Origin of the sequence: Microbacterium paludicola (genome assembly GCF_015235415.1) — a bacterium.
GTDB classification, from domain to species: domain Bacteria; phylum Actinomycetota; class Actinomycetes; order Actinomycetales; family Microbacteriaceae; genus Microbacterium; species Microbacterium paludicola.
Window position 1 is genome coordinate 1 of the sequence record NZ_JADGLL010000022.1, and the last position, 48,377, is coordinate 48,377.

A 48,377-nucleotide genomic window follows, 5' to 3' on the forward strand; every position below is an offset into this window, starting at 1 on the left:
GTTCGTGGTGGGCGTGGCGTCGGTTTCGACTCGCTTCGCTCGCTCAACCCGTTTCGACTCCGCTTCGCTCCGCTCAACGACCGGGGTGGGGGCCGCTTCGCTCCGCTCAACGACCGGGAGTGACTGCGCTTCGATCGGCGCATTGTCGCTGGTTGAGCGACCGAGCGCAGCGAGGGAGTCGAAACCGCCCGGACGACCCTCCGCCCCGACCGCCACCCTTCGGGTCGCCAGGGCGAGGGTCTCCGGCTCGTGGGTCGCCAGCACCACCGTCGCGCGGGAGGCGCGGGCCCGGACCGCGGCGCGGACGCGCTCGGCGGAGGCGGCGTCGAGATGTGCGGTCGGCTCGTCCAGCACCAGCAGCGTCCCGCCGAGGTCGACCCGCGCGAGCGCCCGTGCCACGGCCAGGCGCCGCAGCTCTCCGGGGCTCAGCTCGGCGATGCGGGAATCGGCGACGTGCGCGAGGCCCAGCTCGGCAAGCGCGGTGACCGGATCCGGCGCGCCGAACAGCGCGAGCTCCTCGCGAGGGGTGTCCGTGAACCCGCGCGGTGCCTGCGGGGCGTACGCGACGCGATCCGGGTCCGTCCCCTCGATGGATCCGGACACCTCCGCATCGGCCGGGAGGGTGCCGGCGAGCGCGGCGAGCAGCGTCGACTTGCCCGCGCCGCTGGGGCCCGTGATCGCGGTCATCCCCTCGAGACGCGCGTCGACGCCGACGAGCGTCGGGGTCTCGCGATCGGCGTACCGGACCGTGAGGCCACGCACCGAGACAAGGAGATCTCCGCGAGACGAGGAGGATTCGGCGGCATTCCTCCTCGCCTCGGGCACTTCTCCGCGTCCCAGGATCGCCCGCAGGCGCTCGAGCGCCGAGAGGCCGTTCTGCGACGAGTGGAACGCGGTGCCCACATCGCGCAGCACCGCGTAGCACTCGGGCGCGAGGATGAGCACGAGCAGCGCCGCCTCCAGGCCGACCGTGCCGTGCATCAGGCGCAGGCCCAGGACGACCGCGACGAGCGCGACCGAGATCGTCGCGATCAGCTCGAGCGCGAGCGCGGAGAGGAACGCCCAGCGCAGCGTCTCCTGCGTGCGGGTGCGGTAGCCGTGCTGGATGTCGTCGAGCGCGCGGGACTGCTCGGCCACACGGCCGAGGCCCACGAGCACGGGAAGGCCGCGCGCGAGCTCGGTGAGGTGGTCGGCGAGCCGGGCAAGCGCCCGGAGGGCCTCGTCGGTGCGGGCCTGCGTGTGTCGCCCGATCAGCACCATGAAGAAGGGGATGAGGGGAACGGTCACCACGATGATCGCGGCGCTCAGCCAGTCGGCGCCGAGGATGCGCAGGCCAACGATCGCCGGCACGACCACTGCCGCGATCATGGCGGGAAGGCTGCGCACGTAGTAGTCGTCGAGGTCCTCGAGCCCGTCCGTGGCGAGCACCGCGATCCCGCCCTCGCGCTCGCCGGGGTCGCCGTCGGCGATCCTGCGCCACAGGTCGCGGCGCAGCGTGCGCTTGACGGCGATCGCGACCCGATGCGCGACGACGTCCGTCGCCCATCCCGATCCGGCTCGCAGCAGCGCCCCGGTCGCGCCGAGCAGCAGGATGCCGCCCGCGTCGACCTCGCCCCGCTGCAGCCCCGCGATGCCGGCGGCGACGGCGCCCGCGACGAGGACGAGACCCAGGGCGCGCAGGGCCGCGAGCAGCCCGAGGCCCAGCACCGCGACCGGCCGCACCGGGCCGAGCTCGGGCCGCCGGGCGGGCGGCTTCGGGCGCGCGGCCTCGATCTCCCAGGGGTCGTTGGACACCGCGTCGGACACCGTGTCGGACACCGAGGCCGCGGGGCCTGCCTGCGGGATCACTTGGCGCGCAGGATCGCGGGAACGAAGCTGTGCGCCTCGGGGATCGCGCCGGGGCCGACGCGCTTGCGGAACACCCAGTACGACCACGCCTGATAGGCGATGACGATCGGCAGGCCGATCGCCGCGACGACCGTCATCACTCCCAGCGTGTAGGGGCTGTTGGAGGCGTTCGCGACCGTGAGGCCGTGGGCCGGGTCGAGCGTGGAGGGAAGCACGTACGGGAACATCCCGGCGAAGATCGATCCCGCGCCGAACACCATAAACGCGGCGTATCCCGTGAACGCGAAGCCCTCGCGCCGGGCGCGGGCGTTCCACCAGCCGAACGCCGCGGCCGCGACGGCGAGCACGACCAAGGCCCACGACAGGATGTTCCCGCCGTGCTGGAACTGCACCCACAACGCCCACACCGCGGCGGGCAGAAGCCCGAGCGGACCCCACGTCGCCGCGAAGTCGCCGGCGCGCTCCCGCACCGGGCCGTCGCTCTTGAGCGCGAGGAAGGTCGCGCCGTGGGTGAGCGCGAACCCGACGAGCGCGAGCCCGCCGATCACCGCGGGGAGCGTCAGCCAGACGAACGGATGCCCGACGCGGTCGCCGTGCTCGTCGAGCGGCAGGCCCGTCGACGTGATCGCGAGCGCGGCACCGATGCAGAACGCGACGACCGCGGATCCGATGCCGAGCGCCCAGGTCCAGAACCGCGCCCAGCGCGGGTCGGCCACCTTGCCGCGGTACTCGATGCTGACGGCGCGCAGGATGAGCCCGAGCAGCGTGATCGTGAGCGGCACGTAGAGCGCGGAGAACAGCGACGCGTACCACATGGGGAACGCCGCGAACATGGCGGCGCCGGCCGTGATGAGCCACACCTCGTTGCCGTCCCACACCGGGCCGATCGTGTTCAGCATGACCCGGCGGTCCTTGTCGTCCTTCGCGCGGAAGATCATGTGCATCCCGACGCCCAGGTCGAAGCCCTCGAGCACGAGGAAGCCGACCCAGAGCAGGCCGATCGCGATGAACCAGACGATTGCCAGAGGTTCCATTTCCGACTCTCCTTCGCGATCAGTAGGCGAACGACAGGACGTCGTTCTTCTTGTCGCCATCGGAAGCCGGAGGCTGCCGATCATCAGACCTGTCGTCGTCCGGATGCTCATCCGGTCCGCGGTCGGTCCGCTCGATCCCGTGCTCCATGTCGGGCATCGCCCCGGCGACGCCGCCGCGCGTGTACTTGACCATCAGGCCGATCAGCACGACGAGCAGGATGCCGTACACCGCGGTCAGCGAGATCACCGAGAAGAGCAGCTCGCCCACGGTGGTGCCCGGCGAGACCGCCGCGGCGGTGAACATGAACACCGCGTCGCCGGTCCCCCAGTAGTCGGGGTTCGGGGCGACGACGAACGGCTGCCGGCCGAGCTCGGTGAAGATCCAGCCGGCGATGTTCGCGGCGAACGGGGCGAGGATGCCCAGCAGCGCGAGCCGCATGATCCACTTCGAGGCGGGGACCGTGCCCTTGCGGGTCAGCCAGAGCGCCACCACCGCCGCGCCGGCCGGGATCGCGCCCAGCCCGATCATCAGCCGGAAGCCCCAGTACGTCACCCACATCAGCGGCACGTACTCGATGTCGCGGCCGGCCTGGTCGCCGAGCCGCGGGTCGTCGGGAAGCTGAGCGCCGAAGTTCTCGACGTACTGCGGCTCGAGGTCCTGGATGCCGGGCATCTCGGCCCCGAAGTCTCCCTTGGCGAGCCAGCCCAGCACGCCGGGCACCTCGATCAGGGTCTGCACGTCTGCGCAGTCGACGGCTCCCGGGTCGCCGATCGAGAGAACGGAGAAGGATGAGCCGGTGTGGCACGCCGCCTCCGCGGCCGCCATCTTCATCGGCTGCTGCTCGTACATGAGCTTGCCCTGGATGTCGCCCGTGATGGCGACCGCCCCGAAGCCGACGATCGCGACGAGCGCGCCGATCCGGAGCGAGCGCAGCCACACGCCATGGTCCTTCTCGTCGCGCCCGGCGATGTCCGGATGCGATCCGACGACGACGCGGCCATCCTTGCCCACCGTGTCGATGCCGTCGTGGCGACGGCGCCACAGGTGGTACCAGGCGATGCCGAGCAGGAACATCCCGCCGACCATCAGCGCCCCGGCGATCACGTGGGCGAACGCGGCGATCGCGGTGTTGTTGCCGAGCACCGCCCAGATGTCGGTCATGACGGGGCGGCCGTCGGCGTCGAGCTCGACGCCGACCGGATGCTGCATCCACGAGTTCGCGACGATGATGAAGTACGCCGAGAACCAGGATCCGGTGACGGCGAGCCAGAGCGCCGCGAGGTGCACGCCCTTGCGCAGGCGCCCCCAGCCGAAGATCCAGACGCCGAGGAAGGTCGACTCGGCGAAGAACGCGAGCAGGCCCTCCATGGCGAGCGGGGCGCCGAACACGTCGCCGACGAAGCGCGAGTACTCGCTCCAGGCCATCCCGAACTGGAACTCCTGCACGAGGCCGGTGGCCACGCCGAGGATGAAGTTGATCAGGTACAGCTTTCCCCAGAACTTGGTCATCCGGAGCCAGCGCTCGTCGCCCGTGCGCACCCAGGCCGTCTGCATGAGCGCGACCCCGACGCCGAGGCCGAGGGTGAGGGGAACCAAGAGGAAGTGATAGACGGTGGTGATGCCGAACTGCCAGCGGGCGATGTCGAGCGGATCCACGGGGGCCTTCCTGTCACGAGGACCTCGGCTGAATGGGGGGAGAGCAGTGAGGTCCCGGCCTGTTGCCGAAGCTACTCCGGCGAAGCGATTCTACAAACCGTAGAAGTAGTTCTACAGGTGGTCGAATCAGTTCGTCTCGATGTCGAACTAGTTCTACGCCGCAGCGAAGTCGCGTACCCTGGGAGAGGACTCGAACGGCGGGTGGAGGTGCGGATGAGCAGTCTGGGTGAACTCGAGCGCTCCGTCATGGACGTCCTCTGGGACAGCGACGAGGCCGCGCTCACCGCGTACGACGTGCAGGAGCACCTCGAGCGCGAGCAGGGCCGGCAGCTGGCGGCGACCACGCTGCTGACCGTGCTGTCGCGCCTCGAGAAGAAGGGCTTCGTCGCCTCCGACCGCTCGGCCCGCCCGCACCGCTACCGCGCCACCGCCAGTCGCGTCGACCACGTGGCCGAGCTGATGCACGAGGTGCTCGGCGACGCCGGCGACCGCAGCGCTGTGCTCGCGCGCTTCGTCGGCGGGGTCACGCCCGAGGACGCCGACGTGCTGCGGCGCCTCCTCGCCGGCGCAGCCTGATGGCATGACGGCAGGTCTCGGGCGCCGGCCCCTCGTCGGCGGAGACGTCGTGCCGGCGGCCTTCGAGATCGACGCCGTGCTGCTGATCGCGCTGCTCGCAGCGACGATCGCCGTCCTGCTCGCCTGGCCCGTCCCGATCCTGCTCTCGCGCGCCGCGTGGCCCGCCCGGGCGCCGGGCTGGGCGCTGCTGCTGTGGCAGGTGATCGCCCTCGCCGGTGGCCTGTCGATGATCGGCGCGCTGCTGTTCCTCGGCGGGGCGCTGCTGCCCTGGGACTGGGCCGCGTACATCCTGCCCGCCGCGCTCGCCGCGTACCTGCTCGTGCACCTCGTGATCACCGTCGTGCAGTTCGAGCGCCAGCGCCGTCGCCACCTCGCGCTGCTGAACATGCTGTCGGCGCCGCATCCCACGCAGGCGCGCACGCGCGTGCTGGATGACGCGGCCCCCGTCGCGTACTGCCTTCCGCGCGGGATCGGATCCGTCACCGTGCTCTCGCAGGGGCTGCTCGACGGGCTGGATCAGGACGAGCTCGCCGCCGTCATCGCCCACGAGCGGGCGCACGTCGAACAGCGTCACGAGGTGCTGCTCGTCGCGTTCAAGGCGTGGCGCGACGCGCTGCCCTGGTTCCCGATCGCCGCCCGCGCCGAGAGCGAGGTCGCCGCGCTCGTGGAGATGCGCGCCGACGACAGCGCGCGCCGCTCGCTGCGCTGGACGGGAGTGGATCCGGATGCGGTGCTCGCGCGCGCCATCCTGCGGGTGGCGGGGCCCACCGGGCCCGCGGAGCACGCCTCGTCCCGCCGAGATCGCCACCGCGACCGGTTCCTGCGCCTCGGAAGGCGCGCGGGCTGAGCCGGTGAGGCCGGGCGCCATGCGCGCGACCTGCGGATAGGGTGGCGTGACGATGGGGATCTCGCGACGCACCTTCTTCGTCGGCGCCGGCGCCGGTGCCGTCGCCGTCCTGCTCGCATCCTGCACGGGCGAGACGCCCGCGCCGCCGCCCTCGTCCGCGCCCCCGACGACCGCGCCGACGCCCACGGGCTCCGCCATCCCGACGGCCGCACCGCTTGTGCCGGCGGCGTTCGCGCGCAGCGCGTGGGCGGCCGACCCGTACGCGCGCGGAGCGGCGAGCTTCACGCCGCACGGCGCGAGCACCGACGATCGCGCGACGCTCGCCGAGCCCGTGGCCGACCGCGTGTTCTTCGCCGGTGAGGCGACCTGGCACCAGCCCGGCACGCTGTCGGCGGCCCTGCGCTCGGGCGAGCGCGTGGCCGACGACGTGCGGGCGGCCGCCTCGGAGGGCGAGCGCATCGCCGTGGTCGGGGCGGGCCTCGCGGGCGCGGTCGCCGCGCGCCGTCTTGTGCAGTCCGGGTTCGAGGTGAGCGTGATCGAGGCGCGCGACCGGGTGGGCGGCCGGCTCCACGCGCTCGCCGACGACTCCTGGCCCGTGCCCCCGCAGCTCGGCGGATGGCTGCTCACCGACGAGGACGGCGAGCTCGCGTCGAGGCTCGCGGCGCTCGAGATCGAGACCGAGCCCCTCGAGGGGGAGGCGGCGATGTCGGGCGACGGAGAGGTGGACGCGCCGCCGGCGGGTCCTGTCGAGGCCGCGATCGCGTGGGCGCAGCCGCGGGCCGCCGATCCCGCGCTCGCGGAGGCGCTCGTCGAGTCGGGGGCGGATCCCGAGGCGCCGCCCACCGCCGCCTTCCTGGCGCTGCTCGCCGCGACCACCGGAGCCGATGCGGCTGACCTCTCGAGTTGGTTCCCGCCCGAGCTTCCCGCCCGGGAGCCGACCGCGATCACGTCCGACGCCGCGGCCCTGATCGAGTCGCTCGTCCAGGACATCCAGGTCGCGCGCTCGACCACGGTCGTGGGCGTCGTCTACGACGACTCGGGTGTGAGCCTGCGGCTCGGCACGGGCGAGGCCATCTCCGTCGACCGGGTCGTGCTGACCGTGCCGCTCGGCGTGCTGCAGGACGAGGGGATCGAGTTCGAGCCGCCGCTGCCGTTCTCGCACCGCGGGGCGATCGCGGCGCTCGGCATGGGCGACATCGAGACCATCTGGCTGCGGTTCGACGAGGACTTCTGGCAGACCGACGCCGCGCTCTGGCACGTCGTCGACGGCGACGCCGCCATCCGCACCTGGATCAATCTGAAGCCCGCGACCGGCGAGAACATCCTCGTCGGCCGGATCGGCGGGGCCGCGGCACGCGAGTTCGCCGAGCTGTCCGACGAGGATGCGGTGGCGCGGGCGGTCGCGTCACTCGAGCTGTTCCGCCCCCCGGCCTGATCCTGCCGCGGCCCGTCGCCTTCGCCGCGCATGGTGGCGCCGGCTGAGCAGCACGAGCGTCACCGAGACGATCGCGAAGACGCCGAGGGCGGCCCCGCTCGTGAGCAGGAACTCGGGAGGCCCGCTCACCTGGCGCAGATCGAGGAAGTAGTACGGGTACCAGCCGATCACCGAGCCGCGCCACATCGTCACCGCGCCCCAGAGCACCGGGTACGTCAGCACGATCGGCACCACCCGCCACGGCGCGGGCCGCCTTCCCGCGGCGAAGGCCCAGTCGACGAGGGCCAGCGCCGGCACCCAGAAGTGAAGCAGCTGGTCCGACCAGGGCACGTCGATCCGGATGGCGCGTTCGCCCGCCTGCCAGACGAGGAATCCGAACACGATCCCCGCCGTGGTCGTCCAGCTGAGCGCGATCGTGCGGGCCATCGTCAGCCACGGCGGATCCGTCATCCGGTGCAGCGCGTCGACGCCCGAGATGATCCAGACGCACGCGAACAGGATGTTCGACTCCATCGTCAGGTAGGCGAGGAAGTTCGCTCCCGCGATCGTGTTGGAGCTCAGCCCCCAGAACAGCCGGTGCACGAGCGCGACCACGCAGATCGCCGCGATGGTCAGGCGGATCCAGCCGGTGACGGCCGGATGCCACCAGCTGAGTGCGGCCAGGTGCTGCCACCTGCGGGTCGGGCGGGCTATCACCGTCGGGGCGCTCTCCGATCCGGCGCTCGGGTGCGCGCCATTCGTCGAGTCTATGAGCCGCGTCGCGGCGGCCTCACGGGCACTGGCTCGCGGTGGCCGCCGGTGCGGTCAGGCGTGGTCGACGAAGTCGTATTCCTGGAACCGCGCCACCTCGGTCGTCCACCGCTGCTCGACGAACCCGACGTGCGCGGGGTGGGCGTTGTAGGCGTCATAGGCGGCCTGGTCGGCGAACCGCATGCTGAACTGCCAGCGCAGGTCGCTCTTCGGGCTGACCTGCTCGCGCACCGTGAAGTCCTCCACGCCGGGGATCCCGGTCAGGATGCGCCGCCCGTCCTCCAGGAAGCGCGCCTCCTCGGGGGAGCCGGTGGCGTGGGCGAGCGTGAAGACGACGGTGTGCAGGATGGCCATGCCCGCAGCGTAGGGCCTCAGATCCGGCGCCAGTCGTCGCTCTCCAGCGCCGCGCCCGCCATCGGTCCCATCTGCAGCATGCCGCCGTCGACCGGCCAGGATGCGCCGGTGACGTAGGACGAGGCCGGCGAGGCGAGGAACGCGATCACGGCGGCGATCTCCTCGGGCACGCCGGGGCGGCCGAGCGGGATGCCGGGGCGATGCGTCTGCGCGGCCTGCGCCGGGTCGATGTCGGTCATCGGCGTGGCGACGAGCCCCGGTGCGACGGCGTTGACGGTGATCCCGTGCTCGGCGAGCTCGATCGCCATGGTCTTGAGCAGGCCGCCGAGGCCGTGCTTGGCGGCGTCGTAGGCCGAGGACCCCATCAGCGGCTGGTGCTCGTGCACGCTCGTGACGCCGATGATCCGTCCGCCGCGGCCCCTCGAGACCATCAGCCGCGCGGCGCGCTGCATGACGACGAACGCCCCTTCGAGGTCGGTGGTCACGACGCGGCGCCATCCCTCGAGATCCACGTCGAGGAACGGCACGCTGTCGCCGGTGCCGGCGTTGTTGACGAAGACGTCGACGCCGCCGAGCTCCTCGGCCAGCCGGTCGATCACGTCGCCGCAGCCGGGGACGTCCATCAGGTCGAGCTGCGCCACGACGGCCTTGCGTCCCTCGGCCTCGACGAGGCGGGCGGTCTCGCGGGCGCCCTCCTCGTCGGAGTGCCACGTGACGCCGACGTCGAGGCCGGCGCGGGCGAGGGCCACGGCCGTCGCCCGGCCGATGCCCGAGTCGGATGCGGTCACGATCGCCGTGGCCGGCTGGAAGGTCAGGGGTTCGGTGGTCGGCTCGTTGGTCACTTCGGCTCACTCCGTTCGCTCGATGCATCGCGTGTCCCTGCATTCCATCCGGACCCGGTGTCATCCGGAACCGCCTTGACAATGTGCGACGCGACCCGCCCTGGCGCCGTCCCGACCTCGCGGGTTACGCTGTGTGCGTCACGCGCACGAATGTTCGCAGAGCGGACAGCGCGAAGCCAGCGAGGAGGCCGGATGATCGACAAGACCGTCGCGAGCGTCGAGGACGCCGTCGCGGGGATCGAGGACGGCTCGACGATCATGATCGGCGGGTTCGGACGGGCCGGGCAGCCCGTCGAGCTGATCGACGCGCTCATCGCGCACGGCGCATCCGACCTCACGATCGTGAACAACAACGCGGGCAACGGCGACACGGGCCTCGCGGCGCTGCTCGCGGCGAAGCGCGTGCGCAGGATCATCTGCTCGTTCCCGCGGCAGAGCGACTCGTGGGTGTTCGACGGCCTGTACCGCGCGGGCGAGATCGAGCTCGAGCTCGTACCGCAGGGCAACCTGGCCGAGCGGATCCGCGCGGCGGGGGCAGGCATCGGCGCGTTCTTCTCGCCCACAGGCGTGGGCACGCAGCTCGCCGAGGGCAAGGAGGAGCGCGAGATCGACGGCCGCCGCTACGTGCTCGAGTATCCGATCCGCGCCGACTACGCGCTGATCAGCGCCCTCAAGGGCGACCGCTGGGGAAACCTCGTCTACCGCGAGACCGCGCGCAACTTCGGTCCGATCATGGCGACTGCGGCGGCCACCACGATCGTGCAGGTCGATGAGATGGTCGAACTCGGCGCGCTCGACCCCGAGGCCGTCATCACGCCCGGGATCTTCGTCGACCGCGTCGTCGCGGTCGGGCAGCGCCGCTGGCTGCGCGACGGCGCCTTCGTCGGCGGCGTCGACATCGAGGGTCGCCCGCTCGAGACGGCGGCAGCCAACCCGGAGGGGGAGGACCTGTGACCACCCGCATCAGCCGCGACGACCTCGCGGCGCGCATCGCCGCCGACATCCCCGAGGGGTCGTACGTGAACCTCGGCATCGGCGCCCCGACCCTTGTCGCGAACTTCCTTCCCGCCGACCAGGAGATCATCCTGCACACCGAGAACGGCCTGCTCGGGATGGGACAGGCTCCGGAGCCCGACCGCATCGATCCGGATCTCATCAACGCCGGCAAGCAGCCCGTCACCGCACAGCCGGGAGCGGCGTACTTCCACCACGCCGACTCGTTCGCGATGATGCGCGGCGGTCACCTCGACGTGTGTGTGCTCGGCGCGTTCCAGGTGTCGCAGGGCGGCGACCTGGCGAACTGGTCGACGGGCGCGCCCGGGGCGATCCCGGCCGTCGGCGGGGCGATGGACCTCGCCATCGGCGCGAAGCAGGTGTTCGTCATGACCGACCTGCTCACGAAGCAGGGCGAGTCGAAGCTCGTTGCCGAGTGCACGTATCCGCTCACGGGAGTCGGATGCGTGACGCGCGTCTACACGGATCACGCCGTCTTCGACGTGACCGAGAGCGGCTTCCGCGTGCGCGAGCTGTTCGGCGACAACACCCTCGAGGGGCTCGAGGAGCTCACCGGCCTGACGTTGGAGGACCGACCATGACAAGCACGTTCATCTACGACGCGGTCCGCACCCCGTTCGGCAAGGCCGCCGGCGCGCTGTCGGGCGTGCGGCCCGACGACCTCGCCGCCACGGTGATGCGCGCCGCGGTCGAGCGCACCGGGCTCGACCCTGCGCTCATCGAGGACGTGATCTTCGGCGACGCCAACCAGGCGGGCGAGGACAACCGCAACGTCGCGCGTTTCGGCGCGCTGCTCGCCGGGTTCCCGGTCACGGTTCCCGGCGTGACCGTCAACCGGCTCTGCGGATCGTCCGTCGAGGCGGTCATCCAGGGATCCCGCGCGATCGAGGCGGGCGATCACCGGATCATCCTGACCGGCGGGGTCGAGTCGATGAGCCGCGCGCCGTACGTGGTCGAGAAGGCGGCGAAGCCCTTCTCGGCGGTCGGCAACCAGACGATGTGGAACACGGCGATCGGCTGGCGGATGACCAACCGCGCGCTGCCGACGGAGTGGACGATCTCCAACGGCGAGAGCGCCGAGAAGCTCGCGGCGATCTACGACATCTCGCGGGAAGACCAGGATGCGTTCGCCGTGCGCAGCCACGAGCTCGCCGCCCGGGCGTGGGCCGAGGGAATGTACAACGCCGAGATCGTGCAGGTCGAGGGCGCCGAGTTGGCGCGCGACGAGGGGATCCGCGACGGCTCGACCGTCGAGAAGCTGGCGGGCCTGAGGGCGCTGTTCGCGAAGGACGGCACGGTGACGGCCGGCAACTCGTCGTCCATCAACGACGGGGCGTCGGCGGTGCTGCTCGGTGCGGAGGGCGCGATCGACGTCGAGCCGCTCGCGCGCATCGCGGGTCGCGGCGTGCACGGGAACGAGCCGGATGTGTTCGGCGTCGCGCCCGTCGAGGCCGCGAACAAGGCCCTCGCCCGAGCGGGGAAGACGTGGGCGGATGTCGACGTCGTGGAGCTCAACGAGGCGTTCGCGTCGCAGAGCCTCGCGTGCATCCGGCAGTGGGACATCGACCCCGAGAAGGTGAACATCCACGGCGGCGCGATCGCCATCGGACACCCGCTCGGCGCATCCGGCGGCCGCATCATCGGCCACGCCGCCCACGAGCTCAAGCGCCGCGGCGGCGGCGTCGCGGTCGCCACCCTCTGCATCGGGGTCGGCCAGGGCCTCGCCGTGGTGCTGGAGCGATGAGGATGCTCCACCCCCTCCGTTCGTTGAGCGAGGAGCGCCGGCGACGAGTCGAAACGCCGCACGGATGAGCGACGTCGACCCCCGCGGGCCCGACTCCCGCGAGTACGTGCAGTCCTTCGCGCGCGGGCTGACGGTCATCCGGGCGTTCGACGCGGATCATCCGCGCCTGACGCTCAGCGAGGTCGCCGCCCGCGCCGAGGTCACCCGCGCCGCGGCCCGGCGTTTCCTGATCACGCTCGAGCACCTCGGGTACGTGCGCAGCGGCCGGCGCCGTTTCGAGCTGACCCCGCGCGTGCTCGAGCTCGGCTTCAGCTACCTCTCCGCACTGTCTCTACCCGAGGTGGTGCAGCCGCACCTCGAGCGGCTTTCCCGCGAGGTGGGGGAGAGCGTGTCGGCCGCGGTGCTCGACGGCGACGACATCGTCTACGTCGCGCGCGTGCCCGTGCGCAGGATCCTCAGCGTCGGGATCCAGATCGGCACCCGGTTCCCCGCGCGCGACACGAGCATGGGCCGCGTGCTGCTCGCCGCCCTCGCCGAACGCCCCGCCGACCCGGAGTTCGCCGCCGAGCTCGATCAGATCGCCGACCAGGGCTGGGCGATCGTCGAGGCGGGGCTCGAGCCGGGGCTGCGCTCGGTCGCGGCCCCGGTGCACGGCCGCGACGGCCGCGTCGTCGCCGCCGTGAACATCCCGACGTCAGCGAGCCTCGTGCCGCTCGAACGGCTGCGCGCCGAGCACCTTCCCGCGCTGCTGCGCACCACGGCCGCGATCGACGCCGAGCTGCGCCACCTCTGAGGGCTGCGCGGTCAGCCGCGGCGGACGGTGAACTCGCCGCCGTCCGGATCCGTCAGCCAGACGGCGCCATCCCGCCGGCCGAGGAACCGCGCGCCGAAGTCGATCAGGCGTTCGACCGCCGCGTCGGCGTCGGAGGCGACCAGGTCGAAGCGCTGGCGGGTGCCGCCGACGTCGGGCGGCGCGTCCTCGCCGTCCCACGCGATCTTGGTGCCGCCGTGGGGCGACTGGATGGCGAGCTGCTCGCCCTCGTCCCACACCACCGCCCAGCCGAGGGCGTCGCGCCAGAAGGTCGCGCCGGCGCGCGTGCCCTCGCACGTGACCTCGCCGAGAGGCCCGCAGCCGTCGAGGTAGGCGTTGCCGGGTTCGATGAGGCAGAAGTCGTAGCCGGCGGCGTCCGACATGTAGACGATGTGCCCAGGCGGCGGTGGCTTCGTCCCGCGCCTGCGGCCGCCAAGGCGCAGCGCCCTCTCCAGCGTGTGCCGCTGGTCGTCGACGGTCGCGATCGTCACGTGCAGGTGGAGGCGGTCGGGGGCGGCGTCGGGCGTCATCAGCTGGACGAAGCGGATCCCGACCTGCGTCTCGTCACCTGGAACGAGCATCCCGTCCGGCTCCTCCAGAGCCTCCCGGCCGAGCAGGCCGGCCCAGAACGCGCCGGCAGTGCGGGGGTCCTCGGCCTCGAAGGCCACCGCCTCGAGCCGCAGGCTCACGCGCGGCCCCGGGGCGTCACGCGGGGTCCTCCAGGCGGAAGCCCACCTTCAGGGTCACCTGGAAGTGCAGCACTCCCGTGCTGTCGGCGTGGCCGCGCGTGGACACCACCTCGAACCACTCGATGTTGCGGACGGTCGCAGCCGCGCGCTCGAGGGCGCTGCGGATCGCCGCGTCCGTTCCCTCCGGCGATGAGCCGACGATCTCGCTGACGCTGTAGGTGTGAGACATCCTCGTCCTCCGTCCCGCCCGCCGGGCGGCGGACCTCCGTCCCGACAGTCTGCTCCGCCGCGTCGCCGAGCGGAACCGCAGGACGCGGATCAGGCGCGATCGGGGATCGACGCGTGTTCGATGTGCGGGTGCCGCGGGATGAGCAGCGAGAGCACGCACGCGCCGACCGCGGCCGCGGCGCCGAGCCAGAAGCAGACCACGAACGCGTCGCGGCTCGGCACGGCGACGCCGCCGACGTTCACGGTGAGCGCCGCGAGGACCGCGGCCATCACCGCCGAGGCGACCGAGGTGCCGAGCGAGCGAAACAGCGCGTTGATGCCGTTGGAGGCGCCGGTCTCGTGCGACGGCACGGCGCGCATGATGAGCATCGGCATCGCCGCGAAGCTGAAGCCGACACCCACGCCGATCAGGATGTTCGCGACGAGCAGGTGCCAGACCTCGCTCGACCACAGCAGCAGGAACAGGTAGGAGACCCCCACCGCGCCCGTGCCGAACGCGAGCATGAACCGCGCGCCGAGGGTGCGCTCGAGCCAGCCCGACAGCGGCGAGATCACGAGCATCACGAGGCCGGACGGCATCACGATCAGCGCCGATACGAACATCGTCTGCCCGAGCCCCGCGCCCGACTCGACCGGCAGCTCGAGCATCTGCGGCAGCGTCACGTTGGTGCCGAACAGCGAGAAGCCCATGCCGATCGCGGCGAGGTTCGTGAAGAGCACGGTCGGCCGCGCGGCGACGCGCAGGTCGAGAAGCGGATCGGCGGAGCGCAGCTGGTACCAGCCCCACAGGAGCAGGATCAGGATCCCGCCGATCCCGGATCCGAGTGTTGCCGGCGACAGCCATCCCCAGTCGGCGCCGCGGGAGATCGCGAGCAGCACGCCGACGAGTCCCGCCGCGAGCCCGGCGGCGCCGACGAAGTCGAACCTGCCGGGGGTGCGCAGCGTGCTCGGCGGCACGAACAGCGCCACCAGCACGAGCGCCACGACGCCGAGGGCGGCAGCCAGCCAGAACAGCAGGTGCCAGTTCAGGTGCTCGACGATCAGGGCGCTCACCGGCAGGCCGACCGCGCCGCCGACGCCCATGGTGGCGCTCATCAGGGCGACCGCGGTGCCGAGGCGGGCGGGCGGCAGCACGTCGCGCATGATCGCGATGCCCAGCGGGATGACGCCCGTCGTGGCGCCCTGCAGCGCGCGCCCGATGACGACACCGCCGATCCCACCCGCGAGGGCGGCGACGAGCGAACCGGCGATCAGGAGGCCGATCAGCACCAGCACGATCCGGCGCTTGCCGTACATGTCGCCGAGCCGGCCGGAGATCGGCGTCGCGCAGGCAGCGACGAGCAGGGTGATGGTCACAACCCAGGCGGTGTCGTCGCGGTCGGCGTTCAGCAGGTGCGGAAGCTCGGCCTGGATCGGCACGACGAGCGTGAACATATACGCCGAGCAGAGACCGGTGAACGCCAGCACGCCGACCGTCAGCCACTTCGGGGTGGAGGTCGTCAGCGCGCGTCTGTCATCTCGTCCACCCATCTCGCCAGGCTATCGGCGGTCAGAGGGGCAGGGCTCGGCCGGGCGGGACCGGGGGTGGGCCTTCCGCGATCCCGGGGCCGTCGTCGGACGTCCTCCGCTCGCCCGCGCGTGCGACCGCCTGCGAAAAGCACGAGACTGATCCCATGCGAACCATCCGCGACCTCGACACGGTAGAGCTCATCATCCAGGCGCAGGACCTGTTCGACTCGCTGCGTCGGTCCGAGCGCACGATCGACGCGGGGACGCTCCGCGCCCTGCAGCAGTCGGGCAACTACGTGGTCGGGCTGTTCGACGGCGACGGCGACGAGCAGCACATGGTCGGCGCGTCGATCGCCTTCTTCGGCGCTCCCGGCCGGCGCACGATGCACTCGCACATCACCGCCCTGCTGCCCGAGTACCGCGGCCGCGGCTGGGGCCGCGAGCTCAAGGAGCACCAGCGCCAGTGGGCGTTCTCGCGCGAGGTCGGCAACATCACCTGGACGTTCGACCCGCTCGTCGCCCGCAACGCGCACTTCTTCCTCACCGTTCTCGGCGCGCGGGTGACCGGCTACGCCGTCAACCAGTACGGGATCTTCGGCGGCGGCGACGCGGGCGATGAGAGCGACCGCCTCGACGTGGAGTGGGCCCTCGCGGACATCGCCAAGCCTCCCGCGGAGGAGGACGTCGTCGCCACGGTCGAGATCCCGGGCGACGTCGAGACGATGCGTGTGGATGACCCGGCCGCCGCGCATGAATGGCGCACGGCCCTGCGCGGCCAGATGGAGGAGCAGTTCGGCCGCGGGCTGAAGATCGCGGGCTTCGACAGCGCGCGCGGATACTTGTTCGTGCGCGCCTGATGCTCGGGCCCGACTGGATCCCGCACCGTCGCGGCATCGATCGCGAGCTGATCGGCTGGATCCGCCCCGAAGGCGACGAGTGGTCGCGGTCTCGCTGTTCGGCGCCGACGTGAGCGGTCCGCTCGACTGGGTCGAGGCGGAGGACGCGCTCGAGGCGATCGGCCTCGCCTGGCTCGCCGAGCCGTGGATGCTCGAGCGGGACGGCGCGGATGCCATCCGGGTCCGGATCGTGGACGTCTCGCCGGCGACGCTCGACGGGCCGGGACGGGTCGTCGTGAAGACCGAGGACTGGGGTGCGATCGACGTGCCGTACGAGACGCACGAGCTGCCCTGGCCCCCGGCGCGGCTGCGCCCGCTGCGGCCCGGGGAGGGCGCGTCACCCTGGGGATGAGCGCCGCCGTTGACGCGCCGGGCACGACGTGGCTCGATAGTCGCATGCGGGATCGGCGACGGCGCGGAGGGCGTGCTGCCCTGGTGCTTCTCGGGGTGCTCGCGCTCGCCGGATGCGCCCCGGCACTGCCGTCGCTGTCACCGTCCGCCGCGGGTGGTTCGCCGGGCCCCACGGGACTGCCCGAGTCGCAGGCGCCCGACGGCGTCGTCCCCGGCCGGCTCCCCCCGCCGCTCGTCATCGCCCACGAGGTGCCGTATCCCTCGGGCACGCTGTTCGATCCGGTCCGGGATGACGCGGTGACGTACCTGACGCGGTCGCCCATCCTGGCCCAGAGCCTCGCCCCGTTCTCGTGTGAGCTCTCGACGATCTCGCCGCGGGATCAGGCTCAGGTGCGCGTCCTGGGGGTGGAGGCGGTCGCCTGCCTCGACAGGGCCTACCGGCCGCTCGTCGAGGCGGCGGGATTCGAGTTCACCTCCCCGGTGCTCGAGTTCTCGGAGATCTCCTGCGGCGAGAACAGCTCGACGGGCGAGTACTGCGTCGACACGGCGGCGATCTTCCTCGATGCGCAGCACGTGCTCGGGCAGTACGGCGACACGCGCCTCGGGCCGCTGTGGGTCGTCGCCCACGAGTACGCGCATCACCTGCAAGGGCTCGCTGGCCTGTGGGACGCGCGACTCGCCACTCTCGCCGCCGGCGTCGACGACCTCGAGGCGAACCGCCGCTTCGAGCTGCAGGCGACGTGCCTCGGGGCGCAGGCCCTCGCCGCGTGGGATCAGGCGGGCTGGAGCGGACGGGACGCCGAGGAGTTCGTCCGGCAGTTCGGCCCGACCGACACCGACACCCACGGAACGGGCGAGTCGAACCTGTCGTGGATCGCCACCGGCTTGTCCAGCGGCGAGCTGATCGCCTGCGACACCTGGTCGGCCCGCCCGGCCGACGTCGACTGACTACGCCAGGGCGTCGAGCAGGGGCCGCGGATCCGGCGCGTCGAACGTGCCGTGGAACGCGACCGCGTCGGCACCGGCGGCAGCGAGCTCCTCCGCGCGCGCCCGGAGCACGCCGCGCAGGTCGGGCTGGGCGGGATCGACCTCGGCATACGTGATCACGCGGGGGAGACCGTCGCGGCCGGATGCGGCGCGCCCCTCCTCGACGATCGCGCGTGCGGAGCGGAGCGCCTCGGCGTCGGTGTCCCCCACGAGCAGCACGCCGTCGGCGAGCTCGCCCGCGAGGCGCAGGGTCTTCTCCCGGGTGGCGCCGAGCACCAGCTCGGGCGGCGCCTGCGGGGCCCAGTCGAGCGCGACGCCGTCGAGCTTCACGTAGCGGCCATCGGCATCCACCTTCTCGCCGTCGAGCAGCGCCCGCACCGCCGTTGTGTACTCGCGCAGCAGCGTGAGCGGCGACTCGGCGCGCGCACCCACCTGCCCCATCCAGTCGAGCACGCCGTGCCCGAGCCCAGCGATCACGCGCCCGGGTGCGAGGCGCTCGAGCGTCGCGAGCTCCATCGCCGCGAGCGCCGGATTGCGCAGCGGCACCGGCAGCAGCCCGATGCCGACCTTCACGCGCTCGCTCCACGCGAGGGCCGCCGCCGCGGTGGCGATGCCGCCCTCCGAGAAGCAGTCCTCCCAGAGCCACAGCTCAGCGACGTCGGTCGCGTCGACCGCTTCGACGATCTCGCGCAGCGCCTCCGGCGGCGACTGCGGACGGAAGATGACACCGAGGGTGGGGAGGCTCATGCCGTCATCCTGACAGCGGGGACGGACATCCGACAGGCAACGACGCTCGCGAGGGCGCCGGGCCGCGGGATCCCAGGGCCGGCGGCGGGCACGCGCGGGGCACGAACTAGGATTGGGGTATCCGCGCGCCTCTCGGTGCGCCACCTCCCGATCCTTCCCGACCATTGGAGCCACCGTGGCCGAGCCCTCCCGCCTCGACAAGGTCATCAGCCTCGCCCGCCACCGCGGGTTCGTCTTCCAGGCGGGAGAGATCTACGGCGGATCGCGGTCGGCGTGGGACTACGGCCCCCTCGGCACCGAGCTGAAGGAGAACATCCGCCGCCAGTGGTGGCAGACGTTCGTGCGCGGCCGCGGCGACATGGTCGGCCTCGACTCGTCGATCATCCTGCCCTCGAAGGTGTGGGAGGCGTCGGGCCACGTCGCCACGTTCACCGACCCGCTCGTCGAGTGCCTGCAGTGCCACAAGCGTCACCGCGAGGATCACCTCATCGAGGCGTTCGCGGAGAAGAAGGGCCGCCAGCCCGAGAACGGCATGGCCGACATCGCCTGCCCCGACTGCGGCACGCGCGGTCAGTGGACCGAGCCGAAGTCGTTCTCGGGTCTCGTGAAGACCTACCTCGGCGTCGTCGACGACGAGTCGGGCCTCTACTACCTGCGCCCGGAGACGGCCCAGGGCATCTTCGTGAACTTCGCGAACGTGCTCACCGCGTCGCGCAAGAAGCCGCCGTTCGGCGTGGGCCAGGTCGGCAAGGCGTTCCGCAACGAGATCACCCCCGGCAACTTCATCTTCCGCACGCGCGAGTTCGAGCAGATGGAGATCGAGTTCTTCGTGCCGCCGGCGGATGCCGCCGAGTGGTTCGATCACTGGGTCGACGCGTGCTGGAACTGGTTCCTCGACCTGGGCATCGACCCGTCGCACATGCGCAAGCTCGACATCCCGGATGGCGAGCGCGCCCACTACTCCGACCGCACGATCGACGTCGAGTACGACTTCGGCTTCCCCGGCAAGGGCTGGGGCGAGCTGATGGGCATCGCGAACCGCACCGACTTCGACCTGACGAACCACATCAAGGCCTCGGGCAGCAAGCTCGAGTACTTCGACCAGGCCTCGGGCGAGAAGTACGTGCCGTACGTGATCGAGCCGTCGTTCGGCCTCACCCGCTCGATGATGGCGTTCCTGATCGACGCGTACACCGAGGAGGAGGTGCCGAACGCGAAGGGCGGCACCGACACCCGCACGGTGCTGAAGCTCGACCCGCGCCTCGCGCCGGTGAAGGTGGCCGTGCTGCCGCTGTCTCGCAACGAGCGCCTCTCGCCGCTTGCGCGCGAGGTAGCCGACGACCTGCGCGGCACGTGGAACGTCGACTTCGACGACGCCGGCGCGATCGGACGTCGCTACCGCCGCCAGGACGAGATCGGCACGCCGCTGTGTGTGACGATCGACTTCGACTCGCTCGATGACCGCGCCGTGACGGTGCGCGACCGCGACACCATGGGCCAGGAGCGCGTGCCGCTCGAGAACCTGCGCGCCTACCTCGGCGAGCGCCTGCGCGGGGCCTGACCCCAGCCGCGGGCGACGGCGGATCAGCCGGTGACGGTGATCCGCACGCCCTCGGCCCCGCCCCCTCGGTGCGGGCGAGGCAGCGCGTGAGGATGGCGCGCAGCACGTCCAGATCGACCGCGTCGAGCTTCTTGAGGTAGAGACAGCCGCGTCCCGTGGTGTGCGGGCCGAGGCGCGCGAGCTCGTCCGGGTAGGCGCCCGTGTCGTCGAGGTAGATCGTCGTGGCGGTCTTGCGCGGGGAGAACGCGAGCACGGGCATGTCGCCCTCGGTGCCGGTCGGGTAGACGTAGTGGCACGCGCCGAAGCCGATGATCGTCCCCCACAGCACGGGATCGCGGCCGCTGACCTCGCGCATCAGCTCGATCAGCTCCTGCGCGTCCGTGCGCCGGCGCTCGGGCGTCACGCCGAGCAGGAAGGCGCCGAGGTCACCGCCCGTCGGCTGCATCTCAAGCCTTCGCGGCGGCCTTCGCCGCCCGCTTGTACTCGCGCACCTTCGCGAGGGTCTCGGGGCTGGTGATGTCGGCGACGGAGCGGAACGAACCCTCCTCGCCGTAGGGTGCGGCGGCCTCGCGCCATCCTGCCCCGGCGAAGCCGTACTGCTTGCCGAGCAGCGCGAGGAAGATCCGGGCCTTCTGGTCACCGAAGCCGGGAAGGGCCTTCAGGCGCTTCAGCACCTCCTTGCCGTCCGGATCGCCGGTGCCGTTCGAAGGACGTGTCCAGATCGCGGCGGCGTCGCCGCCCCACTCGTCGACGATCGTCTGGCAGAGCGTCCGCACCCGGTCCGCCATCGATCCGGGGAACCGGTGCACGGCCGGGGTCTGCCGGAACACCTCGATGAACGCCTCCGGGTCGTAGGCCGCGATCTCGCGCGAGTCGACGGATCCGATCCGCTGCCGGATCTTCTCGGGACCCATGAACGCCGTCTCCATCGCGATCTGCTGATCAAGCAGCATCCCGATGAGCAGAGCGAGCGGGTTGTCTGTCAGCAGCGCGTCGGCGTCGGCGTCGCCGGTGATCGTGAGGGCCATGGGTCCATTGTCCGTCGGATCTCCGCCGGTCGACATCACACGCCGATCCGCGAGCGCGCACGGGGACGGTGAGAGTGCATCCGTGCGGATGTGTCCTCGCGCGATGGATGGGCTCCCGGCGTGGGCGCGTGTCGTCGGGGGACGCCGAAGCAGATCAGCCCAGCGCGGCCGCGCCCGTGACGGGGCAGGCACCAGCGGGCTCGGCGGCGGCGTCGGCCGGCTGCGCGGCGGCCTCCGCGGCCTCGACCGCGGGGCGCACGTCCACGCCGAACAGCGTCTCGATCGCGGCGAACACCTCATCGGCCCGGCCCTGGCGCGCGTACTCGGCGGCCCGCACGGTGGGGGTGTGAAGCAGCGTGCCGACGAGGTGGCGCAGTGCCGCCTCGGCCTCGGGGCGCCGGCCGATCTCGGCCTCGAGCAGGCCGAACACGTGCTGGCGCAGCGCGACGATCGCCGGCTGGGCGCTGCGGCCGCGGCGTCCGTCGGTGAAGCGCGCGGCGGCATCCTTCACCATCTGGCGGGCGGCATCGGTCGCCTGCAGCTCCTCGAGCGGCGCGTGAAGGCGGATCGTCTCGAGGTCGAGCAGCGTCACTCCCGGAAGCTCGCCGACGGCGGGGTCGACGTTGCGGGGGAGGCCCAGGTCGATCACGAACAGCGGCTTGTCGAGCCCGGCGACGGTCGCGGGGGTCACGACCGGCTCCTCGCTTGTCGTGCACGTGATGATGATGTCGCTGCGGATGGCGGTCTCGACGAGGGTCGCCTTGGTCGTGTGCGCGATCCCGTACTTCTCGCCGAACTTCGCCCCGCGGCCGGAGGCGGAGAACACAGTGATGTCGGTGACGCCGCGCTCGCGCAGGGCGGCGATCGTGGCCGCCGCGTACATGCCGGTTCCCATCAGCAGCACGCGCTGGGTGGTCCAGTCGGCGAGGCGGCTGTCGGTCAGCTCGAGAGCGAGGCGGACGAGCGAGCGGCCCGCGCGGCCGAGGGCCGTCGCGTTCTTGATCGCCTTCTGCGTCTCGGTGGCGCGCTGGAACATCCGCTCCAGGTCGCTCGTCGTCGTGCCGAGCTGGCGCGCGTCGGTGAGCGCGCGGCGCACCTGGCCGCCGATCTCGCCCTCGCCGATCACGACCGACTCCAGGCCCGCGGCGACGGCGAAGAGGTGCTCGGCCGCCTTACCGTCGGTCTTGACCGCGTAGGAGCCGGCGAACTCCTCGGGGCTCAGGCCCGAGGCCGAGCGCATCGCGTCGGCGATCACCAGGGCGGTGTCGTCGCTGTCGGTCTCGACGTACGCCTCGATGCGGTTGCACGTCGAGAGCACGACGACGCCGTCGACCGAGGGGGCGATGAGCGGCGTGATCTTGTCCGCGCCAGGCGCGGAGAGCTGCTCGAGCACGTCGAAGGGCGCAGTCTTATGACTCGCGGTGACACACAGCAGCACGATCCGATTCTACGCCGCGTCGAAACCGCGGGCTGAGTCCCGGCTGGGCGGCCGCCCCGGATGGTTCGACGTCGAGGGACCGCGCGATGGACGGCCAGGGGATCCTGAAGGTGAACGCGGCAAGATGGGGGAATGCCCTCTGCCGACGCGCCCCTGCTCCGCGCACTTCGTGGTGACCGTCCCGAGACCGCCCCGATCTGGTTCATGCGGCAGGCGGGGCGCTCGCTTCCCGAGTACCGCGAGCTGCGGGTCGGCACGCGGATGCTCGACGCGTGCCTGACGCCCGACCTCGCCGCCGAGATCACGCTGCAGCCGGTGCGCCGTCACGGCGTCGACGCCGGCATCTTCTTCAGCGACATCGTCGTCCCCCTGCGCCTCGCGGGCATCGAGGTCGAGATCGAGCCGGGCCGCGGCCCGGTGTTCGCGTCTCCCATCCGCACGGCCGACGACGTCGCGCGGATCACCGCGATCGACCCGGCGGAGGTCGCCGCGGCCGCGGATCCCGTGCGCGAGGCGGTGCGCCTCACGGTCGCCGAGCTGGACACGACCGGGACGCCGCTGATCGGCTTCGCCGGTGCGCCGTTCACCCTCGCGGCGTACCTCGTCGAGGGCGGTCCCTCGAAGGAGCACCTCCGCGCCCGGGCGATGATGCAGGCGGATCCCGACTCGTGGCATCGCCTCGCCGGCTGGCTCTCCGGCGTCTCGCGCGCGTTCCTTCGGGCGCAGATCGAGGCGGGCGCCGCCGCGGTGCAGCTGTTCGACTCGTGGGCCGGATCGCTGGATCCGGATGTCTTCCGCCGCTTCGTCGCGCCGCATTCGAAGGCGGCGGTGCAGGATCTGCCCGTCCCGGTCATCCACTTCGGCGTCGGCACCGGTCCGTTCCTCGGCGACATGCGCCTCGACGGGGTGGCGTCGGCCGTCGGCGTCGACTGGCGCCTGCCGCTCGACGAGGCCGCGGCGATCATCGGCCCCGACACGACGCTGCAGGGGAACATCGACCCCGCGCTGCTCGGCGCCCCGTGGGAGGTGCTCGAGCAGCACGTGCGCGGCGTCGTCGAACGCGGCCGCGCGGCGCGCGCCCACGTCGTCAACCTCGGCCACGGCGTGCCGCCCGAGACCGACCCGACCGTCCTGACGCGCGTCGTCGAGCTCGTCCACTCGCTCTGACATGACCGCCGACGTCGGGAGTCTGTTCGAGCACGCGCACGCAACCCGCGTCGCGGTGATCGGCGGTGGGATCGCGGGGCTCGTCGCCGCGCGGGAGTTCGCCAAGGTCGGGATGACCGTGACGCTGCTCGAGGCGACCGATCGCCTCGGCGGCGCCATCCGCTCCGGCGAAGTCGACGGCATCGCGCTCGACCTCGGCGCCGAGAGCTTCGCCACCCGCGGCGGGCACGTGCGGCGCCTCATCGACGAGCTGGGCCTCGGCGACGCGGTCGTCGAGCCGAACCGCGCGGGCGCGTGGGTCGCCGGACTTCCCGGCGGCAAGGCGGCGCCGCTGCCGAAGGGCGGCATCCTGGGCATCCCGGCGAACCCGTTCGCGGAGGACGTCCGCCGGGTGATCGGCTGGGCCGGCGCGTGGCGCGCGTACCTCGACCGGCTGCGCCCGCCGCTGACCATCGGCCACGAGCGCAGCCTCGGCCGCCTCGTGCGCTCGCGCCTCGGCTCAGCGGTGCTCGACCGGCTCGTCGCCCCCGTGACCAGCGGCGTCTACTCGGCGCGGCCCGACGACATCGACCCCGACATCGCCGCCCCCGGCCTGAACGCCGCCCTCACGCGAGCCGGATCGCTGACGGGCGCGGTCGCCGAGCTCACCGCCGCCCGCTCCGGCGAGGGCAAGGCGCCGGGAGCCGCGGTCCAGGGCCTCGCCGGCGGCATCGGCCGGCTCGTCGACGCGCTCGCCGCGTCGCTGCGCGAGCAGGGGGTCGACCTCCGCACGACGACTCCGGTCGCGTCGCTCGACCGAGCGGGAGGCGGATGGCGCATCCGGGTCGGCGAGGAGACGGTCGAGGCGGATGTCGTGATCGTGGCGACCGAGGAGTCGGCCGCCCGCGCGCTGCTCGCCCCGCATGTGCCCGGCCTCGCGGCCGAGCCACCTGCCCCCGGTCCGGTCGTCCACGTCGTCACGCTCGTGCTCGACGCCCCCGAACTCGCGGCCGCGCCGCGCGGCACCGGCGTGCTCACCGTGCCCGGCGCCTTCCGCGCGAAGGCCCTCACCCACGCGAGCGCCAAGTGGAGCTGGATCGCCGAGCGGGCCGGCTCGCGGCGCCAGGTCGTCCGGGTGTCGTTCGGCGCGCAGGGCGAGGCGCCCGTGACCGACGGGATGGCGGACGACGAGATCGCCGCGCTGGCGGTGGAGGAGGCGTCCGCGCTGCTCGGCGTGCCGCTCAAGCGCGCGCAGCTGCGGGGATTCGCCATCGCGCGCTTCGCGCAGTCGCAGCCCGCGGCGACGATCGGGCTGCGCGAAGCGACCGAGCGCACCCGCGAGGCGATCCGATCCGTCCCCTCCCTCGGTGCTGCGGGCGCCTGGCTCGCGGGGACCGGCCTCGCCCAGGTGGTGCCCGACGCGGCCGAAGAGGCCGATCGCGTGCGCCGGGGCGCGCTGTTCGGCTGAGCGCGCGCCAGGAGATCCCGCGAACCGAGGATGATCCGGTCGCGGATCTCCGCATCTCGCGGGATCCTCCGCGTTTCGCGGCGCCCGAACCGCGTGCGCGACGCGCCCTTAGCGGGTGACCCTGCCGACCGCAACCGGATGCCGAGATCGGAATACAGGGCTACTCTCGAACACGAACGCAGCACTCGCAGATCCATTGGCGGGCTCGCGCGCAGCGCGGCCCTACGACGTGAGGAGAACCCATGCGGGGGAAATTGGGACTCGTGATCGGCCTCGGTGCGGGCTACGTGCTCGGCACTCGTGCGGGCCGTGAGCGCTACGAGCAGATCAAGACCCAGGCGCTCAAGGTCTGGAACATGGACCCGGTGCAGGAGCAGGTCGGCAAGGCGAAGAAGCTCGCGACGTCCAGCGCCATGGCGCTGCCGCGCGCCGCGTGGAACGGCGCCGTCGGCGTCGCCAAGGCCGTGAACAAGCAGGGCACTCCCGGCAGCAAGCTCGACGCCGCACTGGACGCGACGAAGGACGCGGCCGACGACGTCAAGAAGGCCGCCGACACGGACGGCACCGACGTCAAGAAGGTGGCTGGCACGAAATGAGCATCCAGTCGCCTCGGCGCGACGGTCGGGGCTCGCCCGTGCGGGACCGCGCAGACGACGGACTCTTCACCCTCGTCGGCGACGTGCCGCAGCTGGTCAAGAACCTGATCGTCGCCGAGTTCAACGCCATCAAGGGCTGGCTCGTCAAGACCGCCACCGACGCCGGCATCGGCACCGGGATGATGTTCGTCGGCCTGTTCTTCATTGCGTGGGTCGTGCCGCTCTTCCTGACGTTCCTCGTCGCCCTGCTCTCGCTGTGGCTGCCCGTCTGGGCGTCGGCGCTCATCGTGATGGGCGTGGGAGTCGTGCTGGCCATCGTCGCCGGGTTCATCGGCCTCGCCTTCTACAAGAAGATCGGCAAGCGGGAGAGTCCCTTCTCGGCCGCGAAGACGGACATCCAGATCGTGAAGGAGGCCGCCAGTGAGTACTGACGCCGTGCGCTACACGAGCCAGACGCCTCGCACCGTCGTGCCCAGCGGGATCACGGATCCCGTCGAGCGCGCCCGTGCGGAGCTCTCGGCCGCGCTCGCCGCGATCGAGCACAAGGCGAACCTTCCCGCCCGCGCCTCCGAGAAGCTCGAGGCGGGCGCCGTCAAGGCCCGCGCCTTCGCCGACCGTGAGCCGGGGCTCGCGCTCGCCGCGGCCGTCGGCGTCGCCGTCGCGGTCGGCGCCGCGATCTGGGGCGTCGCGCGACTGATCGCCCGCTGATCCACCGCGGCGGCAGAGCCCGAGCCGGAGGCCCGCTCGTTCGACGAGCGAGCCCGAGGCCGGGAAGTGAGACCCCGTCGTGACCTGCCGCGTTTTGCCTCCGCCGAGGCGAGAGGGAGGATGGATCCATGGCTGACCCGCATCACGCTCCCTCCGCCGCGCCCGCCGAGCCCGAGGTCGACGGCGACAGCTACAGCCTCTGGGCCGTGTGGCGCCGCAACCCCGCGCAGCCCGTGGGCCCGGCCGACGCGATCGAGCTCGAGGACATCGTCACGTACCTCGCCGAGGGCGGTGTGACGGTGCGCGGCTTCTACGACGTCAGCGGGCTGCGTGCCGACGCCGACCTGATGGTGTGGATCCACGGCCCCGTGCCGGAGGACCTGCAGCGCGCCGTGCGCCGCCTGCGCCGCACCGACCTGCTCTCTCCGCTGCTGCCGACCTGGAACGCGATGGCCGTGCACCGCGACGCCGAGTTCAACAAGCGCCACGTGCCCGGCTACATGCGCGGCATCCCCGCCAAGGGGTGGCTCACCGTCTACCCGTTCGTGCGCAGCTACGAGTGGTATCTGCTGCCGGAGGAGGAGCGCAGCGCGATGCTCCGCGACCACGGCATGAAGGGCGCCGCCTTCCGCGGCGTCACCGCCAACACCATGGCCTCCTTCGCCCTCGGCGACTACGAGTGGATGCTTCCCATGGAGGCGGATGAGCTCACCGACCTCGTCGACATGATGCGCGAGCTGCGTTACACCGAGGCGCGCCGTCACGTGCGCGAGGAGGTGCCGTTCTTCACCGGCCGACGCGTCGAGATCGCCGAGATCGCCGAGATCCTGCAGTGACCGGGGTCACGGCCGGCGCGCCGATCCGCCTCGGCACACGACGCAGCGCCCTCGCGATGACCCAGTCGGGTCACGTGGCGCGCGCGCTCGAGGAGGTCTCGGGTCGCCCGGTCGAGCTCGTGCAGATCGTGTCCGAGGGCGACACGAACCGCGGTTCGCTGTCGCAGCTCGGCGGCACGGGAGTGTTCGCCACCCGGTTGCGCGAGGCGCTGGCGGCGGGGGAGTGCGACCTGCTCGTCCACTCGCTGAAGGATCTGCCGACGGCACAGCCGGAGGAACTCGAGATCGCGGCGACGCCCGTGCGCGCCGACGCGCGCGACGTCATCCTGACCCGCGACGGGACGCCGCTCGAGCAGCTCCCCGCGGGATCGGTCATCGGCACCGGATCGCCGCGGCGCATCGCGCAGGTGCTGCGGGCGAACCCCGGGCTGCGCATCCACGATCTGCGCGGAAACGTCGACTCGAGGATGCAGCGCGTCGTCGACGGCGAGCTCTCGGCGATCGTCCTCGCCGCGGCCGGCCTCGACCGCCTGGGGCCGGAGACGCCGCTTCACTACGAGCAGCGCGACCTCGGCGTCTGGCCGACGGCCGCCGGCCAGGGCGCTCTCGCGGTCGAGACGCGCGCGGATGCGGATCCCGAGCTCCTCGCCGCCATCCGCCGGCTCGACGACCCCGCGACCCGCTTCGCGGTGACGGTCGAGCGCACGGTGCTCGGCGGGATCGAGGCCGGATGCCACGCACCGGTGGGCGTTCACGCCCGCTTCGAGGGCGACCGGCTTCACGTGCAGGCCGGAGTGTACGGCCCGGACGGCCAGCAGGTCGTGAACGTTGCGCTCACCGAGACCGTGTCGTTCGACACGCCGGGTCGGGGGTATATTCATCGACAGGGCAGCGGCAACGGTGCGGATGCTGCCGATGGCGTGGATCAGATCGACCACGCGCGCGATATCGGAGACGGTATCGCTCGTCGGCTGCTCGAACGTGGGGCGGCCGACCTCGTACCCCGAGAGTCCCCCTCATGAACACAGCTTCCACTCATCGCCCGGAGAAGCCCTTGACCGGCTGGCGCGTCCTCGTGCCGCGCGGCGGTCCCTGGGGCGACGGCGTCGCGGCCACCCTCCGCTCGCAGGGCGCGGTCCCCGTGATCGCCCCGCTCATCAACTTCGCCCCGACCGACGACTCCGCGACGCTCGAGGCGGCCCTCGCCGACCTCGCCGCCGGCCGATTCGACTGGCTCACGGTCACGAGCGCGACGACCGTCGACGTCCTCTACGCGTACGACGCGAAGATCCCCGACGAGACGAAGATCGCCGCCGTCGGCGAGACGACCGCCGCCGCGCTCAGCGCGGTCGGCTACCGCGTCGACCTGGTTCCCGAGAGCGACAACTCCGCCGCGGGAATGGCCCGCCAGATGAACGGCCTCGAGCCCGAGCCGCGGCGCATCCTGACGCTCCGCAGCGAGATCGCGAAGCCCGTGCTCACCGAGATGCTCATCGCCGCCGGGCATGACGTCCGCAGCGTCGTCGCCTACCGCACCGTGGGCGTGCCGGCCAAGGAGAATGTCGTGCGCGACGTCGTGACGGGCCGGATCAACGCCATCCTCGTCACGTCCGGTTCGGTCGCCGAGCAGGTGCGCGAGCAGTTCCCGCACATCGCCGACAGCACGGTCATCGCCGCCATCGGCCCGCGCACCGCGCACGATGCAGACCTCATCGGGCTGCCGATCCACGTGATCGCGCCCGAGCAGACGATCGACTCGCTCATCCAGGCGCTCGAGGCCATCCCGGTGCCCGAGCCGACCGCGGAGGCGCTCGCCATCCCGGCGACGGGGCCCGTGGCGACCGGCACGATCCGCGTGGATCCCTCGCCGACCGGCCTCATCGAGACCGTCACGGAGGAGCCGCAGGAGACTCCCCGATGAGTTTCCCCACCCACCGCCCGCGCCGGCTTCGTCAGTCGCCCGCGGTGCGGCGGCTGGTGCGCGAGACCCATCTCGTGCCGTCGCAGCTCGTGCTTCCCGCGTTCGTGCGCGAGGGCCTGACCGAGCCCGCGGCGATCTCGTCGATGCCCGGTGTGCAGCAGCACACCCTCGACTCGCTGCGTCGCGCCGCCGCCGACGCCGCCGCGGCCGGGGTGGGCGGCATCATGCTGTTCGGCGTGCCCGCGACGCGAGACGCGACCGGATCCGGCGCCGACGACCCGCAGGGAATCCTGAACGTCGCGACCGAGGCGGTCGTCGCCGAGGTCGGCGACGCGCTCGTTGTGCAGACCGACCTGTGCCTCGACGAGTTCACCGACCACGGGCACTGCGGCGTGCTCACCGCCGACGGATCGGTCGACAACGACGCAACGCTCGAGCGGTACACCGCCATGGGTCTCGCGCAGGCACGGGCCGGATCGGCGCTGCTCGGCCTGTCGGGGATGATGGACGGCCAGGTCGCCGCGGTGCGCGAGGCGCTCGACGCTGAGGGCTTCACCGACACGCTGATCCTCGCGTACTCGGCGAAGTACGCCGGGGCGTTCTACGGCCCCTTCCGCGAGGCCGTCGACTCGCAGCTGAAGGGCGACCGCCGCACCTACCAGCTCGACCCCGGCAACGGCCGCGAGGGAGTGAAGGAGGCCCTCCTCGACGTCGAGGAGGGCGCCGACATCGTCATGGTCAAGCCGGCGATGCCGTACCTGGATGTGCTCGCCGACGTGCGCGCGTCCGTGGACGTGCCGGTGTGGGCCTACCAGGTCTCGGGCGAGTACTCGATGGTCGAGGCCGCGAGCGCGAACGGCTGGATCGACCGCCGCGGCGCGATCCTCGAGTCGCTGCTGGGCATCCGCCGCGCGGGCGCCGACGCCATCCTCACCTACTGGGCCGTCGAGGCCGCGGGGTGGCTGCGGGACGAGCTCTAGGCTCGACCCCCTCCGGTCGTTGAGCGACCGAGCGCAGCGAGGGAGCCGAAACGGCTGACGCATCCGGAGGGTGTGACGCCGAGTTGCCGCTTCATACCGCTACTTCGGGGACACAACGCGGCTCGTGACCCCGAGCTGCCGCTTTGTTGCGGCACTTTGGGGACACGGAGTGGCTGGTTGCCCCGAACCACCGCTTGATTCCGGCACTTCGGGGCAGGGGGCCGCGCGGTTGCCCCGAACCGCCGTTTCATTCCGGCGACTCGGGGAAGTGCGGGCGCTGGCAACACGGATCTCGCCCGACCGGTCATCCTTCGCGGCGGAGCAGGGCCGGCGACGCGACGTCGGCGGATGCGTCCAGGCGCAACGCGAGACAATGGACTCATGGCCGATCGCAACGAGACCCTGTTCGCCCACGCCCGTGAGGTCATCCCCGGCGGTGTGAACTCGCCGGTACGGGCGTACGGCTCGGTGGGCGGCACGCCGCGGTTCGTGCAGTCGGCGCGCGGGGCGTACATCACCGACGCGGATGGCCGCGAGTACGTCGACCTCGTCGCGTCGTGGGGGCCCGCGCTGCTCGGCCACGCGCATCCGGAGGTCGTGGAGGCGGTCCGGGAGGCCGCGACGCGCGGCCTGTCGTTCGGCGCCCCGACCGAGGGCGAGGTCGAGCTCGCCGATCTGGTGGCGGAGCGTGTCACGGCCGGCGGGCTGAACCCCGTCGAGCAGGTGCGCCTCGTCTCGACCGGCACCGAGGCGACGATGACGGCCATCCGGCTCGCGCGCGGTGTGACCGGCCGCGACCTGCTGGTCAAGTTCGACGGCAACTACCACGGGCACTCGGACGGCCTCCTCGCCGCGGCCGGATCCGGTCTCGCGACGCTCGCGCTTCCCGGCACCGCCGGCGTTCCGGCGCCCATCGCGGCGCAGACCCTGGTGGCGCCGTACGGCGACCTCGACGCGGTGCGCGCGATCTTCGCCGAGCGCGGCGACCAGATCGCGGCGATCATCGTCGAGGCGGCCCCCGCGAACATGGGCGTCGTGCGCCCCGCGGATGGCTACAACGCCGGGCTCGCCTCCATCGCGCACGAGCACGGCGCGCTGCTCATCCTGGACGAGGTGCTGACCGGCTTCCGCGTCGGACCGGCCGGGTACTGGGGCCTGCAGGTCGAGGCCGGGGAGCGCTACGAGCCCGACCTCATCACCTTCGGCAAGGTCATCGGCGGGGGGATGCCGCTGGCCGCCCTCGGCGGCAAGGCGGCGGTGATGGAGCAACTCGCGCCGGTCGGCCCGGTGTACCAGGCAGGCACGCTGTCGGGGAACCCGCTGTCGGTCGCGGCGGGCATCAAGACGCTGCAGCTCGCGACGCCCGAGGTCTACGCCGCGGTGGACGAGGCCGCCGACCGGGTGGCTCTCGAGGTGTCGGCCGCGCTGACCGAGGCGGGTGTCGAGCACGCCATCTCTCGCGCGGGCAGCCTGTTCAACCCCGTGTTCGCCGCCGAGGCCCCGCGCGACTACCCCGGGGCCAAGGCCCAGCAGGCGTTCCGCTACCGCCCGTTCTTCCACGCGATGCTCGACGGGGGCGTCTCGCTTCCGCCGAGCGTGTTCGAGGCCTGGTTCCTCACCGCCGCGCACGACGACGCGGCACTCTCGCGCATCGTCGACGCGCTTCCCGCGGCCGCGCGGGCGGCCGCCGCTGCGGAGGGCTGAGCCGAGCGCGGCTTCGCACGAGGAGGATGACGCGAGAACAGGATGATCCGGCGCGGATCCTCCTCTTCTCGCGGGATCTCCTCGTCTCGGCGCGTCCGCTCTGAGCGGCCCCCGGGCCGAAGCGACGACCGAGGCGACGGAGGCCGCGGGCCGGAGGGTACAACTCCCCAGGTAGAGTGGGTGAACCCCCTTTCGCCTGCCTGAGCCGCCGCTTTCGCCCGACGAGCCCGAGGAGACGCCCATGTTGACTCTCCTTCTTTCGTTCGCCGCAGGGTCTCTGCTGCTGGCGCTCCTGGCGAAGCCGCTCGGCGCCCGCGTGTTCTATGTGGGCGCACTGTTCCCGCTCGCGGCGCTGGTCCATGCGGTCTGGATGGGCGGGCGGGTCGTCCAGGGCGACATCCCGTTCGCGGCATACGAGTGGATCCGACCGCTCGGCATCGAGATCTCCATGCGGATGGACACGCTCGGCTGGGTCATGGCGCTCGTCGTCAGCGGCGTTGGCGCGCTCGTGATGATCTACTGCCGCTGGTACTTCCGCGGCAAGACCGAGGGGCTCGGCCGCTTCTCGAGCGTCCTGCTCGCCTTTGCCGGCGCGATGTACGGCCTCGTGCTCACCGACGACATCGTCATGCTCGTGATGTTCTGGGAGATGACGAGCATCCTGTCGTACCTGCTCATCGGCCACTACCACCTGCGCGCCGGAAGCCGCCGCGCGGCCCTGCAGGCGCTGCTCGTCACGACGCTCGGCGGCCTCGTGATGCTGATCGGCGTCGTCATCCTCGCCGCGACCGCCGACACCACGAGCCTCAGCAAGATCCTCGAGCTGGCGCCGAGCGGACCACTGGTGAACGTCGCCCTTGTGCTGCTTCTGGTCGGCGCGCTCAGCAAGTCGGCGATCTTCCCGTTCCACTTCTGGCTTCCCGGGGCCATGGCCGCCCCCACCCCGGTGAGCGCCTACCTCCACGCGGCGGCGATGGTGAAGGCGGGAATCTACCTGCTCGCGCGGTTCGCTCCCGTGTACGCCGACGCCGACCCGTGGCGGCCCGTGATCATCACGCTCGGCGTCTTCACGATGCTGCTCGGCGGCGTGCAGGCGCTGCGCGAGAGCGACCTGAAGCGCATCCTCGCGTTCGGCACGGTGAGCCAGCTCGGCTTCATCTCCGTGGTGATCGGTTACGGCACGCGCGACGCGGCGCTCGCCGGGCTCGCGCTGCTGCTCGCGCACGCCCTGTTCAAGTCGACGCTGTTCCTCGTGGTCGGCGTGATCGACCGACAGCTCAACACCCGAGACATCGACGAGCTGTCGGGCGTCGGCCGCCAGGCCCCGGTGATGGCCGTCATCTCCGCCGTCGCGGTGGCCTCGATGGCCGGCCTGCCGCCGACGCTCGGCTTCGTGGCGAAGGAGGGCGCGCTCACCGCCCTGCTCGATGCGTCCGGTGCGGGAGACGGATGGGCGCTCGCGGCCCTCGTCGGCATCGTCGCCGGATCCATGCTCACCGTGGCATACGGTGCGCGGTTCCTGTGGGGCGCGTTCTGGACCAAGCGCGACAGGACGGGCGCCGAGCGCCCGCGCACCGCGTGGCCCGACCCGCCGATCGGCTTCCTCGGGGTGCCGCTGGTGCTCGCGGCCGGGGGCCTCGCCGCCGGGCTCGTCGCACCGATGCTCGACACGCTCATCGCGCCGTATGCCGACACGGCCGCCGCGATCACGCCGGTCGCGGAGCACCCCGCGCACCTCGCCCTGTGGCACGGCCTCGGCCCCGCGCTGCTGCTGTCGGTCGTGACCCTCGCCGGCGGCGCGACGCTGTTCTGGCTCGCCCGCGCGACCGGGTTCGACATGACCGGACGCGTGCTGCCGTTCACGGCCGCGGATGCGTACTACGCCATCACCCGCGGCGTCGACCGCGCCTCGGTCGCGGTGACCACGCTGACGCAGCGGGGGTCGCTGCCGATCTACGTCGCGACGATCTTCATCGTGCTGGTGGTGGGCGAGGGCGTCGCCTTGCTCGCGGCGCCCGACTGGCGGATCGCGCTGGACGCCTGGCAGGATCCGGTGCAGCTCGCCGTCGCGCCGATCATGATCGCGGCCGCCGTGATCGCCGTGCGGGCGCGCAAGCGCTACACGAGCGTCGTGCTCGTGGCCGTCACGGGCCTCGGCATGATCACCCTCTTCGCCGTGATCGGCGCCCCCGACCTCGCCCTCACCCAGGTGCTCGTCGAGACGGTCACGCTCGTCGCGTTCGCTCTGGTCCTGCGCCGCCTTCCGTCCCGGATGGGCGCCCACAACGGCACGGCGGCGCCCGTCCTGCGCGCGATCCTCGCCGGCGCCGTCGGTCTCACGATGGCCGCGCTCGTCGTCATCGCCTCGAGCGCGCGCATCCACTCGCCCGTCTCCGAGGGCTGGGAGCAGCTCGCATACGAGATCGGGCATGGAAAGAACGTCGTCAACGTCGCCCTCGTCGATCTGCGCGGCTGGGACACGATGGGCGAGCTGTCGGTGCTTATCCTCGCGGCCACCGGTGTCGCCTCGCTCGTGTTCGTCACCGACCGCAGCGACACCCTGCAGCGGCTCACGCGGGGCCTGCCCGGCGGCGGACGCCAGTCGCGCGCGCCGCGTCTCGGCGCGGCCGGAAAGCACCTGGTCGAGACCACCGGCGGCATCGAGGTGCACAGTGCGGCCACGGACGAGCGCCCGAGGGCCTGGCTCGTCGGCGGGCAGAAGATGAGCGCCGAGTCGCGTTCGATCGTGCTCGAGGTGATCGTCCGCATCCTGTTCCACACGATCATCGTGGTGTCGATCTACCTCCTCTTCGCGGGCCACAATCTGCCCGGCGGCGGCTTCGCGGGCGGCCTCGTCGCCGGCATGGCCCTCGTGATGCGCTACGTCGCGGGCGGCCGGTACGAACTCGGCGTCGCGGCCCCGACCGATGCGGGATGGCTGCTCGGCACGGGAATGCTGCTGGCGGTCGGCACGACGCTCGTGCCGCTGTTCTTCGGCCTCGATCCGCTGACCCGCGCCGTCTTCGAGGCGGATCTCGCGATCGTCGGGCACGTCGAGTTCGTCACCTCGACGATCTTCGACGTCGGCGTGTACCTCGTCGTGATCGGCCTCGTGCTCGACGTGCTGCGCAGCCTCGGCGCCGAGGTCGACAGGCAGATGAAGGGCTCCGAGGCGACCTGGCGCGTCAGCGCGCCGCGTGAGGAGGAGGCCCGATGAACGTCTCCCTCACCCTCGTGATCGTGATGGCGGTGCTCTACGCGGCGGGCGTGTACGCGATGCTCGAGCGCAGCCTGACCCGCGTGCTGATCGGCTTCCTGCTGCTGGGGAATGCCACGAACCTGCTGCTGATCATCGTGATGGGCTTCCCGGGCTCCGCTCCCTTCGCGGGGGACGCCGAATATCCGGGCGACGCCGGTCCGCGCAGCGACCCGCTGCCCCAGGCCCTGATGCTCACGGCGATCGTCATCACGTTCGCCGTGAGCGCGTTCCTGCTCGCGCTCATCTACCGGTCCTGGCAGCTGGGACAGGCCGACACGGTCGAGGACGACGCCGAGGACCTCGCGCTGCGCGCCCGCTCGGTCGAGGCCGAGCAGGCGCTCGCCGAGACCGCCGGCGACGACGCGACGACCGACTTCATCGACACGGTCGCCTCGCCGCTGCGGGCGATAGACGGCGCCGGCGCGCTGGGACTGCTGCCGGATGCGCCAGTCGACATTCCCTCATCGGAATACCGCAGGCGCAGCACCGACACCGACGAGGATGAGGAGGACCGCTCATGACCCCGAGCCTCCTCGTGCCGCTCGTTGTGGGCCTGCCGCTCATCGGCGCGGCGGTCACGCTCGTCGCCGGCCGTCGCCGCCGGCTGCAGGTCGGCGTCTCGATCATCACGCTGACCCTGACCTTCGCGATCGCCGTCGCGATGTTCGTGATCGTCGACGCCGGCACACCGCTCGCGGTCACCGTCGCGGGCTGGCCGCTGCCGTTCGGCATCGTGCTGTACGTCGACCGCCTCGCCGCGCTGCTTGTCGCCGTGTCGAGCGTCGTCCTGCTCGCGGTGCTGCTCTTCTCGGTCGGCCAGGGCGCCGCCGACGGCGACGACGAGACGCCGGTGTCGATCTTCCACCCGTCGTACCTCATCCTGGCGGCGGGAATCTTCGACGCGTTCATCGCGGGCGACCTGTTCAACCTCTACGTCGGCTTCGAGATGCTGCTCGTCGCGTCGTACGTGCTGATCACGCTCGGCAGCACCGAATCCCGGATCCGCACGGGCGTCGTGTACATCGTCGTCTCGCTCGTGTCGTCCGTGCTGTTCCTCTCGGCCATCGCCGTCATCTACGGCGCGCTGGGCACCGTGAACATGGCGCAGATCGCCGAGCGGATGACTGAGCTTCCCGACAACGTTCAGCTCGTGCTGCATCTGCTGCTGCTCGTGGCGTTCAGCGTGAAGGCGGCGGTGTTCCCGCTGTCGTTCTGGCTCCCCGACTCGTACCCGACGGCCCCCGCGCCGGTCACCGCGGTGTTCGCCGGCCTGCTGACGAAGGTCGGCGTGTACGCGCTGATCCGCACCGAGACGCAGCTCTTCAACGACAGCGACGTGAACGTGCTGCTGCTCGTCGTCGCCCTCGCGACGATGATCGTCGGCGTGCTGGGCGCGGTCGCTCAGGCCGAGCTCAAGCGCATCCTGTCGTTCACGCTCGTCAGCCACGTCGGCTACATGATCTTCGGCCTCGCGATCGTGACCGAGGCCGCGATCGGCGCGACGATCTACTACATGGTCCACCACATCGTGGTGCAGACGACGCTGTTCCTCGCGGTGGGGCTCATCGAGCGCCGCGCCGGCAGCACGTCGATCCTGAAGGTGAAGGGCCTGTTCGGCGCCGCTCCGGTGCTCGCGGCGCTGTACCTGATCCCCGCGCTGAACCTCGGCGGCCTGCCGCCGTTCTCGGGCTTCATCGGCAAGTTCGCGCTGTTCGACGCCGCGGCCCAGGTCGGCACGCCGCTGATGTACACGCTGATCGCGGGCGGCATCGTCACGTCGCTGCTGACGCTGTACGCCCTGATGCGCGCGTGGAACCTGTCGTTCTGGCGCGAGGAGGACGACTCGGTCGAGACCGAGGCGCGCATCCAGCACCTCGGCGGCGCTCCCGCGGCCGAGGAGGTCAGCGAGCGCCGGGTGATCCCGCGCATCATGACCGCCGCCACGGTCGGGATGGTCGCCATCTCCGTCGGGCTCACCGTCTTCGCCGGGCCGCTGTACGAGATCTGCGAGCGGATCGGATCGGCTCTGCTCGAGCCCGTCTCGCTCGTCGACCTCGGCGAGGTGGAGGAGTCGTCATGAGCCCCACCGCGAAGGCGTCCTTCCGCCGTTTCTGGAGCCAGCTGCCGTTCTTCGTCTGGCTCGTCGTGCTCTGGATGATGCTGTGGGGCCAGTTCACGGTGCTCGCCGCGATCACGGGCATCGCCGTGGCGATCGGCGTGACCAAGGTGTTCCACCTCCCGGCGGCCGAGCTGTCGGGGCGCGTGAACCTCTGGTACGGCCTCGTGTTCGTGCTGCTGTTCGTCGGCGAGCTTGTGCGCGGTGCCGTCACTGTCGCGTGGCAGGCGCTGCGCCCCGGCGAGACGACGAGCGGCATCATCGCCGTGCCGCTGCGCACCGATGCCGACCTGATCATGACCCACGTCGCCGTCACCTCGTCGCTGATCCCCGGCTCGCTCATCGTCGAGGCCGACCGCGAGCGGCGCATCCTGTATCTCCATGTGCTCGGCATCCGCGACCAAGCCGACGCCGAGGAGCAGCGTCGCCACGTGCTGCTGTGGGAGGCGCGGATCGTCCGCGCCGTGGGCTCCCGCGACGACCTCGCCGCGCTGCGCCGGCCCCGGAAGGAGGCGACCGGATGACCCCCGACACGATGAAGGCTCTCCTGATCGGCGTGATCCTGGTCGCGTTCGCGGTCGCGGCCGCGCTGACGATCGTCCGGATCGTGGTGGGCCCGTCGATCCTCGACCGCGCCGTCGCGAGCGACGTGCTGCTGACCGAGGTGCTGTGCGTGCTCGGCGCGGAGATGGTGATCAACCAGCACGCGCGTTCAATCCCGATCATGCTGATCATCGCGGCCGTCGGGGTGTTCGGCTCCATCTCGGTCGCGCGGTTCGTCGCGAGGAGGGACCGCTGATGGATCCGATCCTCGACATCGCGGCGCTCGCGCTCGTCCTGCTCGGTGCCGTGCTCTGCGTCACGGCCGCGATCGGTCTGCTGCGCTTCCGCGACGTGCCCTCGCGCCTTCACGCGGCGACGAAGCCCCAGGTGCTCGGACTGCTGTTCATCGCGGTCGCGGTCGCGCTCGCGCTGCGATCCTGGGCCGCGGTCGCCTCGCTCGTGCCGGTCGTGCTCATCCAGATGGCGACGGCGCCGCTCAGCGCGCACATGATCGGCCGGCAGGCGTACCGCAACGGCACGATCCACGAGGAGACGCTCGTCGTCGACGAGCTGCGCGACGCCGAGTAGCCGGGGTACCGGTGCGGATCGGCCCTTTCCCGTGTGCGGAAGGGCCGCTCGGCGCCGCGGCTCAGCGGGGCATGCGGGGCACCCAGCACGCGACGGATGCGCGGTACCGGTCGTACTCGGCGCCGAACCGGGCCGAGAGGTCGGCCTCCTCGTGCGGGCGGATCAGGTGGTTCCAGACGGCGGATCCGCAGATCGCGTAGACGACGACGAGCCAGGATCCCGCGATCAGGCCGACCGAGACGCCCTGCGCGATGCCGGCGACCGCCATCGGGTTGCGCACCCAGCGGTACGGACCCGCGACAACGAGGCGTCGGGGCAGGGCCGCGGGAAGGGGCGTGCCGCGACCGAGCGTCGACATCGTGTGCGCCGACCACAGCCCGAGCGTCGAGGCGGCCACCAGCAGGACGGCCCCCGCGACCGGCACCCCCGGGGGAACCGGGATCGCGACGCGCCAGCGGTGCTCGAACCACACGATCGCGGCGGGGATGACCGCCAGGAACAGCACCCAGAACACGAGCACCTGCAGGCCGGTGAGGCCGAGCAGCGCCCGCCGGCCCTCGGGACGCGCGGTGCGGAACGCGAAGGGGCCGATCAGCATCCATTCGCCCGGGAGGCGCCCGCGTGTCGACAGCAGCGCGGCGGCAAGCGTTCCGGCGGTGGCGGCGATCATCAGCACCGCGCCCGATCCGGCCTCCGCCGTCGCGGTCGCGTACAGCGCCATCCCGGCCGCGACGAGCGCGGTCCAGGCCGCGACGATCCACGCGGTGGCCCGCACGCGCAGCGCCGCCAGCGCCGATGCGACGACGAACAGCGGCACGTCGAGCAGCGCGAGCGGGACGGGATCCAGGCCGCCGAGCGTCGCGACGCGCACGCCGTCGACCGCGAACACCGCCACCCACCACGCGGCGCCGGCGACCGCCTGCGCCGCGAAGTACGCCCGGCCGAGTGTCCGCGCCCCGCGCGGCTCGGCCGTCACGGCGCCGAGCTGCGAGAGGTGCGCCATGGCTCAGAGTGTATGGGGCCCTGGGGTCCGCACCCGGCGGCGTCAGTGCGCGAGGGCGAAGCTCGCGTACGCGGCCTTGACGCCGTCGTTGACGATCCTGCCGCCGCGGACGTTCAGACCCTTGGCGAGAGCCGGGTCGGCGGCGGAGGCGGCGTCCCAGCCCTGGCCGGCGATCCGCTGGATGTACGGCAGGGTCGCGTTGGTGAGGGCGCGGGTCGACGTCTCGGGCACGGCGCCGGGCATGTTCGCCACGCAGTAGTACAGCGACCGGTGCACGGCGAACGTCGGATCGTCGTGCGTCGTCGGGTGGGATCCCTCGAAGCACCCGCCCTGGTCGATCGCGATGTCGACGAGCACCGAGCCGGGCTTCATGTCGGCGACCATGTCGAGCGTCACGAGCTTGGGCGCGGCGGCGCCGGGGATCAGCACCGAGCCGATCACGAGGTCGGCGTCGGCGACCGCCTCGGCCACGGCGTAGCGCGTGGAGGCCCGGGTCTGCAGGGCGCCGCCGTAGCGGCGCTCGAGCTCGCGCAGCCGCGGCAGCGACACATCCAGCACGGTGACCTGCGCGCCGAGGCCGAGCGCATTCGCCGCGGCGTGCTCGCCCGCGACGCCTCCGCCGATCACGACGACGTTCGCGCGCGGGGTGCCGGCGATGCCGCCGAGCAGCATCCCCCGGCCGCCCTCGGGGCGCATCAGCGAGTGCGCGCCGACGGCGATGGACAGGCGCCCGGCGACCTCGCTCATCGGCACGAGCAGCGGCAGCGAGCGGTCGGGCAGCTGCACTGTCTCGTACGCGACGGCGGTGGGGCCGGCATCCATCAGGGCGCGGGTGAGGGACGCGTCGGCGGCGAGGTGGAGGTACGCGAAGAGCGTGAGGTCGGGGCGCAGGAAGCCGTACTCGGCGGCGATCGGCTCCTTCACCTTCACGAGAAGCTCGGCCTCGCCCCACACGTCGGCGGCCTCGGTGACGATGCGAGCGCCGGCGGCGGCGTAGTCGTCGTCGGAGATCCGCGAGCCGAGCCCGGCCCCCGCCTGCACGAGCACGTCGTGGCCGTTGCCGACGAGGGCGTCGACGCCCGCGGGCGTGATCGCGACGCGCGATTCGTTGTTCTTGATCTCCGTGGGGATGCCGATGCGCATGCCGACAGGATCGCAGTTGCTTCGCCGTCAGCCCAGGATGTGCGAAGATCCTTCGATCAGATGCCCCAAGTCGAGAAGGAGCGATCGTGCCGAGGTCGGAATCCCCCACCCCGCCGAAGAATCTGCGTGTCGCGGAACTGGATGAGCTCGACGAGCGGATCGTCGAGATCCTCGAGCAGGATGGCCGCATCACCAACGCCGACCTCGCCGCGGCGCTCGACATCGCCCCGTCGACCGCCCACGTTCGCACTCGCTCGCTCATCGAGCGCGGCGTCATCCGCGGCTTCCACGCGAGCGTGGATCACAACCGTCTCGGCCGCGGTCTTCAGGCGATCGTCGGCGTGACTCTTCGCCCCGGATCGCGCCACGACAGCATCGTGCAGTTCGCCGACGAGGTGCGGCGCCTGCCCGAGGTGCTGCAGATGTTCTTCGTCGGCGGCACGGACGACTTCCTCGTGCACATCGCGGTGGAGGGATCCAGCGACGTCCGCCGGTTCGTGGTCGATCACCTCTCGGCGCAGCAGTCGGTGGCCTCCACCCGCACGAGCATCATCTTCGAGTACCACCGCAACGCGGTGGCGGCGCCGTTCCGCTGATCCGGGCGCCGCTTCGGCGTGTGTTGCGGTGTGTGTCGCCTCGGTTCGGGCGGCCGGGCACCGCCTGCTTAGCGTGGAGGGTACGCACCCAGAAGGAGCACCCAATGTCCCGCACCATCCGCGCTATCGCGCCTCTCGCCGCCCTCAGTCTTCTCGCCCTCGCCGGCTGCGCCTCATCCGCCGGCGGCGCCGGAGAGCCCGAGCTCGGCACCGAGGAGAACCCGGTGAAGCTCGGCGTCGTCGGCGCGAGCGACCCGTACTGGGCGGTGTACGAGGAGGCGGTGGAGGCCGAGGGCATCGCGCTCGACATCGTCGACTTCACCGAGTACACGCAGCCGAACCCCGCGCTCAGCGAGGGCGAGCTGGACATCAACCAGTTCCAGCACATCCAGTACCTCGCCGACTACAACGCCTCCTCGGGCGACGACCTGCAGCCGATCGGCGCGACCGCGATCTACCCGCTCGGGCTGTACTCCGAGAAGTACGACAGCGTCGAGGACATCCCGGACGGCGAGACCGTCGTCGTCCCGAACGACGCCACCAACCAGGCCCGCGGCCTTCTGGTGCTGCAGGAGGCCGGGCTGATCACCCTCGAGGACGGCGGGAACTCGTTCTCGACCGCCGAGGACGTGATCGCCGACGAGTCGCGCGTGGAGGTCAAGGCCGTCGACGCCGCCATCACCGTGACGTCGCTGCCCGACGTCGCCGCCGCCATCATCAACAACGACTTCGTCACCAAGGCGGGTCTCGAGCCCAGCGCCGCGATCGCGCAGGACGACCCGGCCGACCCGTCGGCGCTTCCCTACGTGAACATCTTCGCGGTGAAGGCCGACGACATCGACGACGAGGTGCTGAACACCCTTGTCGAGATCTACCAGACCAACCAGGATGTGCTCGACGGCGTCCAGGAGGTCTCGGGCGGCACCGCCGTCTTCGCCGCGACCCCGAAGGACGAGCTGCAGACCGCGCTCGCCGAGGTGCAGGCGGACATCCAGGGTCAGTGACCCGACCGGATGGCGCGTGCGCGGTGCGAGAGCACCGGCACGCGCTTCCGTCGTCTCGCCCCTGATCGATCTCGCGAGGAGCCATGCCCCACATCCGCATCACCGACGTGTCGAAGACCTACCCGCCACAGCGCCGCGGCGGCCAGCCGGTGACGGCCGTCGACGCCGTCAGCCTCGACATCGAGAAGGGCGACGTGTTCGGCGTGATCGGCTACTCGGGCGCCGGCAAGTCGACGCTCGTCCGGCTGATCAACGGCCTCGAGCCCGTATCCGCCGGGTCGATCGAGGTCGACGGCGTCGACATCGCGACGCTGCGGGAGGCCCAGCTGCGCCGCGTGCGGCAGGGGATCGGCATGATCTTCCAGCGGTTCAACCTGCTGCGCTCCCGCACGATCAGCGGGAACATCGCCTACCCCCTCGAGGTCGCCCGCGTCCCCCGCGCCCAGCGCGCGGCGCGCGTCGCCGAGCTGCTCGACTTCGTGGGCCTCGCCGACAAGGCGGACGCCTACCCCGAGCAGCTGTCGGGAGGCCAGCAGCAGCGGGTGGGCATCGCCCGCGCCCTCGCGGCCGAGCCGGGCATCCTGCTCGCCGACGAGGCGACGAGCGCGCTCGATCCCGAGACGACCGACGAGGTGCTGGATCTGCTCGCCCGCGTCAACCGCGAGCTCGGCGTCACGATCGTCGTGATCACGCACGAGATGGATGTGATCGCCCGCATCGCGAACAAGGTCGCCGTGATGGAGGCGGGCAGGGTCGTCGAGCAGGGTGCGACCTACGACGTGTTCACCGCGCCGCAGACCGACACCGCCCGACGCTTCGTCCGCACCGTCGTGCGTGCGCTTCCCGACGGCGACGCGCTCACCGCGCTGCGCGCCCAGCACGAGGGACGGCTCTTCACGATCTCGTTCACGGACGAGGGGGCCTCCGAGGCGCGCGTCTTCGGAGCCCTCGCGCGCGCCGGAGTCGACTTCAACCTCGTGCACGGCGGGGTCGACGACATCCAGGGCCGCGTGTACGGCCTGCTCACGATCGCCGTCCGCGGCGACGACGCGGCGGTGCGCGACGCGCTCGCCAGCATCGGCGGCGGCGTCACGATCAGCGAGGTGGCGGCATGAGCGACATCCTCGACCGCCTGAGCGGCATCGCCCCCGACCTGCTCGAGCAGACCGGCATCACCCTGTGGCTCGTCGTCGCGTCGCTGATCTTCGGCGGCATCGGCGGGCTCGTCGTCGGCACGACCATCACGGTCACGCGGCGCGGGGCGATCCTCGAGCAGCCCGTCGTCTACGGCATCCTCAACGCACTCGTGAACACGATCCGGCCGATCCCGTTCATCATCTTCCTCGTCGCCATGCAGCCGCTTGCCCGCGCGGTCGTCGGCCGGGGAATCGGCAACGAGGCCATCATCTTCGCGCTGTCGCTCGCGGCGACGTTCGGGATCGCCCGGATCGTCGAGCAGAACCTCGTCACGGTGGATCCGGGCGTGATCGAGGCCGCTCGCTCCACCGGCGCGTCACCGTGGCGGATCATCCGCACGGTGATCCTGCCCGAGGGAGCGGGGCCGCTGATCCTCGGCTACACCTTCGCCACGGTGGCGCTCATCGACATGTCTGCCGTGGCCGGCATGGCCGGCGGCGAGGGCCTCGGCAACTACGCCGTCGCCTATGGGTTCCGCCAATTCGACGAGGTCGTGACGTGGTCGGCGCTCGTGATCATCATCGTCGTCACCCAGGTCGTCCAGGGACTCGGCAACTGGCTCGCGCGCCGCATCCTGCGTCGCTGACGCGGATCGGGTCGGCGCCGCCCGCGAGCGGCGCGCCTACACTTGTCCCATGTCTGAAGAATCGAAGAACTCCGCAAGCGACGAGGCGAAGGCGAAGTTCCGCGAGGCTCTCGAGCGCAAGAACGCCCAGAGCGCCGCGAAGAACGGCGCACCCGGTAGCGGCGGTCCGCATGGCGCCGGCGCGATCCACGGCACGCACGGTGCTGCCGGCGGCAAGCGCGAGTTCCGCCGCAAGTCGGGCTGAGCGGCGCGCCGCGAGCGCACATCCCTCACGTCGAGAACGCATCGCCCCCGTGACGTCACATCCTCAGGGATGTGCGATCACGGGGGCGATGTGCTCTCGCGGTGGTCCCGCGTCAGTCGGTGCCGGAGTCGAACGCGGCGGATTCGTTGGCGGCCTCGATCGCGGAGGCGCTCTCCTCCTCGCCGAGGCCCGCGGGCTCAGCCGACTGCGTGATCTCGCCCGCGCCGCCCTGCTCGAGCGCGCCGACGAGCTCGGCCGTCGGGCCGCCGATCAGGCCCATCCCCGCGTACTGCTCGAGGCGCGTGCGCGAGTCGGCGATGTCGAGGTTGCGCATCGTGAGCTGGCCGATGCGGTCGGTCGGGCCGAAGGCCGCGTCGCCGACGCGCTCCATCGACAGCTTCTCGGCCGCGTACGACAGCGACGGGCCCGAGGTGTCGAGGATCGTGTAGTCCTCGCCGCGGCGCAGGCGCAGCGTCACCGAGCCGGTGATGGCCGATCCGACCCACTTCTGGATCGACTCGCGCAGCATAAACGACTGCGGCTCGAGCCAGCGACCCTCGTACATCAGGCGGCCGAGGCGACGCCCCTGCTCGTGGTACGTCGCGAGGGTGTCCTCGTTCAGGATCGCGTTGACGAGGCGCTCGTAGGCGATGAACAGCAGCGCCATTCCCGGGGCCTCGTAGATGCCGCGCGACTTCGCCTCGATGATCCGGTTCTCGATCTGGTCGCTCATGCCGAGGCCGTGGCGGCCGCCGATGCGGTTCGCCTCGAAGACAAGCGCGACCGGGTCGGTGTACTCGACGCCGTTGAGGGCGACCGGACGACCGGCCTCGAACGTGACGGTCACGTCCTCGGTCGCGATCTCGACGGACGGATCCCAGAAGCGCACGCCCATGATCGGCTCGACCGTCTCGAGCGAGACGTTCAGCTCCTCGAGCGTCTTCGCCTCGTGCGTGGCACCCCAGATGTTCGCGTCGGTCGAGTACGCCTTCTCGGCCGAGTCGCGGTACGGGAAGTCGTGCGCGACGAGCCACTCGCTCATCTCCTTGCGCCCGCCGAGCTCGCTGACGAAGGTCGCGTCGAGCCAGGGCTTGTAGATGCGCAGGCGGGGGTTGGCGAGCAGGCCGTAGCGGTAGAACCGCTCGATGTCGTTGCCCTTGTAGGTGGAGCCGTCGCCCCAGATCTCGACGCCGTCCTCCTTCATCGCGCGCACCAGCAGCGTGCCGGTGACTGCACGGCCGAGCGGCGTCGTGTTGAAGTAGGTGCGGCCGCCCGAGCGGATGTGGAACGCGCCGCAGGCGAGGGCGCCGAAGCCCTCCTCGACGAGCATCGGCTTGCAGTCGATGAGACGCGACGCCTCGGCGCCGTAGCTCAGCGCGCGGCCGGGGATCGAGTCGATGTCGTCCTCATCCGGCTGCCCGAGGTCGCCCGTGTACGTGAACGGGATCGCCCCCTTGTCGCGCATCCACGCGACGGCGACGGAGGTGTCAAGGCCCCCGGAGAAGGCGATGCCGACGCGCTCGCCGACGGGCAGGGATTCGAGGACCTTCGACATGGCTCCAATCCTATTGCGTGACGCTGGAGCGCCCCGTCGGCGGGAGGACGCCGGCATCGGCGTCGAACCTGCGGCCCGCCCGTCGCCCGTACCAGCCGCGCAGCAGCGTGTTGTAGACGACGCCCGTGACGAGCATGTAGGCGGTCGCGGCCGTCAGCAGCACCGTGAGCCAGAGGGGCGGATGAGCGGCGGTGCCGCGGTGCGTCCACGACCACACGGCGGCCGCCCCGAGCCCCAGCACCGACAGCACGTTGGACTCGATCGTGAAGAAGCTGAAGAAGTTGGCGATCACCGTCGGCAGATGCGACCCGTGCGGCGTCGTCGCGGCGAGGGCGATCTCGATCGTGCGCTGAAGCTGCGCGACGATGGCCGCCAGGATCAGGAGCGCGCCCGCGGCGCGGAACACGGGCCACCAGCCGGACAGGTGGCGCGCCGCGCTCGCCGGGGGAGTCGTCATGCGCGTCAGCCTAGCGACGGGTCGCGCCGCTCAGCGGGACGATCTCGCCGCCTGCGGTCCGGATGCGGCGCGTCCGCGCTTCCTCAGCGGAGCCATAGCGAATTGCCGCCATGCTTGCAGCATGGAGTTCGCGCTCGAGTTCACGCCTGACCTGGCCCTCGTCTTCGTCACCCTCTTCGTGCTCGAGGTGGTGCTCGGCGTCGACAACGTCATCTTCATCTCGATCCTCGCCGCCAAGCTCCCCAAGGAGCAGCAGGCGAAGGCCCGCAACCTCGGCCTGACGCTCGCGATGCTGATGCGCATCCTGCTCGTGCTCTTCGCCGGATGGATCATCACGCTCGAGGAGGACCTGTTCGCGATCGGCGACCTCGGCTTCTCGGGGCGCGACCTGATCCTGATCGCCGGTGGCCTCTTCCTCGTCTACAAGGCGGTCACGGAGATCCACCACAAGCTCGAGGGCGAGGACGACCACGGCTCCGCCGGCGGTGGGAAGGCCACCTTCGGCTCGGTGCTGGCGCAGATCCTGGCGCTCGACCTCGTGTTCTCGCTCGACTCCGTCATCACGGCGGTCGGCATGACGAGCAACCTGCTCGTCATCATCACGGTCGTCGTGCTGTCGTTCGGCCTGATGCTCTTCGCCGCCAAGCACATCTTCACGTTCGTGAACAACCACCCGACGGTGAAGATGCTGGCGCTGGCGTTCCTGCTGCTGATCGGCGTGTTCCTCGTCGCCGAGGGCTTCGGGATCCACATCGACAAGGCCTTCATCTACGGCCCGATGGCGTTCGCGATCCTCGTCGAGGGACTCAACCTCGCCGCCGCGGCCCGCAAGCGCAAGCGCATGGGAGTGGCCGCCGAGCCCGTGCACCTTCACAGCGGCTACACGCCCGAGGAAGAGGCTCAGGCGATCAACGAGCCCAAGGCCTGAGAAGGCCTCGGCGGCGGGATCACCAGATGGTGCCGCCGCCGATGGAGATGCCGCCCCACGTGAGGGCGACGAAGATGCCCGCGAAGACGACGGGCGCGATGCCCTTGCCCTGACGGCTGAGGCCCTTGAGCAGGGCGATGACCGCGAGGACGGCGGCGATCAGCGAGAGGCCGCCGCCGAGGATCAGCCCGATGAACAGCGGGATCGGCATCAGCACGAGTCCGGCGAGGCCGAACCAGAAGGCGGCCCAGGCGGTGCCGTTGGTGGTGCGCGAGTTGTTGAGCGACATGGATCCATCATGCTCGATCCCGGATTCGGCGGGGAGAGCGGGGCGGGTCAGCCGCCGTACTCCGCCATGCGGCTCTCGAACTCCTCGCGATCGGCCTCGCTGAGGAGGCGTTCCGCGTAGAACGCGATCTGCAGGCCCTCGAGCGGCTCGCCCGTCTTGGCCGACTGGGCCTCGGCGTCCGTGCGCCACTCGCCCGTCGTGTCGTTGGCGAGGTCGGTGATCGTCGCGTAGACCGCGATCTCTCCCGACGGATCCTCGGTGTACCACTCCCATCCGACCTGGGTGTCGACGTCGGCGCTGCCGTAGAACTTCTCCAGCAACGCGGGATCCATTCCCGACTCCGGATCGTTGAACGCGTACATCCCCCACCAGTCGTGCTCGGCGAGGACGTCCTCGATCGCGTGCATGACCGCGGTCTTCCGCTGGGTGCCGCTGACCGGCTCGTTCGTCGACCAGGTCGTCGAGGTGTACCTCACGAGCATCGACTCGCCACCGTACCCGTTGCGCTCCGGGCGCAGATCCTCGGGCGGGGCGTCGGTCCAGGTGAAGCCGTACTCGGCCGTGAGCGTGTCGCGAATCTCCGTCGACAGCGCGTCGCTCGTCTCGCGCACGGCCTCGAGCGAGGGACGTGCGAGCGTCTCGCTCGCGGGCTCGTCCTTGATCCCGGGGTAGGCCTCGAGGCGCCGCTCCTCCTCGGTCTTCGTGCCCGCATAGCCGCCCTCGGCCGAGGTGCGCATCGCGCTGAGGGCCCCGACGGTGCCGACGTTCAGCAGCAGCGCGACCGCGAGCCCGGCGGCGCCGAGCGTGCGCCCGCGTGCAGTGAACAGCGCCGCGACGATCACTCCGAGCACGACGAGCTGCAGGACCACGACGGTCGCGCCGTAGATCGCGTCGGTGGCGCCGAGCGCGAGCAGGGCGACGAGGGCCAGCGCGAACAGCGCGCTCACGCCCAGCGCGATCCAGCCGAAGAGGCCGGGACGCGGCCGCTCCGGCGCGGCCGCGGCGATCACCGGGACCGAGAACGCTGGGCCGGCGACGCGCCGCGCACCGCGGTACCCGCCGGCGGGCGGCAGCGGCGGTGCCCCGTCCGAACGCGTGACGTACCGGTGCCCGGTATGCGCGTCGAGGCGCCCCGGCGGCTTGGGGGAGGGCGGCACGGGAGCC

Annotated in this window: 51 protein-coding genes; 33 read left to right on the forward strand and 18 right to left on the reverse strand. The window is 71.7% G+C overall.

Annotated elements, in window-relative coordinates; all coding sequences use genetic code 11:
- From IR155_RS09780 to IR155_RS09790, 3 genes are all read right to left on the reverse strand, one after another.
- The coding region (locus IR155_RS09780) for an ABC transporter ATP-binding protein/permease (protein ID WP_135114647.1) at window positions 1–1,848 on the reverse strand (1,848 nt) is incomplete at its 3' end.
- Window positions 1,845–2,882, reverse strand: coding sequence for a cytochrome d ubiquinol oxidase subunit II (gene cydB, locus IR155_RS09785; protein ID WP_135114648.1), 1,038 nt, complete (start codon window positions 2,880–2,882; stop codon window positions 1,845–1,847). The genes IR155_RS09780 and cydB, both read right to left, overlap by 4 nt.
- A gap of 19 nt (window positions 2,883–2,901) precedes the next feature.
- A complete protein-coding gene (locus IR155_RS09790; protein ID WP_135114649.1) occupies window positions 2,902–4,539 on the reverse strand; it encodes a cytochrome ubiquinol oxidase subunit I in 1,638 nt (545 codons plus the stop codon).
- Window positions 4,540–4,752: 213 nt separating this feature from the next.
- Between IR155_RS09790 and IR155_RS09795 the strand changes: the two genes are divergently transcribed.
- The 3 genes from IR155_RS09795 to IR155_RS09805 are packed head-to-tail and all read left to right on the forward strand — an operon-like array spanning window position 4,753 to window position 7,397.
- Window positions 4,753–5,115 carry a BlaI/MecI/CopY family transcriptional regulator gene (locus tag IR155_RS09795; RefSeq protein ID WP_135114650.1) on the forward strand — a complete coding sequence of 121 codons (363 nt, stop codon included), beginning with the start codon at window positions 4,753–4,755 and terminating at the stop codon, window positions 5,113–5,115.
- A 4-nt stretch (window positions 5,116–5,119) separates the two neighbouring features.
- Window positions 5,120–5,962: a M56 family metallopeptidase gene (locus IR155_RS09800; RefSeq protein WP_135114651.1), complete on the forward strand. Its 843-nt coding sequence runs from the start codon at window positions 5,120–5,122 to the stop codon at window positions 5,960–5,962.
- 52 nt (window positions 5,963–6,014) lie between these two features.
- Window positions 6,015–7,397, forward strand: coding sequence for a flavin monoamine oxidase family protein (locus IR155_RS09805; protein WP_135114652.1), 1,383 nt, complete (start codon window positions 6,015–6,017; stop codon window positions 7,395–7,397).
- Here IR155_RS09805 and IR155_RS09810 read toward each other — a convergent pair.
- The 3 genes from IR155_RS09810 to IR155_RS09820 all read right to left on the reverse strand — a co-directional run bounded on the left by IR155_RS09810 (window position 7,368) and on the right by IR155_RS09820 (window position 9,343).
- Window positions 7,368–8,093, reverse strand: coding sequence for a Pr6Pr family membrane protein (locus IR155_RS09810; protein WP_135114653.1), 726 nt, complete (start codon window positions 8,091–8,093; stop codon window positions 7,368–7,370). The two genes, IR155_RS09805 and IR155_RS09810, sit on opposite strands and share 30 nt — an antisense overlap.
- A gap of 108 nt (window positions 8,094–8,201) precedes the next feature.
- Window positions 8,202–8,501 (reverse strand): Dabb family protein, encoded by a 300-nt coding sequence (locus IR155_RS09815; protein ID WP_135114654.1) that lies wholly within the window; start codon window positions 8,499–8,501, stop codon window positions 8,202–8,204.
- Window positions 8,502–8,518: 17 nt separating this feature from the next.
- Window positions 8,519–9,343, reverse strand: coding sequence for an SDR family oxidoreductase (locus IR155_RS09820; protein ID WP_233441169.1), 825 nt, complete (start codon window positions 9,341–9,343; stop codon window positions 8,519–8,521).
- A 192-nt stretch (window positions 9,344–9,535) separates the two neighbouring features.
- Here IR155_RS09820 and IR155_RS09825 point away from each other — a divergent pair, with 192 nt between their 5' ends.
- From IR155_RS09825 to IR155_RS09840, 4 genes are all read left to right on the forward strand, one after another.
- Window positions 9,536–10,297 carry a 3-oxoacid CoA-transferase subunit A gene (locus tag IR155_RS09825; RefSeq protein ID WP_135114655.1) on the forward strand — a complete coding sequence of 254 codons (762 nt, stop codon included), beginning with the start codon at window positions 9,536–9,538 and terminating at the stop codon, window positions 10,295–10,297.
- The gene (locus IR155_RS09830) at window positions 10,294–10,938 is read left to right on the forward strand and encodes a 3-oxoacid CoA-transferase subunit B (RefSeq protein ID WP_135114656.1); all 645 of its coding nucleotides are present in this window, start codon (window positions 10,294–10,296) and stop codon (window positions 10,936–10,938) included. Before IR155_RS09825 ends, IR155_RS09830 begins: the two co-directional genes overlap by 4 nt.
- Window positions 10,935–12,101: a thiolase family protein gene (locus IR155_RS09835; RefSeq protein ID WP_135114657.1), complete on the forward strand. Its 1,167-nt coding sequence runs from the start codon at window positions 10,935–10,937 to the stop codon at window positions 12,099–12,101. Before IR155_RS09830 ends, IR155_RS09835 begins: the two co-directional genes overlap by 4 nt.
- A 64-nt stretch (window positions 12,102–12,165) precedes the next feature.
- Entirely contained in the window at window positions 12,166–12,894 is a 729-nt protein-coding gene (locus tag IR155_RS09840) for an IclR family transcriptional regulator domain-containing protein (protein ID WP_135114658.1), read from the forward strand.
- 11 nt (window positions 12,895–12,905) lie between these two features.
- Here IR155_RS09840 and IR155_RS09845 read toward each other — a convergent pair whose 3' ends face one another.
- From IR155_RS09845 to IR155_RS09855, 3 genes are all read right to left on the reverse strand, one after another.
- Window positions 12,906–13,601, reverse strand: coding sequence for a VOC family protein (locus IR155_RS09845; RefSeq protein WP_135114659.1), 696 nt, complete (start codon window positions 13,599–13,601; stop codon window positions 12,906–12,908).
- Window positions 13,602–13,617: 16 nt separating this feature from the next.
- A complete protein-coding gene (locus IR155_RS09850; RefSeq protein WP_135114660.1) occupies window positions 13,618–13,830 on the reverse strand; it encodes a dodecin in 213 nt (70 codons plus the stop codon).
- Between the two features lie 89 nt (window positions 13,831–13,919).
- A complete protein-coding gene (locus IR155_RS09855) occupies window positions 13,920–15,359 on the reverse strand; it encodes an MFS transporter (protein WP_135114661.1) in 1,440 nt (479 codons plus the stop codon).
- A gap of 143 nt (window positions 15,360–15,502) precedes the next feature.
- Between IR155_RS09855 and IR155_RS09860 the strand changes: the two genes are divergently transcribed.
- The 3 genes from IR155_RS09860 (at window position 15,503) to IR155_RS09870 (ending at window position 17,533) form a co-directional block, all read left to right on the forward strand.
- A complete protein-coding gene (locus IR155_RS09860; RefSeq protein ID WP_135114662.1) occupies window positions 15,503–16,195 on the forward strand; it encodes a GNAT family N-acetyltransferase in 693 nt (230 codons plus the stop codon).
- A gap of 79 nt (window positions 16,196–16,274) precedes the next feature.
- Window positions 16,275–16,586, forward strand: a complete 312-nt coding sequence (locus IR155_RS09865; RefSeq protein ID WP_228066987.1) for a hypothetical protein — start codon at window positions 16,275–16,277, stop codon at window positions 16,584–16,586.
- Entirely contained in the window at window positions 16,583–17,533 is a 951-nt protein-coding gene (locus tag IR155_RS09870) for a neutral zinc metallopeptidase (RefSeq protein WP_135114663.1), read from the forward strand. Before IR155_RS09865 ends, IR155_RS09870 begins: the two co-directional genes overlap by 4 nt.
- Here IR155_RS09870 and IR155_RS09875 read toward each other — a convergent pair whose 3' ends face one another.
- The gene (locus IR155_RS09875; protein WP_135114664.1) at window positions 17,534–18,319 is read right to left on the reverse strand and encodes an LLM class flavin-dependent oxidoreductase; all 786 of its coding nucleotides are present in this window, start codon (window positions 18,317–18,319) and stop codon (window positions 17,534–17,536) included.
- Between the two features lie 175 nt (window positions 18,320–18,494).
- On the opposite strand from IR155_RS09875, the gene IR155_RS09880 reads away from it, so the two are divergent.
- On the forward strand, window positions 18,495–19,880 hold the full coding sequence (locus IR155_RS09880; protein WP_135114665.1) for a glycine--tRNA ligase: 1,386 nt from the start codon (window positions 18,495–18,497) through the stop codon (window positions 19,878–19,880).
- Window positions 19,881–20,326: 446 nt separating this feature from the next.
- Here the strand turns inward: IR155_RS09880 and IR155_RS09890 are convergent, their stop codons facing one another.
- Window positions 20,327–20,908, reverse strand: coding sequence for an HhH-GPD-type base excision DNA repair protein (locus IR155_RS09890; protein WP_135114666.1), 582 nt, complete (start codon window positions 20,906–20,908; stop codon window positions 20,327–20,329).
- Between the two features lie 154 nt (window positions 20,909–21,062).
- Window positions 21,063–22,346, reverse strand: coding sequence for a glutamyl-tRNA reductase (locus IR155_RS09895; RefSeq protein WP_135114667.1), 1,284 nt, complete (start codon window positions 22,344–22,346; stop codon window positions 21,063–21,065).
- Between the two features lie 132 nt (window positions 22,347–22,478).
- Here IR155_RS09895 and hemE point away from each other — a divergent pair, with 132 nt between their 5' ends.
- The 16 genes from hemE (at window position 22,479) to mnhG (ending at window position 38,211) form a co-directional block, all read left to right on the forward strand.
- Window positions 22,479–23,513 carry a uroporphyrinogen decarboxylase gene (hemE, locus tag IR155_RS09900; RefSeq protein WP_135114668.1) on the forward strand — a complete coding sequence of 345 codons (1,035 nt, stop codon included), beginning with the start codon at window positions 22,479–22,481 and terminating at the stop codon, window positions 23,511–23,513.
- A 1-nt stretch (window position 23,514) separates the two neighbouring features.
- A complete protein-coding gene (gene hemG / locus IR155_RS09905) occupies window positions 23,515–24,960 on the forward strand; it encodes a protoporphyrinogen oxidase (RefSeq protein ID WP_135114669.1) in 1,446 nt (481 codons plus the stop codon).
- A 242-nt stretch (window positions 24,961–25,202) separates the two neighbouring features.
- Window positions 25,203–25,556 (forward strand): hypothetical protein, encoded by a 354-nt coding sequence (locus tag IR155_RS09910; RefSeq protein WP_135114670.1) that lies wholly within the window; start codon window positions 25,203–25,205, stop codon window positions 25,554–25,556.
- A 38-nt stretch (window positions 25,557–25,594) separates the two neighbouring features.
- Window positions 25,595–25,987, forward strand: a complete 393-nt coding sequence (locus tag IR155_RS09915; RefSeq protein WP_233441170.1) for a phage holin family protein — start codon at window positions 25,595–25,597, stop codon at window positions 25,985–25,987.
- Complete coding sequence (locus IR155_RS09920; RefSeq protein WP_233441171.1) at window positions 25,977–26,264, forward strand: hypothetical protein; 288 nt, start codon at window positions 25,977–25,979, stop codon at window positions 26,262–26,264. The genes IR155_RS09915 and IR155_RS09920 overlap by 11 nt, the downstream gene beginning before the upstream one ends.
- 128 nt (window positions 26,265–26,392) lie before the next feature.
- A complete protein-coding gene (hemQ, locus tag IR155_RS09925; RefSeq protein ID WP_135114672.1) occupies window positions 26,393–27,100 on the forward strand; it encodes a hydrogen peroxide-dependent heme synthase in 708 nt (235 codons plus the stop codon).
- Window positions 27,097–28,122, forward strand: coding sequence for a hydroxymethylbilane synthase (gene hemC / locus IR155_RS09930; protein WP_233441172.1), 1,026 nt, complete (start codon window positions 27,097–27,099; stop codon window positions 28,120–28,122). Before hemQ ends, hemC begins: the two co-directional genes overlap by 4 nt.
- The gene (locus IR155_RS09935; RefSeq protein ID WP_135114673.1) at window positions 28,119–29,021 is read left to right on the forward strand and encodes a uroporphyrinogen-III synthase; all 903 of its coding nucleotides are present in this window, start codon (window positions 28,119–28,121) and stop codon (window positions 29,019–29,021) included. Before hemC ends, IR155_RS09935 begins: the two co-directional genes overlap by 4 nt.
- Window positions 29,018–30,001 carry a porphobilinogen synthase gene (gene hemB / locus IR155_RS09940; RefSeq protein ID WP_135114674.1) on the forward strand — a complete coding sequence of 328 codons (984 nt, stop codon included), beginning with the start codon at window positions 29,018–29,020 and terminating at the stop codon, window positions 29,999–30,001. Before IR155_RS09935 ends, hemB begins: the two co-directional genes overlap by 4 nt.
- 381 nt (window positions 30,002–30,382) lie before the next feature.
- On the forward strand, window positions 30,383–31,705 hold the full coding sequence (gene hemL, locus IR155_RS09945; protein ID WP_135114675.1) for a glutamate-1-semialdehyde 2,1-aminomutase: 1,323 nt from the start codon (window positions 30,383–30,385) through the stop codon (window positions 31,703–31,705).
- 241 nt (window positions 31,706–31,946) lie between these two features.
- Window positions 31,947–34,922, forward strand: coding sequence for a Na+/H+ antiporter subunit A (locus tag IR155_RS09950; protein ID WP_135114676.1), 2,976 nt, complete (start codon window positions 31,947–31,949; stop codon window positions 34,920–34,922).
- Entirely contained in the window at window positions 34,919–35,485 is a 567-nt protein-coding gene (locus IR155_RS09955) for a Na(+)/H(+) antiporter subunit C (protein WP_135114677.1), read from the forward strand. The genes IR155_RS09950 and IR155_RS09955 overlap by 4 nt, the downstream gene beginning before the upstream one ends.
- On the forward strand, window positions 35,482–37,044 hold the full coding sequence (locus IR155_RS09960; RefSeq protein WP_135114678.1) for a Na+/H+ antiporter subunit D: 1,563 nt from the start codon (window positions 35,482–35,484) through the stop codon (window positions 37,042–37,044). The genes IR155_RS09955 and IR155_RS09960 overlap by 4 nt, the downstream gene beginning before the upstream one ends.
- Window positions 37,041–37,604 (forward strand): Na+/H+ antiporter subunit E, encoded by a 564-nt coding sequence (locus IR155_RS09965; protein WP_135114679.1) that lies wholly within the window; start codon window positions 37,041–37,043, stop codon window positions 37,602–37,604. The genes IR155_RS09960 and IR155_RS09965 overlap by 4 nt, the downstream gene beginning before the upstream one ends.
- Entirely contained in the window at window positions 37,601–37,879 is a 279-nt protein-coding gene (locus IR155_RS09970; protein ID WP_409366555.1) for a monovalent cation/H+ antiporter complex subunit F, read from the forward strand. The genes IR155_RS09965 and IR155_RS09970 overlap by 4 nt, the downstream gene beginning before the upstream one ends.
- Entirely contained in the window at window positions 37,879–38,211 is a 333-nt protein-coding gene (gene mnhG, locus IR155_RS09975; RefSeq protein WP_135114680.1) for a monovalent cation/H(+) antiporter subunit G, read from the forward strand. Before IR155_RS09970 ends, mnhG begins: the two co-directional genes overlap by 1 nt.
- Before the next feature lie 61 nt (window positions 38,212–38,272).
- On the opposite strand, the gene IR155_RS09980 is transcribed toward mnhG, so the two are convergent.
- Window positions 38,273–39,214, reverse strand: coding sequence for a methyltransferase family protein (locus IR155_RS09980; RefSeq protein ID WP_135114681.1), 942 nt, complete (start codon window positions 39,212–39,214; stop codon window positions 38,273–38,275).
- Between the two features lie 42 nt (window positions 39,215–39,256).
- The gene (gene ald, locus IR155_RS09985) at window positions 39,257–40,357 is read right to left on the reverse strand and encodes an alanine dehydrogenase (RefSeq protein ID WP_135114682.1); all 1,101 of its coding nucleotides are present in this window, start codon (window positions 40,355–40,357) and stop codon (window positions 39,257–39,259) included.
- 86 nt (window positions 40,358–40,443) lie between these two features.
- On the opposite strand from ald, the gene IR155_RS09990 reads away from it, so the two are divergent.
- The 5 genes from IR155_RS09990 (at window position 40,444) to IR155_RS10010 (ending at window position 43,984) form a co-directional block, all read left to right on the forward strand.
- Complete coding sequence (locus IR155_RS09990) at window positions 40,444–40,953, forward strand: Lrp/AsnC family transcriptional regulator (protein ID WP_135114683.1); 510 nt, start codon at window positions 40,444–40,446, stop codon at window positions 40,951–40,953.
- 104 nt (window positions 40,954–41,057) lie between these two features.
- A complete protein-coding gene (locus tag IR155_RS09995) occupies window positions 41,058–41,957 on the forward strand; it encodes a MetQ/NlpA family ABC transporter substrate-binding protein (RefSeq protein ID WP_135114684.1) in 900 nt (299 codons plus the stop codon).
- 83 nt (window positions 41,958–42,040) lie between these two features.
- Entirely contained in the window at window positions 42,041–43,072 is a 1,032-nt protein-coding gene (locus IR155_RS10000) for a methionine ABC transporter ATP-binding protein (protein WP_135114685.1), read from the forward strand.
- Complete coding sequence (locus IR155_RS10005) at window positions 43,069–43,740, forward strand: methionine ABC transporter permease (RefSeq protein WP_135114686.1); 672 nt, start codon at window positions 43,069–43,071, stop codon at window positions 43,738–43,740. Before IR155_RS10000 ends, IR155_RS10005 begins: the two co-directional genes overlap by 4 nt.
- A 49-nt stretch (window positions 43,741–43,789) precedes the next feature.
- Window positions 43,790–43,984, forward strand: coding sequence for a DUF5302 domain-containing protein (locus IR155_RS10010; protein ID WP_135114687.1), 195 nt, complete (start codon window positions 43,790–43,792; stop codon window positions 43,982–43,984).
- Window positions 43,985–44,096: 112 nt separating this feature from the next.
- Here IR155_RS10010 and argG read toward each other — a convergent pair whose 3' ends face one another.
- Both argG and IR155_RS10020 read right to left on the reverse strand, forming a co-directional pair.
- Window positions 44,097–45,539 (reverse strand): argininosuccinate synthase, encoded by a 1,443-nt coding sequence (gene argG, locus IR155_RS10015; RefSeq protein ID WP_135114688.1) that lies wholly within the window; start codon window positions 45,537–45,539, stop codon window positions 44,097–44,099.
- Window positions 45,540–45,549: 10 nt separating this feature from the next.
- Window positions 45,550–45,996 (reverse strand): hypothetical protein, encoded by a 447-nt coding sequence (locus IR155_RS10020; RefSeq protein WP_135114689.1) that lies wholly within the window; start codon window positions 45,994–45,996, stop codon window positions 45,550–45,552.
- Between the two features lie 121 nt (window positions 45,997–46,117).
- Here IR155_RS10020 and IR155_RS10025 point away from each other — a divergent pair, with 121 nt between their 5' ends.
- Window positions 46,118–46,924 carry a TerC family protein gene (locus tag IR155_RS10025; RefSeq protein WP_135114690.1) on the forward strand — a complete coding sequence of 269 codons (807 nt, stop codon included), beginning with the start codon at window positions 46,118–46,120 and terminating at the stop codon, window positions 46,922–46,924.
- Window positions 46,925–46,943: 19 nt separating this feature from the next.
- Here IR155_RS10025 and IR155_RS10030 read toward each other — a convergent pair whose 3' ends face one another.
- Window positions 46,944–47,213: a hypothetical protein gene (locus IR155_RS10030; RefSeq protein WP_135114691.1), complete on the reverse strand. Its 270-nt coding sequence runs from the start codon at window positions 47,211–47,213 to the stop codon at window positions 46,944–46,946.
- 47 nt (window positions 47,214–47,260) lie between these two features.
- On the reverse strand, window positions 47,261–48,377 hold a 1,117-nt coding region (locus IR155_RS10035; protein ID WP_322783519.1), incomplete at its 5' end, for a hypothetical protein.

Excerpts from the sequence above, each read along its gene's own strand:
- IR155_RS09850 (WP_135114660.1), bottom strand. The coding sequence starts at position 13,830 with ATGTCTCACACCTACAGCGTCAGCGAGATCGTCGGCTCATCGCCGGAG.
- IR155_RS10005 (WP_135114686.1), top strand. The coding sequence starts at position 43,069 with ATGAGCGACATCCTCGACCGCCTGAGCGGCATCGCCCCCGACCTGCTC.
- IR155_RS09815 (WP_135114654.1), bottom strand. The coding sequence starts at position 8,501 with ATGGCCATCCTGCACACCGTCGTCTTCACGCTCGCCCACGCCACCGGC.
- hemB (WP_135114674.1), top strand. The coding sequence starts at position 29,018 with ATGAGTTTCCCCACCCACCGCCCGCGCCGGCTTCGTCAGTCGCCCGCG.
- hemE (WP_135114668.1), top strand. The coding sequence starts at position 22,479 with ATGCCCTCTGCCGACGCGCCCCTGCTCCGCGCACTTCGTGGTGACCGT.
- IR155_RS09955 (WP_135114677.1), top strand. The coding sequence starts at position 34,919 with ATGAACGTCTCCCTCACCCTCGTGATCGTGATGGCGGTGCTCTACGCG.
- IR155_RS09840 (WP_135114658.1), top strand. The coding sequence starts at position 12,166 with ATGAGCGACGTCGACCCCCGCGGGCCCGACTCCCGCGAGTACGTGCAG.
- cydB (WP_135114648.1), bottom strand. The coding sequence starts at position 2,882 with ATGGAACCTCTGGCAATCGTCTGGTTCATCGCGATCGGCCTGCTCTGG.
- IR155_RS09935 (WP_135114673.1), top strand. The coding sequence starts at position 28,119 with ATGAACACAGCTTCCACTCATCGCCCGGAGAAGCCCTTGACCGGCTGG.
- hemQ (WP_135114672.1), top strand. The coding sequence starts at position 26,393 with ATGGCTGACCCGCATCACGCTCCCTCCGCCGCGCCCGCCGAGCCCGAG.
- IR155_RS09835 (WP_135114657.1), top strand. The coding sequence starts at position 10,935 with ATGACAAGCACGTTCATCTACGACGCGGTCCGCACCCCGTTCGGCAAG.
- IR155_RS09960 (WP_135114678.1), top strand. The coding sequence starts at position 35,482 with ATGACCCCGAGCCTCCTCGTGCCGCTCGTTGTGGGCCTGCCGCTCATC.
- argG (WP_135114688.1), bottom strand. The coding sequence starts at position 45,539 with ATGTCGAAGGTCCTCGAATCCCTGCCCGTCGGCGAGCGCGTCGGCATC.
- IR155_RS09995 (WP_135114684.1), top strand. The coding sequence starts at position 41,058 with ATGTCCCGCACCATCCGCGCTATCGCGCCTCTCGCCGCCCTCAGTCTT.
- mnhG (WP_135114680.1), top strand. The coding sequence starts at position 37,879 with ATGGATCCGATCCTCGACATCGCGGCGCTCGCGCTCGTCCTGCTCGGT.
- IR155_RS09870 (WP_135114663.1), top strand. The coding sequence starts at position 16,583 with ATGAGCGCCGCCGTTGACGCGCCGGGCACGACGTGGCTCGATAGTCGC.
- IR155_RS09970 (WP_409366555.1), top strand. The coding sequence starts at position 37,601 with ATGACCCCCGACACGATGAAGGCTCTCCTGATCGGCGTGATCCTGGTC.
- IR155_RS10020 (WP_135114689.1), bottom strand. The coding sequence starts at position 45,996 with ATGACGACTCCCCCGGCGAGCGCGGCGCGCCACCTGTCCGGCTGGTGG.
- hemG (WP_135114669.1), top strand. The coding sequence starts at position 23,515 with ATGACCGCCGACGTCGGGAGTCTGTTCGAGCACGCGCACGCAACCCGC.
- hemL (WP_135114675.1), top strand. The coding sequence starts at position 30,383 with ATGGCCGATCGCAACGAGACCCTGTTCGCCCACGCCCGTGAGGTCATC.
- ald (WP_135114682.1), bottom strand. The coding sequence starts at position 40,357 with ATGCGCATCGGCATCCCCACGGAGATCAAGAACAACGAATCGCGCGTC.
- IR155_RS10025 (WP_135114690.1), top strand. The coding sequence starts at position 46,118 with ATGGAGTTCGCGCTCGAGTTCACGCCTGACCTGGCCCTCGTCTTCGTC.
- IR155_RS09800 (WP_135114651.1), top strand. The coding sequence starts at position 5,120 with ATGACGGCAGGTCTCGGGCGCCGGCCCCTCGTCGGCGGAGACGTCGTG.
- IR155_RS10010 (WP_135114687.1), top strand. The coding sequence starts at position 43,790 with ATGTCTGAAGAATCGAAGAACTCCGCAAGCGACGAGGCGAAGGCGAAG.
- IR155_RS10000 (WP_135114685.1), top strand. The coding sequence starts at position 42,041 with ATGCCCCACATCCGCATCACCGACGTGTCGAAGACCTACCCGCCACAG.
- IR155_RS09855 (WP_135114661.1), bottom strand. The coding sequence starts at position 15,359 with ATGGGTGGACGAGATGACAGACGCGCGCTGACGACCTCCACCCCGAAG.
- IR155_RS09965 (WP_135114679.1), top strand. The coding sequence starts at position 37,041 with ATGAGCCCCACCGCGAAGGCGTCCTTCCGCCGTTTCTGGAGCCAGCTG.
- IR155_RS09825 (WP_135114655.1), top strand. The coding sequence starts at position 9,536 with ATGATCGACAAGACCGTCGCGAGCGTCGAGGACGCCGTCGCGGGGATC.
- IR155_RS09910 (WP_135114670.1), top strand. The coding sequence starts at position 25,203 with ATGCGGGGGAAATTGGGACTCGTGATCGGCCTCGGTGCGGGCTACGTG.
- IR155_RS09805 (WP_135114652.1), top strand. The coding sequence starts at position 6,015 with ATGGGGATCTCGCGACGCACCTTCTTCGTCGGCGCCGGCGCCGGTGCC.
- IR155_RS09795 (WP_135114650.1), top strand. The coding sequence starts at position 4,753 with ATGAGCAGTCTGGGTGAACTCGAGCGCTCCGTCATGGACGTCCTCTGG.
- IR155_RS10030 (WP_135114691.1), bottom strand. The coding sequence starts at position 47,213 with ATGTCGCTCAACAACTCGCGCACCACCAACGGCACCGCCTGGGCCGCC.
- IR155_RS09950 (WP_135114676.1), top strand. The coding sequence starts at position 31,947 with ATGTTGACTCTCCTTCTTTCGTTCGCCGCAGGGTCTCTGCTGCTGGCG.
- IR155_RS09980 (WP_135114681.1), bottom strand. The coding sequence starts at position 39,214 with ATGGCGCACCTCTCGCAGCTCGGCGCCGTGACGGCCGAGCCGCGCGGG.
- IR155_RS09860 (WP_135114662.1), top strand. The coding sequence starts at position 15,503 with ATGCGAACCATCCGCGACCTCGACACGGTAGAGCTCATCATCCAGGCG.
- IR155_RS09875 (WP_135114664.1), bottom strand. The coding sequence starts at position 18,319 with ATGAGCCTCCCCACCCTCGGTGTCATCTTCCGTCCGCAGTCGCCGCCG.
- IR155_RS09890 (WP_135114666.1), bottom strand. The coding sequence starts at position 20,908 with ATGGCCCTCACGATCACCGGCGACGCCGACGCCGACGCGCTGCTGACA.